Below are 53,890 nucleotides of genomic sequence, written 5' to 3'. Positions count from 1 at the left end.
ACGCCGATGAGTCCGGCGAGCAGTAGAACGACGGTCCCGCCGCCGGACAGATAGGTCTCGGTGGCGGAGCGGGCGTAGGTGGGCAGGTAGGTGTCGTCGCCGCAGCGGGTGGTGTCGCCGTCGGCGCAGAGTTCGTCCGAGCCCGCGACCGCGACCCAGATCCGGAGCCCGACCACGAGGGCGATGCCCAGCGCCAGGAGGGCGCCGGCCGCCCACAGGACACGGCGGTGCTGGCGGAGCAGGACGCGGACGGGGCCCCGCAGCCGGGCGGGTACGACGGGCGCGCGCAGACCGATGACGCTCATACGGCCGCCACCTCCCGGCCGGCCCCGGCGCTCGGCGTCAGCAGGGCGGGTGCCTGCGGCGACCGCAGATGCGCCAGCAGCAGCTCCTCCAGCGAAGGCTCCGCGGCCTCCCAGACGCCGGTGTCCACCGGACCTTCCCGCCGTACCAGCGCGGTCTGCAGACGTCCCGCCGTGCGGGATTCGACGACGGTGTGCGGCGCGGTGTCCCGTACGGGACCGGTGAGCAGCGCGTGCGCGGCGAGCAGGTCGTCCGTCTCGCCGCCCAGGCGGACCCGGCCGCCGTCGACGAGCAGGAGGTAGTCGCAGGCGCCCTCCAGCTCGGTGAGGATGTGCGAGGACAGCACGATGGTCGTGGCGTACTCGGCGGCCTCGGCCATCAGCGCGCCCATCAGCTGGTGGCGGGCGAGGGGGTCGAGATCGGCCATCGGCTCGTCCAGCAGGAGCAGTTCGGGCCGCTTGCCGAGGGCGAGGGCCAGGGCGAGCCGGGTGCGCTGACCGCCGGAGAGGCTGCGGACCGCGGCGTCGCGCGGGAGCTCCCCGGCGATGCGTTCGGCGGTGGTCTGGTCCCAGGTTTCCGGGTTCAGTTCGGCGCCCGCCCAGAGCGTCCCGGCGACCGTCAACTGCGGGTACAGCGGCTTGTCCTGCGCCACGAAGGCCACCCGTGCCCTCGCCTCCCCGGGTGCCCCGCCCAGCACCCGCACCGTCCCCTCGGCCGGCCGCAGGAAGCCCGCCGCGAGGGCGAGCAGGGTGGACTTGCCGGCACCGTTGGGGCCGACGAGAGCGCACACGCGCCCGGCGGGCAGCCGGAACGAACAGTCGCGCAGCGCCCAGCCGCCGCCCCTGCTCCGGTACTTCATGCCGAGGCCGACGGCCTCGATCGCAGCGCCTGTCATCCGGCCTGATCCCCCTCGAAGGTCTTGTCCAGTACGGCAGTGAAGAGCGCGCTCACATCGTCCTTCTCCAGCCCGGCCGCGCGGGCCCGCCGCGCCCAGTCGGCGAGCTCGGCGCGCAGCGGCGCGTCGTCGACGGCCGCCGCGCCGCCGAGGGTCCGCGTGACGAAGGTGCCGAGCCCGCGCCGGGCCTCGACGAGGCCCTCGCGCTCCAGCTCGCGGTAGGCCTTGAGCACGGTGTTCGGGTTGATGGCGGTGGCCTCGACGACCTCGCGTGCGGTGGGCAGCCGGTCGCCGGGCTCCAGCAGGCCGAGGCGGAGGGCCTGTTTGGTCTGCTGGACGATCTGGAGGTACGTGGCGACGCCGCTGCGCCGGTCGATGCGGTACTCGACCGCTGCGGACTCTGCCATGCTCAACCCCCTTTCACTAATTAAGTAGTGAAAGCCTGACGCAAAGCAGGGGCGGCGTCAAGAGACACCGCCCCTGGTGCGAGCCGTGGCTGCTCAGGACTCCGTGCGGTACATCAGGTCCACCTCGTGCGTCGCGAAGCCCATCCGCTCGTAGACGGCCAGCGCGGCCTTGTTGTCCGCGTCGACGTAGAGCATCGCGGTCGGCAGCCCCTCGGCGGCCAGGTGGCGCAGCCCGATCGCGGTGAGCGCCTTGCCGAGGCCGCCGCCCTGTGCGTCGGGCCGGATGCCGACGACGTACACCTCGCCGAGCTGTTCCTCGGCGTGCACCTTCGTCCAGTGGAAGCCGATCAGCTCGCCGTCGCGCTCGGCCAGGAAGAACCCCTTCGGGTCGAACCACGGCTCCGCCTTGCGGTCGTCCAGGTCGCGCTGGGTCAGTGAGCCCTGCTCGGGGTGGTGGGCGAAGGCGGCCCGGTTCACGGCGAGCCAGGCGGCGTCGTCCTCGCCGGGCACGAAGGTGCGGACGGTGACACCGGGCGGCAGGACCGGCTCCGCGATCTCCGATGCGCTCAACGGGCGGCGCAGCTGGCGCAGTTCGCGGAAGAGAGAGAGGCCGAGGACCTGCGAGAGATGACGGGCCGCGGACTTTCCGCCGTGCGCCCACACCCGCAGTCGCTTCCCGGTCAGGGCGAGCAGCGCCGCTCCCAGTGCCCGCCCGTGCCCCTGCCCGCGGTACGCCGGACGCACGACCAGCTCGGCGGCCGGCGCCTCGACGGGGTCGGTGTCCTCCAACTGCGCGTATCCCACCAGGGTGGCCCCGCTGGTGAGCAGCAGATGCCGCACCCCCTCACGCCGCCCGCCCCGCAACTGCAACCGCCCCTGCTCGGACACGGCCTGCCTGCCATCGGAGCGGGCCGCCTCGGCGAGCAGTCCGGACACGGCCTCGGCCTGCTCGGAGGAGAGCACGTCGAGCGTCTGGATCTCACGTCCGGGGGCGGGGAGAGGTACGTCAGTCGTCATGTGTACGAGCGTACGGCGGAAAGGGCCCCGGGATCTGCCGGACCCCGGCGTTCAAGGGCGGCGGGCGACCCGGGTTCGCTCTCCATGGCGCACACGCCTTCCGGCAGCCGTGCATGTCATGACGTTTCTGTCTGCATATGTACGCACCACGGGCAGGGTAGGTGACTTCGCCCCGATTCGGACCGCATGGCAACCAGTTCGTAACCCCCGACACCTGTCGCGCTACGCGCGTTGACCCTAGGCTGCGGCACGAAGTCTCCAGACTCACCATCACCCTCAACCCTCCCGCTGAACTCACAAGGGGACCGATGTCAGCGACACCGCAGAAGAACCGCGCATCCCGGCGGGTGCTCGCCGCCGCGGCGGGGCTCGCCACCGTCGGCGCGCTCGTCGCCGCGATGCCGGCCGGCGCCCAGGAAAACGGGCAGCACCAGCCGGCCAATACCGTCGACGTGCAACTGCTGTCCTTCAACGACCTGCACGGGAACCTGGAGCCGCCGGCCGGCTCGGCGGGCACGGTCACCGAGACGCAGGCCGACGGCACGACCAAGGCGATCCCGGCCGGTGGCGTCGAGTACCTCGCCTCCTCGCTGCGCACCGCGCGCAAGGGGCACCCGTACTCGATCACCGCGGCCGGTGGCGACATGGTGGGTGCGAGCCCGCTGCTGTCCGGTCTCTTCCACGACGAGCCGACCATCGAGGCGCTCAACAAGATCGACCTCGATGTGACGACCGTCGGCAACCACGAGTTCGACGAGGGCGCCACCGAGCTGGCCCGCCTCCAGAACGGCGGCTGCCACCCGGTCGAGGGCTGCTACGAGCAGGGCAAGAAGTTCAAGGGTGCCGACTTCCCGTACCTCGCCGCCAACGTGACGAACGAGAAGACCGGCAAGCCGATCCTCAAGCCGTACACGGTCTGGAAGAAGAACGGCGTCAAGATCGGCTTCATCGGGGTGACCCTGGAGGGCACGCCGGACATCGTCACGGCCAACGGCGTCAAGGGCCTCAAGTTCCACAACGAGGTCCAGACGATCAACAAGTACGCCGCCGAGCTGGACCGGCAGGGCGTCAAGTCCATCGTCGCGCTGATCCACGAGGGCGGAGCACCGGCCTCCACCTCGTACAACTACGACTGCGACAGCTCCGGCGCCGGTGACGGCATCTCCGGGCCGATCGTCGACATCGCCAAGGGCATCACGCCGAAGGTCGACGCGCTGGTCACGGGCCACACCCACCAGGCGTACGTGTGCAACATCCTGGACCCGGCGGGCAACCCGCGCATGGTCACCTCGGCGGCGTCGTTCGGCAAGCTCTACACCGACACGACCCTCACGTACGACCTCCGTACCAAGGACATCGTCCGTACGTCGGTGAAGTCGGCCGGGGCCTCGAACCCGAAGTCGGTGAACCACATCGTCAACCGGGACCAGCCCAAGGCCACCGACATGACGGACCTGATCGCGCGCTGGAACACCCTCGCGGCGCCCATCGCGAACAAGCCGCAGGGCTACATCACCGCCGACATCAACGGCCGCGGCTCCACGGCCCCCGAGAAGCCGCTCGGCAACCTGATCGCGGACGCCCAGCTGGAGGGCCTGGCCCCGGCGGACAAGGGCGGAGCGGTCGTCGCCTTCATGAACCCGGGCGGCATCCGCGCGGACCTGGTCTACAAGGCGACCGGCAGTGAGGGCGACGGGGTGGTGACGTACGGGGAGTCCTTCACCGTGCAGCCCTTCACCAACATGATGAACGTCGTCGACCTGACCGGCGCCCAGCTGATCACCGCACTCCAGCAGCAGGTCAGCGGCTCCAACGAGGCCAGCCCGAAGATCCTCCAGATCTCCAAGGGCCTCACGTACACCCTCGACATGACCAAGACGGGCGCGGCCCGCGTGGTCACCGACACCATCAAGCTGAACGGTGCGGCGATCGACCCGGCGAAGACCTACCGCGTCGCGATGAACGAGTTCCTGGCAGGCGGCGGCGACGGCTTCGCGGCGCTCGGCGAGGGCACCAACAAGCTGGTCGGCGCGTCCGACCTGGACCTCTTCAACGCCTACCTGGCGGCCCACTCGACGGCCGCCGCGCCGCTGGCCCCGCCGGCGACGGACCGGATCACGGTCATCCATTGACGTGCTCCCTGGCCTGAAGTCCAGGGATTCCGGCCTGGGTCGTCCGACCCTTCCGGGGGCTTCCTGCTTCAACGCGCTGTGCCGGGACTTTCATCCTGGTCTTACCGGCGCTCCACGAGGCGTTTAGCGTCTCCGCCCGTCCGGCGGCGACGATACGGCGTCCTTCGAAGAGGACGTTGCGGGCTGCGTTGTGGTCGCGGTCGTGCACGGTGCCGCACGCCCTGCACGTCCACTCCCGGACGTGCAGGGGCTTGGGGCCGTCCCTGAATCCGCAGGCCGAGCAGATCTGGGAGGACGGGAAAGCACGGTCCACCTTGGCGAAGGTGCGGCCGTGCTTGACCGCCTTGTACTCCAGCATCCCGACGAACGTGGACCACCCCGCGTCATACACGGACTTGGCGAGCCGGGTACGGCCGAGACCGGACACCGCGAGGTCTTCCACATACACCGCTTGGTTGTCGCGAATGATCTGCGTGGATACCTTGTGATGCCAGTCCCGGCGCCGGTCGGCCACCCTGGCGTGCTGGCGTGCGACCTTGATACGGGCCTTGGCCCGGTTCTTCGATCCCTTGGCCTTGCGGGACAGCTCCCGCTGAAGGCGCCTGAGTTTCTTCTCCGCCCTGCGCAGGAAGCGAGGGCTGTCGATCTTCCGGCCATCGGACAGGACCGCGAACGCGGACAGACCGAGGTCGATACCCGACTCCGCCTCCACCTCGGGAAGGATGTCCGGCTCGGTGTCCACCACGAAGCTGAGAAAGTACCGCCCCGAACTGTCCTTGGTGACGGTCAGAGACGTAGGCGCGACCGGAAGCCGACGCGACCATTTCACCTTGAGATCGCCGACCTTGGCCACATACACCGTGCCGTTCTCCTTCAGAGAGAAGGCGTTGGTGTTGAGGCGGATCGACTGCCGGGTGTCCTTCTTCGACTTGTACCGGGGCGCCCCGACCTTCCGGCCCTGCCGCTTTCCCTTGAGGCTGTCGAAGAAGTTCTTGTAGGCGGTGTCGAGGTCCCGAAGGGACTGCTGCAGAACGACCGCCGACACATCGGCGAGCCAAGCCCGTTCCTCGGTGCGCTTGGCCTGGGTGATGCGAAGCCGGGACAACTCCGCGGACGTCACATACGCCAGCCCCGCCGCGTGCGCTTCCTTCCGGTCGCGCAGGCAGTCGTTCCACACCACCCGGGCGCACCCGAACGCCCGGTCCAGCGCACAGCGCTGGGCGGCATCCGGATAAGCCCGGTAATTGTAGCGAAGCTGCACAACCAAGACCCTACTGTGATTGATCTCATGAATCAGGAGAACGACTAAAGGCGCCGAAGACACGTGGTTTTGTCCACTTGGTCTTCGTGACGAAGTACCGACGTGGAGTCTTCGACGACGAGATGCTGACACGCTGCGAAGAGATCGTGCGCAAGGTGTGCGAGGACTTCGAGGCGGAACTGAAGGAGTTCAACGGCGAACGCGATCACGTCCACCTCCTGATCAACTACCCGCCCAAGGTCGCCGTCTCCAAACTGGTCAACAGCCTCAAGGGTGTCTCCGCCCGCCGGATACGCCAGGAGTTCACCGGCCACATCAACCACGCCATCATGCACGGGCACCTGTGGTCGCCCTCGTACCTCTCGGCATCCTGCGGCGGAGCACCGCCGGCGATCGTCCGTCAGTACATCGAGCAGCAAAAACGCCCGCTCTGAAGCGCAGGTCAGAGCAACCCTGAGATGCATTCATCCCCGGCGTGAACACCGGGGCTTTCTGTAAGAGTCCCGGTAACTCCAGTAACTCCCGTAAGCGGGTGAAGTGGGGCGGTGGGCCGGCGGGCCCACCGCCCACTGCGTTTGACGGGTGCCGGGCACCGTTCGGGACGGGCCGCCTGCCGGCCTCAGTCCTGGCGCCAGACGTCGTCGATGGCTTCCTGGACGTCCTCGGTGCGGGTGACTTCGAAGACGGACACCATCAGGTTCTCTTCGCCGTAGACGGAGTGCAGGCCGCAGGCAATGAGGTCGAGGTACTCGACGCCGATGAAGGGCCCGTCCTGGTCGGTGTCGAGGTACTCGGCCCCGGGGTCGCCGGGGTTGACGCCGACGGCCCGCAGGAGCTGTGCGGGGTCGCCGGTGACGTCCTGGTCGTCCCAGCCGTCAGCGGAGAGGCGGGGCTGCCCGGGGACATGGGCGAGGTACTTGCCGTAGTTCTCGGCCGAGTACATCTCGCAGACGGCGGTGATGCGGGCCTCGGGGTGAGCTTTGACCTGGGCATCGAACGCGGCGTCGAGGTTGGTGGAGAGGATGCCGTCCTCACCGAAGGCCGGGTCGCTGATCTGGACGATGTCGCCCCAGCACCCGACGGCGACGTGGTCGAGGTCGCCCATGCGCCGGGGGTGGCCGACGTCCCGGCGGAGCATGGGCTCGAGTTCTTCGGCGACGGTGGCGACGGTGGGGAGTTCGGCGACGACAGCGCGGGCACGGACCGGGTCGTGGGCCGGTGCGTGGCGGATGGTGTGCCGGTCGTAGGGGGCGTGGTAGGGCGGGTGGACGCGGGTGATCTGGAGGGTGGACTGCCGCCAGGCGATACGCGGGTCAGGGCTCATGAGAGGAGCCTAGGCCGGACACCGTCAGGCAGCGATCGGCGTGTCGATTCCCAAACCCCTTGGCTCGCGGAGGAGTTGCAGCCCTAAGGTGGTGCGGTTTGGCGGTGTCATGTCACGGGGGCTCACACCGCCCCATACCTGTCCCCCAGCCCCCACGAGCAGGGACAAAGAGTTTGAAAGCGATACGTTCACGCGCCAGGGCCCGTCTGGCCTCCGCTGCGGCTGTCGTCGCGGCAGTGGGCCTACTACTCACCGGGCTTCCCGGCCTGACCGGCAACGCGGGCGCGGCCCCCAGGCCGCCGAAGCCGCTGGACCCGGGCACGCCGTGCAAGGACTACTACAGCCTTGCCGACGACATCCAGGCCATCGCCGAACTCCCGGAGTTCGACGCCTCCCGGGACAAGTCCCGGTGGGACACGTACGAGTACGAGAACCCGGGTAAGAAATGGGACGGCCTCGGCCCGCCCAGCCAGGCCGACATCGACCGGCTGAAGAACCTGAAGAAGCAGCCGCCGAAGTCCAAGCCGATCGACCGCGTCTACTGGACGTGGCTCCAGGCACGCAAGTCCAACTCGAACGCGTGGGGTGACTGGTCGCACTGGCGCGATGTCCGTCTGATCCGCAACGCCGGCAACGACCCGCGCGGCAAGGCGTTCGAGAAGAAGGTCATCAAGGACCACGGGCTGACCGGCCCGGAGTGGATCTGCCAGAAGGAGGTGGAATTCAAGGACCCGGACACCGGCAAGACCTACCGCAGGCAGCTCGACGCCTACAACACCAAGACCGGGCAGATCCTGGAGATCAAGTCCAACGGGCAGCCCGACCCCAAGCAGATCCCCAAGGACATCGCGTGGTCCAAGGACAAGAACTGGCGCCACACGTCCATGAAGTACATCTACGCCGAGAAGCAGGAAAAATCGGCGATCGACCTGAAGGAGAAGCTGCGTAAGAACGCGGGCGCCGACCGGGTCACGGAGTACAACTACCGCTCCGACAAGGTCGAGAAGGCCCCCAGCGGCGGCGTGCGCGCGAAGTCGACCAACATGCAGCCCCCCGGCAAGCCGGCCACCACGGGCGGCGGCGCGAACGACCTGATCCGCGAGTCCCGTCCCGACCTCAAGAGCATGGGCGACTACCTGAACCGGAAGAACGCCGCCGACCCCAACCGGCTCTCCCCACGCGGCCCGGGCGGCGTGGACTTCACCACCCTCGAACTTCGCTACGTCGGCAAGCCCGTCAAGGGCAAGGGCCTGGACTACGGCTTCTCCGCCAAGGAAGACCCCGAGGAGAAGGCCGGCTGGGGCGGCAAGGAGAAGGCGCAGCTCATCTCGGACGCCTTCCTGACGTGGCTGGCGCTGACTCCGGACAAGTTCTGGGTGAACCTCAACCCGGACGAGCCCAACAGGGTCATGGACGCCCAGTTCGGGAAGACCGACGCCGGCCGGATCCTTCTCGAAGCCGATCTCCAGATGAAGCACGACTTCTTCGAGACGATGGACCCCAAGACCGATCTCGGCAAGCGGTTCTGGGCGTCCCTGCCCAAGGTGAACGGCCGCCCGTGCTTCGCCGGGATCCGCAACTGGATCGAGCCGAAGACCGCGACGGTACGCGAGCAGGACGGCGGCATCTACATCCTTGACGCCCCCCTGAAGCTGAAGTCCACGCCGCAGGACTTCGCCACCGAGCCCGGCGGCGAGCGGATCTGCAACCCGTCCGAGGCCGAACGGGATCAGGCACAGCGGGTCATCGACCGGATGATCGTTCCCGAGGTCGAGAAGACCATCAACACCGCCCCGCAGTACGCGGATCTGCGCCGCGTCTACACCGCCCGCGTGGCCGCCGAGTGGATCCGTCTCCAGGACGCGAGGACGCCCACCGACTACCGCAAGATCATCAACAGCAACGACGTGAAGGCGTGGCCGCTGCGCGCCCCCAACCAGAACTGGGACAAGAACGAGCTGTTCCAGAAGTACCGGAAGGTATTCCTCGACGGCGAGTTCCAGTACGACGTGGACACCGCCGAAGGCGTGATGGTCTACATCGTCGGCGGCGTCGACTTCTCCAAGCAGCCCAAGCGCAACATCACCAAGACCCGGTTCACCACCGAGCACCGCTACCTTCCCCGACAGACCCGGACGTCGGTGCAGACCCTCACCGACAACGCCAAGGACAACGACGGCAACCTGCTGCTCCTGGGCGGCAACACCACCTCCACCGACATCGGCGGAGGCGGTGACGAGCCGGGACCTGACCCGACGCCGACCAAGCCGGGCGAGCCGACCGGCAAGCCGACCACTCCCGCGCCCGACCCGTCCACGCCGCCCGCCACGGGCGGCCACACCGGCGGCCAGAACGACCCGGCCCCGGGCGGCGGGCTCGCCCACACCGGCTCCGACACCCCCATCGGCCTGATCGCGGGCATCGCCGCCGCGCTCGCGGCCCTGGGCGGCGGACTGATCTGGTGGAAGCGCCGCCGGACGGCCGCACAGCAATAGCCCGACCGGTCCCGCAAAACGCTCCGGCCCCGCACCCGAAGGTGCGGGGCCGCAGTGCTGCCGCCCGAACCCGGACGGCCACGCGTCACACCCTGGCTCCAGCGGCCGCGCTCCTGCCAAGGCCATCTTGCGGCCACGGCGGCGCTTGCGTGACGCTCTGAGCGCGCCCGCGCCGGGTCTCGCACAAGCGCTGCCCACCCGGAGCGCTCAGCTGCTGATGCGCGTGTAGGTGAGGAATACCGCACCGCTCTCGAGGACGGTGTGCTCGGCGAGTGTCCAGGTGCGCGGGTCGAAGGCGGCCTTGCGGGAGAACAGCGGGATCCCGTCGCCGATGGTCAGCGGGCCGATCTTGAGGATCAGCGTGTCGATCTCGGTGTACAGGGAGCCCGCCAGCTCGGCGCCACCGAGTAGCCAGATGTCTTTGCCGTCCTGCTACTTGAGCTCGCGTGTCGCACTGAAGCTGGCAGATTCCCACTCGGTCTCACCTGACCTGGCGGATTCTCAGTGGATCGGGTTCAGAAGGGCGATCGCCTCGGGAAAATCACTGGCGGCGGCGAAGCCCGGGCAGAAGGCTCTCACCGTGACACTTCACAAGAACGAGATCCATGCGGACGAGGTGGTGGTCCGGTCGCTGCTGCGCCAGCAACGGCCGGAATGGGCCGACCTCACCATCTCGCCAGCCGGTGCGGGCACGGACAACACGATGTACCGGCTCGGCGACCAGCTGCTCATGCGGCTGCCGCGCACCCCGGACAACGCGCAGGCCGTACGGAAGGAGCAGACATGGCTGCCGCGGCTGGCGCCACATCTTCCCTGCCGCATCCCGGAGCCAGTGCACGAAGGCACTCCGAGTTCCGCATTCCCGCTCGCCTGGTCGGTGTACCGCTGGATCGACGGCGATGAAGCCGGCCCGGGCTCGGTCACCGACTGGCCCGCCTTCGGGGCCGACCTTGCGGCGATCGTGCAGAGCCTGCATTCCGTCCCCCTGATGGGAGCCACTCGGCAGGACGAACTCAGCTGGTATCGCGGCGGTGGCCTGCGCGCCTGTGACCGCTGGATCAGCGTGTGCTTCGACAACTGCCTCACGATCGAGGGCGTCGACCTGGACATCCCACGCCTGCGACAGCTGTGGCAGAGTGCGCTCACCCTGGCCGAGCCGTCCGGCCGCCAGGTGTGGCTCCACGGAGACCTCAAACCCAGCAACCTTCTGGTCCAACAAGGAAAGCTGCACGGGGTCATCGACTTCGGATGCCTCTCGGTCGGCTTTCCCGACGCCGAGCACTCACCCCTGTGGGATCTTCCACCCCAGGCCCGACAGACGTACTGGGACGCCATGAGCCTCGACGACGTGACGTGGCTGCGTGCCCGGGCGTGGGCCATCGCTGTCGGAGTCAGCGGGGTGTCGTACTACTGGGACACCTACCCCCTCTTCGTCAGCGAATGCCTGTCGCGTCTTCACGCGATCCTGGAAGCGGCCAGCGAGCGGTGAACCGGTCTCGGACGGAACATCAACCACAAGCTCCAGTTCCGCAAAAGCCAGTCCGTTTGAGAACGACATCCGGCCCGATTCCCAAATCACTTGGTAACCAAACAGGTTGGAGACCTGCCGGCTGCCAGTTCAGCGACAGGACAGCGTCTCACGTCCTTCGATAGGAAAGCGGCCGCCGCCAAGCGCCTTACCGGCCCAGGCGGGCGGCCTTGATCGCGCGTTGGGCGAAGACGTCCTCACGGCGGTCTGCCATCTGCTGCAGCGCGTCTTTGCGGTCCCGCTTGGAGAGCCGGTCGAGATAGGTGTGACCGAAGAGGTGGTCGGTCTCGTGTTGCAGACACCGGGCGAAGTAACCCGTTCCTTCGATGACGAGGGGGTTGCCGTCCTTGTCGAGCCCGCGAGCGACGGCGCGATCGGTGCGGGGAACCGCCATGCCAGCACCGGGCACGGACAGGCAGCCCTCGAAGTCGTCAATGAGTCGGCGGCTACCCGGATCGGGCAGGTCCAGAACCGGGTTGATGATGTGACCGACATGCCGGATCCCATAGTCGTCCGGGCAGTCATACACGAACAACCGCAGGTCAACGCCAACCTGGTTGGCAGCCAGACCGGCACCGTCGGCCACATACATGGTCACGAACATGTCGTCGATTAACGCCGACAACTCCGGAGTCCCAAACTCGGTCACTTCCCGGCACGGACGGCTCAGTACCTCCTCACCCACCACCGTGACGCTGCGAACCGAACCTCGTTCCGCCTCCGGCGGCAGAGTCGGACAGGTGTCCACTGGGCGGCCTTGCACACGGACTCGCCGGTCGACGGGACGGGACCGCTCGTGACCAACAGACATGGTTGTCTCCCTTTTGTGCACGCCGCAGCTGCTGCGCGGCCACCGCAGCTGATGCCTTCAGCAAGGACTACTGCTTGCGAAGTGCTTTGCAAAGTAGCAGAATTTGCAAAGTGACTGAAGGTGACGTCAACATCCCGGACGACCAGACAGCCAGCACTGGCGAAGAACTGCGCGAGCACGAAGTTCGCACAGCCTTGCTGGACCTACTGGCCGAAGTTGGCACCGTCACGGCGACCGAAGCCGCCTCTCGGCTGGGCTACAGCTCTGGCCTCTGCTCATTCCACCTACGACAGCTCGCACGTCACGGATACATCGAAGAGGCCCCCCACAGCGGGGGCCGCGCACGTCCTTGGCGTCTGAAGCAGCGGACCTCGACTGCCGACGGGCCTACGCAGGAGCGGTTCGGCGACCTGGCCCGAGGGCTGGAAGACGAGAGCTGGCAGCAATGGCTGACTCAGCGAGACGAGGCGCCGGCCGAATGGCGCCACGACGAAGCCTTCAGCGCCGTCGCCTACCTGACACCTGAAGAGATGAGCCGGGTCGCGAACGTGATCCGACGGGCGCTCGCGCCCTACCAGGATCGCGAACAACGCCCCCTGGCCCGGCCCGACGGCGCTCTACCGGTGGCCCTCATCAGCCGACTGTTTCCCCTGCTTCCCCACAGAGCAGACAGCACGGACCGGGAGCAATGAGCCGTTGGCCGATTGGTGCTCGCTTGAGGAAATGAAACGAGGCTGAGACAGCAGGCAGGTGACACGACGTGAGACAGCCTGAAAACGTTCAGGTCACCACGTCGCTCCATGACACAGCGGCTGAGAACCTACACCGGCGCGGTATCGGTGCCAGAAGCGGACCTGCGGCGAGTGTGCCGAGCGCGACGGCGATCAGGACCGGGCCCCATGCGCTCACGGTGTCGACTCCGGCCTGCCGAGGGTGAACCAGACGATCTTGCGACTGGGCGAGCGGCCCCCGAAGATGTTCGCCCCCCAGGCCAGAGCGAGGCTGTCCACCAGGACGAGCCCTCGCCCGTGCTCCCCTTCGAGCCCTGCGGGCAGTACGCCGAGGACGGCCGGCGCGGTGGGATCGTCGTCCGCGACCGCGACGGTGACGCGCTTCCGATTGACCGTCACATGAACGCGGATCAGGTGCGTGCAGGTGTGCCGGTGCGCGTTGGTGACCACTTCGGTGACGCAGAGGCGTGCGTCGTCGATGAGCCCGGGGTGTCTGCTGACGTTCAGCAGTGAGGTGACGAAGTCACGAGCGATCCTGGCGGCGCTCGCGGTGTTCGGCAGTGTCAGCCGGTAGGTGTCGCCGCCGAGTGGGTTCGGTGGCGGGGGAGTTGCGGTGGCGGTGCTCATGTCGTTCTCCCAACACGGTGCGGTCTGAACCGGTGCGTCGCTCGTTGATCCGTGGCGATGGCCGGACGGGGCGCGGGTCAACGCGCGTTCGTACGGCTGCACTTCGGGTTTACCGACGTGCGGTGTGGTGTTGTGAGGACGATAGCGTGTGCGTATCAAGTGTTGTAGAGGAATCCATAATTCTTGTGAGAGGTGGACCCGTTCGAGGGATGCGGCCACACTGGGTTTCGACAAGAGGAGAGGCCGATGCCACCGAGGAAGCCCCCTACCGCGCGGCAGTGCCGACTGGGTGCGGAACTGCGCAAGATGCGTGAGCACGCGGGCCTGACACCAACTGAGGCCGCAGCCCGGCTGGGCACGGACCGCACCACCATCAGCAACACCGAATCGGGGCGGTTCGGGGTGAGTGGCGCGCGGGTGCGTACCTGGGCCGGGCACTACGCATGCTCCGACGTGGCCTATGTCGAGGCGCTCGCCGACATGGCCGAGGAGCGGATAAAGGGGTGGTGGGAGGACTATAGGGGTGAGCTCTCCGGAAGCACGCTCGACCTGGCTGAATTGGAGCACCACGCAGTCGGATTCCGATCCGTACAGATCATGCATATGCCTGGCTTGCTCCAGACCGAGGACTACGCGCGTGCCGTGTACGCGGAAGCGCTGCCCACTCCGACGCCGGCGAGCCTCCGTCGCAGGCTCTCGCATCGGTTGAGGCGTCGGGACGTTCTTGATCGGCCGGACCCGCCCACCTGCACCTTCCTGATTCACGAGGCGGCCCTGCGGATGCAGTACGGAGGGCGCAAGGTCGCGGCCGGGCAGCTCGATCACCTCTTGAAGGAGTCGGAGCGCGACAATGTCACCGTGCGAGTGATCCCGTTCGTGGCGGGCGGTTTTCCGAACGCCGGTAGTTCGACGCACTACGTCTACGGTCCTGTTTCACAGCTCGACACCGTGCAGACGGACACTCCGACCGGCTCCGCGTTTGTGGATGCCGAGGCGCGTCTCCAGGTCTTTCGAGCAGTACTTGACCGGACGGAAGGGCGATCGCTCGATCCGCAGAGTTCAAGAGAATTCATCAAGGAAGTCGCAGAGCAAGTATGAGTGTGAAGGCGTGAGAACCATGGAAATTCAGTGGCGAAAGTCGTCCAAGTCGGCGGATGCCGAGGACAACAACTGCCTGGAACTCGCTGAGAGCGGAGGGGAGATCCTCATGCGGGAGAGCGACAACCCGGATGTGGTTATTCGTACGAGTCGCGCCAAGCTTCGCGCCTTCCTCGGTGGTGCCAAGGAAGGCGAGTTCGACGATCTGGCTTGATTCGTAGCGCACTCGCATCGGGCGGTTCCCATCGGCGCAGATGGGGGCTGCCCGATGCGCTGTGCAGTGGGCTTGAATCGATCACCTCGTAGCACTCGTAAAAGATGAAGTCATCACTCGTTAGACGTCAAGCACTTGATACGGACTTGCGCGAGGGACTAGCTTGCCGTGTGTCGCCCACCGGGCCGTCTCCCTGAGCGAGTCAGGTCCCGGGGTGGCGCAACTTCCCTTACTCCTGCGCCGGTTGGGGAGGTCGAAGAGGGTGCCCCTTGCCCACGCCCGGCACGCCGGCGGCGGGCAGGGGGTGGTCCCGATGCTGCGTCAGGAGCCCAGCCATGCGCGAGCCGGAAGAAGCCACCGTCCCCGTCATGACGGCGTACTGGTGCGAGCGCGTCACCTACAGGTCCATGGAGGCCGACGAGGTGGCTGACGTATCACGGAGCACGGCCGCCGACCCCGCCGAGGCGGTCTGCCGCATCCGCTCGGCCGTACGCGACCTCGCGTCCGTCCTTGTGCCCATCGAGCGCACTGGATCTGCTCACCGGCTCCGCCGTGGCGCCGTGACGCGGCACTGTTCCAGAGATGACGTGTGCCGGTCATAATCTGACGGCTGACCCCCCACGGCAGACGGAGGCACCCCCGCATGAGCCCGTACACCGGTACGCGTCGGAACTTCCTGGTCGGCGCTCTCGCCGCCACTACCACGGTCCTCGTCGGCGCGGGGCCCGCCACCGCCGTGCCCCGGCAAGTCGGCACCACCCAGGACTGGATGGGCGCCATCCCCGACGCCACCGCGCTGCAACGCCTCACGATCCCCGGTTCGCACGACTCCGGCGCCCGCTTCGGCGGCCCCTGGACGGAGTGTCAGAACGCCACCATCGCGGACCAGTTGAACAGCGGGCTGCGCTTCCTCGACGTGCGGTGCCGGGTCACCGGTGACTCCTTCGCGATCCACCACGGGGCCTCGTACCAGAACCTGATGTTCGGAGATGTGCTCGGCGCCTGCTGGGACTTCCTGGCGGCTCATCCCGCCGAGACCGTGCTGATGCGGGTCAAGCAGGAGTACTCCGAGGAGAGCGATGCGGAGTTCCGGCGGATCTTCGACCTCTATCTCGACGGCAAGGGATGGCGGCCCCTCTTCCGTATCGACCCGGCGCTCCCCTCACTCGGGGAGGCGCGCGGAAAGGTGGTGCTGCTCGCCGACAACGGAGGTCTGCCCGGCGTCCGTTACGCCGACCCGGAACTCTTCGACATCCAGGACGACTACATGGCGGAGCCGTTCGCCAAGTACCCCAAGATCGAGTCCCAGTTCCGCAAGGCCGCCGAGCAGCCCGGGAAGCTGTACATGAACTACGTCAGCACCGCGGCCCTGATGCCGCCGCGCTGGAACGCGGACCGGCTCACCCCGCAGGTGCAGTCATTCTTGGACAGCTCCGGGGCGGCAGGGTGGACCGGGCTCGGCATCGTTCCGCTGGACTTCCCCGCCACCCGGTCGGGGCTGGTCGAATCGCTGATCAGGCACAACCCCGGGGTCTGACCGGCCCGACGGGGCTGTCTGCCGCCGAGAGCCCATGTGTGTGCACCGGGGGTCGGTAAAACCCCGTACGGTCCCTGCGGCGCGATTTGCGCGCTCCCCAAGGGGCATCGTGATGTGCGCGAGAAGATCAAAGGCAAACTCAAGCGATATATGGGTTCGGGCGGCTGGGACGAAGATTTCGCCACGAATTTCCCCTCGATCAAGGACAGGGGCAGCTATAAACCAACACCCCAGCAGGTCGAGGAGTATTCCTGCCAGGACGAGGTGGGCCGGTGAGTGAAAATTCCTCCCTTCGTTTCGCCGGTTCCCGCCTCACAGCCCCGGCGGCGGCTGCGGTGCGCCCGGCAGGCGGATCGCCGCCACCGTGCCGTCGCCGTCCGGCGCCGGGCGCAGGCTGACTTCGCCGCCCGCCTGCGCGCCACCTTCCTCGGCCTGGCCGCCGGCCTGGCCGGCGGCGACCTCCGGTAGAAGGTTCAGGCCGCGCTCGCTGCCGCCGAGCGGGATCTGAACGACCGGATCACTCGCTCCTGCCGGCGCCCGGCCGCTCTGTTCGGCCTGCGCCTGCGCCCCGATCTCCCCCTCACCTTCGAGGGGCCGGCCACCCAGCTGAGCGCCATCATGCGGCGAGGGGCGCCTCGCGCGGGTGCGGCGGATGGCGGAGGAGTGACACTTCTCGGCCGGGCCGTGGGCCCGTACGCGGTGTCCGTGTCCGTCACGTGCAGGAGCCTGCCTCGGATCAGCGCTTGCGTGTCTTTCGAATTCTGCGATGCTTGAGCCATCCAAGAAGGAGACAGAGCTATGCACAGCACCGTCGAGGATCGAACCCTCCTGCCTGAACACCGTGCGGAGATCGCCGAGCTCTGCGCATTTCTCGACCGGGCCCCGCAGGCCGATGAACCGGCACTGTTGCGCGGCCCCGACGGCACCTTCCGTTCTCTGCCGCCGGAAGTCTACGAAGCCCTCATGGTGGTCGTCCGCGCACTGTCGGAGGGCAAGGCGGTCACGGTCGCCCCGGTGAACACCACCCTGACCACGCAGGAGGCGGCGGACCTGCTCGGAGTCAGCAGACCGACTTTCGTGAAGATCCTGGACGAGGGCGGACTGCCCTTCTCCCGCCCGGGGCGGCACCGCAGGGTGCTGCTGGCGGACGTGCTCGCCTACAAGGAGAAGCGCCGTACACAGCGTCGCAGGGGGTTGGACGAGCTAGTGGAGCTGACCGAGGACGCAGGCCTCTACGACGCCTGAGATTCCATGACACCGAGCGAACTGGAGTGATGTGCAGCGCGTGGTTCTGGACACGTGTGTCCTCTTCCCGAACTACCTGAGGGACACCTTGCTCCGGCTGGCCGAAGCGGAGCTCTACGAGCCGCTCTGGTCGGCCGACATCTTGGAGGAGTTGCGGCGCAATCTGGCTGAGAAGGTGACTTCGACAACCGCCAAGAACGTCGTCGAGGCCATGGCGGGCGCCTTCCCGTACAGCGCGGTGACGGGATACGCGGGACTCGTCCCCGTGATGACGAACGACCCGAAGGACCGCCATGTGCTGGCGGCGGCGGTCTGCGGGCAGGCGCACGCCGTGGTCACGCTCAGCATGAGGGATTTTCCGCCTTCGGCGGCGGATCCGTACGAGGTCGAGGTTCTCCACCCCGACGACTTTCTGTTGGACATGCTGGACCTGGCTCCCGTCGACGTGACGGGTGTCCTGCGTGACCAGGCCGTTCGTTACCGGCGGGAGCCCCGCGATCTGCATGGACTGCTGGACCGGCTCGCGGTCGGCGGGGCGCCGCAGTTCGCCGCCGAGTTCCGGCGTCGACTCTGAGCTCGTTCGTTAACCATTCAACCGTTGTAGCGATAAGGGTCTCCTCGCGGCGGACGGTTTTGCCACGTCATAGCGGGGTGTGCGGCGTCTGTGCGGGGTGCCGGGCGGTCGTCCGGGGCCGGGTCGGTGGGGTCTCGGTGCTCTGGTGGGGCAGGTCTCTCTCTAAGGTGTCGAGGATGCCGCTTGTCGAGGTGACCTATGCGCCCACGGTGCCCGGCGAGCCCCAGCTACGCGAACTCGGCTCGGTGCTGCCGCATCTGGTGTCCCTGGCTGTGGAGTGCCCTGAGGAGCCGTACGACGGCGAGCTGCAACCCGGGGATGTCGAGATCCGCTTCCGGCCGCTGAGCCCGCTGGACCGTAGTGGCCTGACGGTGGTGATCGAGATCAAGTCGAAGTGGTCCGCCAGTAGGGAAGCCAACCGCCAAGAGCGTGTGGATGCGCTCCACGCGGACATCCGCGCCGCAACCGGGCTCGTCGACTTCGGCGTCTACCTGTCACTGCCGAGCGCCGCTTGGTCCCAGGGAGACTGACCACTCACACCCGACAGCGCTGTCTCCCGGACCCCAGCGAAGGCGAAACGGCGCGTCGGCCTGCGATGTGAGCTTGTTCGCCGAAATGTGTCTCGAACTGGGTCGCTGACCTGGGTATCCGCCGGACGGTGAGGCGGCCTTCGTCTGATCACGTGCTCCGACCAAGGTGCACCGATCAAGACGAAGGCCATGAAGGTGAGTCTGCTGCCCGAAGCTGCGGTGGGGGAAGCGTTCGCGGAAGCGTCACGCTTCCGGGGCGAGCTATACGTGTGCCTGACCGGACGCGGCGATGAGCTGTTCAAGCTCGCGGAAACGTCCGCCGCGAGAAGACTCTTATCGCCCTACAACGGTTGAAAGGTTAAAGAACAAGCCGAGCGACGGCCGCTGCGGGACCCGGGTGCTCGGTCGTGGTCACCGTGCGTGCCCGGCCGACCGGGCGCGACGCCTGACCGGACACCCGAATCGTCCCCCCTCACAGCCCCGGCGGAGGCGTCGGTGCCCCCGGCAGCCGGATCGACGCCTCGGTGCCGTCTCCCGCCACCGCCGGGCGCAGGGTCACTTCGCCGCCCGACTGCTGGATCGTGCGGGCGACGATCGACAGGCCCAGGCCCGAGCCCGGGAGCTGGCGGGCGGACGGGGAGCGCCAGAAGCGTTCGAAGACGTGCGGGAGCTCCTCGGCGGGGATGCCGGGACCGTGGTCCCGTACGGTCAGTTCGCCGCCCCGGAGGGCGACCTCGATCGTGCCGCGGGGCGGGCTGAACTTGACCGCGTTGTCCAGGACGTTGACCACCGCCCGCTCCAGCGCCGCCGGCTCGGCCCGTACGTACCAGGGCGTCAGATCGGCCCTGATCGTCAGCTCGGGGCCGCGCAGGCGGGCGCGTTCCAGGGCCGTGTCGGCGATGTCGTGCAGGGCGACGACCTGGAGCGGGCCGGGGGTCGCGGCGTCGGGGCGGGCCAGTTCCTGGAGGTCGCCGATGAGCGAGGCCAGTTCGGTCATCTGTGCCTTGACCGAGTTCATCAGGGCCCTGCGGTCGTCCGGGGGGATGGCCCGGCCGGTGTCGTCGCTGCGGGCGAGCAGTTCGACGTTGGTGCGGAGCGAGGTCAGCGGCGTCCGCAGTTCGTGGCCGGCGTCCGCGATCAGCTGGGACTGGCGGTCGCGGGAGCTGGCGAGGGAGGCGGTCATCGAGTTGAACGACCGGGACAGCCGGGCGATCTCGTCCTCGCCGTCGACCGGGATGCTCACGGTGAGGTCCTCGGTACGGGCGACGTGCTCGACCGCCTCGGTGAGCTCGTCGACGGGGCGCAGCCCGGTGCGGGCGACCCAGAGACCGGCGGCGCCCGCGCCGCCGACGCCGATGCCGGAGACGGCCAGGAGCACCCAGGCGAGCGTGGACAGCGGGTCGTTGATCTCGCTCATCGGGCGCGCGATGGAGACGGCGATGCTGCCCGTCGTCCCACCGGGAACGGGGGTGATCTGCACCAGCGAGTACGTGTAGACGCGCATCCTCTCCCCGCGCGCGTTCTTCGCCGAGTGCAGGGCGTCGCGCTGTTTCCCCTCGGCCACCGCGATGTCCGCGGGGCTCACTTGGAGCGCCTCTGCTTTGGGGGCGATGCACACCGTGCCCTGGGAGTCGATGAGCTGAACGGTGTATCCGGTGAACGGCGGCGGCGGCAGCGGGGTGGTGCCCTGGCAGTAGTTGTACAGGCTGCTCAGGTAGTTCTTGTCGACCTTGGAACTGCGCAGCGACGCGTCCAGCTGCTGCTCCAGCTGCACCCGCGTCACGAACCAGCAGGCCACCGCCACCGCCGCCACCGCGACCGCCACCGCCGTCGCCACCAGCAGCGCGAGCCGGGACCGCAGCGGCAGGGCGCGGAGCCGGCGCAGGATCCCGGTCATCCGTCACCGCCGCCGGAGCGGAGCGCGTAACCGACCCCCCGCACCGTGTGCACGAGCCGTGGTTCGCCGCCCGCCTCCGTCTTGCGGCGCAGGTACATCACGTACACGTCCAGGGAGTTGGAGCTCGGTTCGAAGTCGAAGCCCCACACCGCCTTGAGGATCTGCTCGCGGGTCAGTACCTGCCGCGGGTGTGCCAGGAACATCTCCAGCAGGGTGAATTCGGTACGGGTCAGCTCGACCCGGCGGGAGCCCCGGGTGACCTCGCGGGTGGCCAGGTTCATCCGCAGATCGGCGAAGGACAGCACATTGTCGTCGGGGACGTCGCCTGCCGCGGCCGCGTACGAGCTGCGGCGCAGCAGGGCCCGGATGCGGGCGAAGAGCTCGTCCAGCTCGAAGGGCTTGACCAGGTAGTCGTCGGCGCCCGCGTCGAGACCGGTGACCCGGTCGCCGACGGTGTCGCGGGCGGTGAGCATCAGGATGGGGGTGGTGGTGCCCGCGGAACGGAGCCGGCGGGCCGCCGTCAGGCCGTCCATCCGCGGCATCTGGATGTCGAGGACGATGAGGTCGGGCGCGTACGCGTCGGCTCTGGCGAGGGCGTCGAGGCCGTCGACGGCGACCTCGGTGCCGTAGCCCTCGAACGCGAGGCTGCGCTGCAGGGCCTCACGCACGGCGGGCTCGTCGTCGACGATCAGGATGCGCTGCGGATCGTCTTCGGCGGGGCTCATCGCTCGTTTTCCTCTTCTCGTTCCGGGCTGCAGGGGCGGGCCGCGAGGGGCCTGCCGTGGTATCAGCCTCGCACGGCCGCGGCACGTCGTCGCGCGGCCCGGCGCTTGCGGCCCGCTGCGGCACGGACCTCCGGGGCGCGGAGCGTCTCGGCAGTCCCGTGCGCGGCCAGTTCCGTCACGAGGGCGAGGGGCAGGGCCAGGTCGGCCGGGCCGGTGGGGGTGTCGGTGGGGTGGTGGTGCATGGAAGTCTCCTCAGGAGCTGTTGCCGGCCCGCAGGGTGCCGAGGTCGGCCTTGAGTGTGTTCACCGGGATCGCGAAGCCGAGACCCACGCTGCCCGCGCCGGAACTGCTGGATCCGTCGGACGAACTCGCCGAGTACATCGCGGAGTTGATGCCGATGATCTCGCCGTTCATGTTGATGAGCGCGCCACCGGAGTTGCCGGGGTTGAGCGAGGCGTCGGTCTGGATGGCCTTGTATGTGGTGGTGGAGTTGCCGGTGTCGCCGTTGAACTGCTGACCGCCGAACTCGAACGGCCACTGTCCGCCGCCGCCCAGCCCGCCCTGTCCCTGGCCGCTGCCGTCCTCCTTGGCGACCGTGACATCGCGGTTCAGGGCGGAGACGATGCCGCTGGTGACGGTGCCGGTCAGACCCTCCGGCGAGCCGATCGCGACGACCTGGTCGCCGACCGCGACCGCCGAGGAGTCGCCCAGCGTGGCCGTCTTCAGCCCGCTCGCACCGCGGAGCTTGATGAGTGCGAGGTCCTTGCCGGAGTCGGTGCCGACGACCTCCGCGCTGTACGTCTTGCCGGTGCTGAGCGTCACCTTGACCGATGAGGCGCCGGAGATGACGTGGTTGTTGGTGACGATCTCGCCGTCGGACGTGATGACCACGCCGGAGCCGGTGGACTCGCCCGCCCTCGAGGTCGCGTTGATCTCGACGATCATCGGCGAGACGGCCTGGGCGACACCGGCGACGGTCCCCTTGCTGCTCTGCGAGACGGTGGTGCCGGGGACGACGCCGCTGGCCGTGCTGTTCGTGTCGTTGCCGGCGAGCCGGCCGATGACGGTGGCGGTGCCGCCGCCGACGGCCCCCGCTGCGATCGCCACGGCCACCAGGAGGGCGACCGGCCGCCGGGCCCGGCGGCCGGTCGCGGCCGGCTCGGGTGCGGGCTGCGGGAGGTCGGAGCCGTAACCGCCGTCCCCACCGCCGTTCCCATCGGCCTTCCCGTCCGCGCCGCCCCAGCCGGGCCACGCGGTGGTTCCGGGGCCCGTCGCGTTCGGCTGCGTGGGGTGATGGGACGGCGGCGGCGGGTAGGAGGCGTCACCGTTGCCGTACGAGGGGTACATCGGGTACTCGCCGCTCGGGCGCTGGCTCTCTGTCATGTAAAAGAGCGTGACGGCCGAAGATGAGAGAAACCTGAGCACGCGCTGAGAAGCCGGGCAGAACCTCGTATGCCCGATATAAGGGAGTGTGGGGGTACGGCCCGACAGGGCCTATCGCACCTCGCCCGCGGGCTCCCCGCAGCCGCACGACCGTCGTACCACCAGCGCCGACGGGAACTGCTTCAGCCGCTCCCGCCGCGACCCCGACACCCGCAACGAGTCGTCGAGCACCAGGTCCACGGCCGCCCGCGCCATCGCCGGGCGGTCCGAGAAGACCGTCGTCAGCGGCGGATCGGTCAGACCGGCTTCCTTCACGTCGTCGAAGCCCGCCACCGCGAGCTCCCCGGGCACATCGATCCGCAGCTCGCGCGCGGCCCGCAGCACACCGATGGCCTGGTCGTCCGTCGAGCAGAAGATCGCCGGCGGCCTGTCCGGCCCCGCGAGCAGCTTCAGCGCCACCTGATAGGCGTCGTAACGGTTGTACGGGGCCTGGAAGAGCCGGCCCTCCGTCGAGCGCCCGGACTCGTGCATGGCGCGGCGCCAGCCCTCGACGTGGTCGGCGACCGGGTCACCGACCGACGGGGTCGACTCCACGCCGCCGAGGCACGCCACGTACTCGTTGCCGTGCTCCAGCAGGTGCCGGGTGGCGAGCTGGGCGCCGCCGACGTCGTCCGTGACGACCGCGACGTCGTCGATCGCCTCGGGTCGCTCGTGCAGCAGCACGACCCGCGCGTCCCACGCCTCGATCTCGGCCGCGGCCCGCTCGCTGGGGCCCTGGCTGACGAGGATCAGCCCGGAGACCCGCATGCCGAGGAAGGCCCGCAGATAGTGGACCTCGCGCTCGTCGCGGTAGTCGGAGTTGCCGACGAGCACCATCTTCCCGCGCTCGGCGGCGGCCTGTTCGACCGCGTGCGCCATCTCCGCGAAGAACGGCTGCCGGGCATCCGGCACGATCATCCCTATGAGGTCGGTCCGCCGCGAGGCCATGGCCTGGGCAACCCGATCGGGCCGGTAGCCCAGCTCCTTGATCGCGGCGAGCACCCGCTCGCGCGTGGCCGGGGCGACCGGCCTGGGTCCGTTGTTGATGACGTAGCTGACGACCGCGGTCGACGTACCCGCCAGTCTCGCCACATCGTCCCGCGTCACCTTGGCCACGCGCGGCAGTCTACGCGGATATACCTACCAGTTGGCAGGCCGGACCGGGGCTTCTTCGGGGGCCTCGGCCGCGCTCGGCTGCTCCGAACGGGTTACGGGTGCGGCGGCCCTCCCCGTCGCGGCCCGGGCCTTGGCCTGCTCGGCCGCGCGCTCCACCTTCTCCGGTGCGACGAATCGGTACCCGACGTTACGGACCGTGCCGATGAGCGACTCGTGCTCCGGGCCGAGCTTGGCGCGCAGCCGCCGCACATGGACGTCCACCGTCCGCGTACCGCCGAAGTAGTCGTAGCCCCAGACCTCCTGGAGCAGCTGGGCGCGGGTGAAGACCCGGCCCGGGTGCTGCGCCAGATATTTGAGCAGTTCGAACTCCTTGAAGGTCAGGTCCAGGACCCGGCCCTTCAGCTTCGCGCTGTACGTCGCCTCGTCGACCGACAGATCGCCGTTGCGGATCTCCATCGGAGAGCTGTCGGAGCTGATCTGCTGCCGGCCGGTGGCCAGCCGCAGCCGGGCCTCGACCTCGGCCGGGCCCGCCGTGTCCAGCAGCACGTCGTCGATGCCCCAGTCGGCGGTGACGGCCGCGAGACCGCCCTCCGTCACGACGAGGATCAGCGGACAGCCCGGTCCGGTGGACCGCAGCAGCTGGCACAGCGACCGCACCTGCGGCAGATCGCGGCGGCCGTCGATCAGGATGACGTCGGCACCGGGGGTGTCCACGAGGGCGGGGCCTTCGGCCGGCGCCACCCGCACGCTGTGCAGCAGGAGACCGAGGGCCGGAAGCACCTCCGTCGACGGTTGAAGGGCATTTGTCAGAAGCAGCAGTGAACTCATCGCCGCCCACCTGCCCGGGTCGTCGGTCGATGATCGTGCGCGGTTCGCTCGCCCATTACGTCGGTCCTCCTCGTTCCCTGCGAGAGGGGCACTCCCGGGCTCGGCCCGGGGGAGTATGCGGCACTTCTTCGTACAGTTCGTGCTGGCTTCATCACTGCTTGCCGTACGACGTTCGTCATCGTCCGCCATACGTTTTCTACGGGGTGCGGCGCCGCGCCCCGGGACCGCTGAGCTTGTGGAAACGTCGCCGTAACAACGCCGGAGAAGCACAAAAGGACCCGGGGGCTGCTTTGCCCGGATCCTCTTCCCAGCAGAATAGCCCACATGAGTTCTGTGTCCGAGGGGCGATTTCGGAGTTCCTCTGTTCCCTTGATCACGCCCGGACGGCTGCGCACCCCGTTGCGGACCACGTTGCGGACCGATGACGGGGTCCGTATCGAGGCGGTGTACGAGCCGTGTACGGCAGAAGCCGGGGCCGCTGCGGAATCATCCTTCGACGGTACCGCGATCGTGGTCGCGCACGGGTTCACCGGATCGGTGGACCGGCCCGCGGTACGGCGTGCCGCGGGGGTTCTCGGCCGGCACGCGGCCGTGGTCACGTTCTCGTTCCGGGGGCACGGCGGGTCCGGCGGGCGGTCGACGGTGGGCGATCGCGAGGTGCTGGATCTGGCGGCGGCAGTTCAGTGGGCGCGGGCGCTCGGACACCGGCGGGTCGTGACCGTCGGCTTCTCGATGGGTGGCTCCGTGGTGCTGCGGCACGGGGCGCTGTGCAAGGGACGAGCCGGTGGGAGCGCGGAGCGCGGGGGGCGCATAGAAGCGTACGAAGGGGTGCATGTTGCGGATGCGCGCGCCGATGCGGTGGTGGCCGTGAGTGCCCCCGCCCGCTGGTACTACCGGGGCACGGCCCCGATGCGCCGCCTGCACTGGGTGGTCACCCGGCCCGTCGGCCGGCTGGTCGGCCGCTACGGTTTCCGCACCCGGATCGACCACAACGACTGGGACCCGGTCCCGCTCTCCCCGGTCGAGGCGGCCCGGCTGATCGCCCCGGCCCCGCTGCTGATCGTGCACGGCGACCAGGATCCGTACTTCCCGCTGGACCACCCCCGGATGCTGGCCGAAGCGGCCGGCGACGGCGCCGAGTTGTGGCTGGAGCACGGCATGGGCCATGCCGAGAACGCCGCGGACGAGAGCCTGCTCACCCGCATCGGTGACTGGGCGGCGGCGCGGTGATTCATGATGGACAGCTGATGCGAGACGAGAGGAGCTCCGCCATGTCTGCCGGAACGATCCGCTACTGGGCCGCCGCGAAGGCCGCCGCCGGGACCGCGGAGGAGCGGTACACCGCTGCGACGCTGGCCGAGGCGCTCGACGCGGTGCGCGAACGGCACCCCGGCGAGCTCACCCGAGTGCTGCAAAGGTGCTCGTTCCTCGTCGACGGTGACCCCGTGGGGACCCGTGGTCATGAGACCGTACGTCTCGCCGAGGGCGGCACGGTCGAGGTGCTCCCGCCGTTCGCAGGAGGGTGAACCGCAGAACATGAGCAGCAACGATCAACAGCATCCGTACGGACAGGACCCGGGCCACGGCTACGGGTACGAGCCCGGCCACGTCCCGCTGAGCGGCCAGGAGCCACAGCCCTCGCAGCCTTACGGAGAGCAGGCGTACGGACAGCAGGCGTACGGACAGCAGCCCTACGGGGAGCAGGCGTACGGACAGCAGCCCTACGGTCAGCAGGCGTACGGCGATCGGACCCATGGCGCGCAGCCGTACGGCGGCCAGTCGTACGGCGGCCAGTCGTACGGTCAGCAGGCGTCGCAGGCGTCGTACGGAGCCCCGCGGCCGGCCGACCAGGTGTCCGCATGGCCGACCGGCCACCAGCCGGAGTCCGGCGCACCCGCGGCGCACGGCCCGCAGAATCCCGGTGTCGCGCAGACCTGGGAGGGCCAGACCTGGGACACCCAGTACCAGCCGGCCATCCAGCCCACGCAGCCTGAGCAGCCGGCGCAGCCCGTTCCGGCCGCCGCCGAGACCGCCTACCTGCCGCCTTCGAGCCCGCGGCGCGCCGCGGGCTCCTACCCGCTGCCTCCCGAGGCCCCGGCCGGGCCGGTCCGGCCGGACGTACCCGCGGGCCCGCCCCCCGCCACCACCGCGTCCGCGCTCGACGCCGCCGGATACAGCGCCCCCACCACCCTGGGCAACAGCCGGATCACCGACGCCCAGCGCGCCCGCGCCGAGGGCCGCTCGCCGATCATCGCGCCGGGTATGCAGCCCGCCGCCATCACCGCGGGACTCGGGCTGCTCCTGGCCCTCGGTGCCGCGATCGGGCCGTACGCCCTGGTCGTACCGTTGGTGCTGCTCCAGGCCGTGACCGCGGCCGGGTGGTTCCGGCTGAACGGCATGTGGCCGGCCCGGCAGGGCATCGCGCTCGCGTTCGCCGGTGGCCTCGTCGCCGACATCGCGCTGCTCGCCGCGGGCCGCGAGAACGGACCGGCCGCCATCCTCGGCACCCTCGGCATCTGGGTGCTGCTCACCGTGGTTCTCCAGCTGCGCAGCCACGCGAGTGCCGACGAGCGGATGCAGGGGCTGATGGCCACCGTCGCCTCGGCCGCGCTCTCGGTTGTGGCCGCCGGACACCTCGCGGCGGTCCCGGACGCGGTGACGGTGGGCGGGGTGGCCGTCGCGGTCGCCGTCCTCGTCCGCGCGCTGCCGCTGCCCGGCCCGGCCTCGGTCGTGGTGGCGCTCCTCGTCGCCGCGGGCGCCGGTGCCGCGGCGGGGGCGTTCACCGGTATCGGCACGAAGGGTGCGCTGCTCGGCCTCGCAGCGGGCGGTTGCGCGCTGATCGGGCTGCGAGTGGCGAGCTACGACTACCCGTCGCGGTTCGTTCACATGACAGCCGGTGTGGCACTGCCGCTCACCGCCGCCGCTCCCGCCGTCTATCTGCTCGGCCGCGCGATCTCGTAGCACGCACCGGCACCGCCCCTTCGGGTGCCGAGCGGGAACCGAAGGGGAGTGTCCGCTCGTCGATCACCCCGGGCGTGTCGTGCATCCGTACCGGACGCACGGGCGCCGGGGGGGGGGTCCGGCCGGATGCAGGGTGGGGGAAAGAGCGGGCATGCGCGCACTGCGAATACTGCTGGTCATAGTGGTGGTTCTGGGCGGGATCTTCGTCGTCGTCGACCGGGCGGCGGTGTATTTCGCCGAGTCGGAGGCCGAGGGCCGGGTCCATGTCACCGGCGCCGCGATCGGCTCCACGGACGTCTCGATCAAGGGATTTCCGTTCCTGACCCAGCTCGCCGGTTCGCAGTTCGACGAGGTCGACGTCGAGATCACCGGCATCGAGACCGACGCCAACGGCCGCAGGATCCGGATCAGCAGGATGAACGCCGCGCTGCACGAGGTGAAGCTGGCCGACGGCTACTCCGGCGCCACCGCCGCCCGCGCCACCGGCACCGCCGTCATCTCGTACGAGGATCTGACCAAGGCCGCCGGCGACGGCGTCGTCGTCGAGTACGGCGGCAACGGCAAGGCGAAGGTGACCGGCACGGTCGACATCCTCGGCCGCCCGCTGTCGCGCAGTGTGCTCTCCACCGTCACCCTCGTCGACGGCCACATCCTCAAGGTGCACGCCGACAAGGTGCCGGGCGAGGGCATCCCCGGGCTGGAGGGTCTGGTGCGCCGGAAGACCGACTTCGAGCGGGAGGTCGGCGGCCTGCCCAGTGGCCTGAAGCTGCAGAAGATCCAGCCGACCGCCGACGGCCTGGAGATCTCGGTGGCGGGCACGAACGTACAGCTCGCCGGATAGGCCCTGCCGGGGCAGGGCAGTGGCCTCGGCGGCGCAGGGCACTTCGGGCCACATGTTGAGACGGCCGTGTCCGATCCGCAGATGGCCGACGGGCGCATACGGCGGGGGAGCCGCGCGGGAGGCGACGCCATCCGGCCGATGTCTCGCAGTACGGACGATCGGGTCTCAGGATGCGACACGGCGGTGACATGTCCGCCCGTACCTCCCTACGATCGGTCCCATGCAGTGCTCTATAGGCGGTCTCCCACAGTGGGGACGGGCGGATCTCACGAAGCGGCGGGCAGTGGACCTGTGCCGCGTCGCCGCCATGCTCTGTCGCACTGTCTGAGCGGGAGCCTTCGGCACCCCGCATTCCCCCGGCCCTTCGACCGATTCAGGGCCCATCCCGATCGCATGTCGCACGTGCGCCGCACCCTGCGCCGCCGTACATCCGCATCACGCACCGTCTCGCACCATCTCGCCGCAGACTGCCCCGGAGGAGAACAGAATGAGCCGCAGTGACGTCCTGGTAGACGCCGACTGGGTCGAGGCCCGCATCGAGGACCCGAAGGTCGCCATCGTCGAGGTCGACGAGGACACCTCCGCGTACGAGAAGAACCACATCAAGAACGCGATCCGGATCGACTGGACCAAGGACCTCCAGGACCCGGTCCGCCGTGACTTCATCGACCAGGCGGGCTTCGAGAAGCTGCTGTCCGAGAAGGGCATCGGCAACGACACCACGGTCGTCCTGTACGGCGGCAACAACAACTGGTTCGCGTCCTACGCGTTCTGGTACTTCAAGCTCTACGGTCACCAGGACGTCCGCCTGCTCGACGGCGGCCGCAAGAAGTGGGAGCTCGACTCCCGCGACCTGGTCGACGGCGACCAGATCCCGTCCCGCCCGGCCACCGAGTACAAGGCCAAGCCGCAGGACGAGTCGATCCGTGCCTACCGCGACGAGGTCGTGAAGGCGATCGGCAGCCTGAACCTGGTCGACGTGCGTTCGCCCGACGAGTTCAGCGGCAAGCTGCTCGCCCCGGCGCATCTCCCGCAGGAGCAGTCCCAGCGCCCCGGCCACGTGCCGACCGCCCGCAACATCCCGTGGTCGAAGAACGCCAACGACGACGGCACCTTCAAGTCGGACGACGAGCTCAAGGCCCTCTACGAGGACGAGCAGGTCGACCTCGCGAAGGACACCATCGCGTACTGCCGCATCGGCGAGCGCTCCGCGCTCACCTGGTTCGTGCTGCACGAGCTGCTCGGCCAGGAGAACGTCAAGAACTACGACGGTTCGTGGACTGAGTACGGCTCCCTCGTGGGCGTGCCGATCGAGCTCGGCGCCAACAAGTAACCACCAAGCAACTCCGCACGAACCGGACCGGCACCACCCGGACCAGGACGCCCCCCGACCCAGAAGGACAGAACACCATGTGTGGAGCAAAGGCCGGCGGCCCCGACGCTTCGACCATCAAGCCCGGTGAGACCACCATCCAGGGCAGCGTGACCCGCGACGGCGAGCCCGTCACCGGCTACGTGCGCCTGCTGGACTCGACCGGCGAGTTCACCGCGGAGGTCCCGACCTCGGCGACCGGACAGTTCCGCTTCTACGCGGCCGAGGGCACCTGGACGGTCCGCGCCCTCGTCCCGGGCGGCAGCGCCGACCGCACGGTCGTGGCGCAGACCGGTGGCCTCTCCGAGGTCGCCATCGCCGTCTAGGACTACGCACGCGGGAGCCCGCCGGGCTCCCGCGACACCTCACCGGCCGAAGGGCCGTACCCCAGGGGTTGGACGCCAGGCGGGGTACGGCCCTTCGTGCCATTCGCGTGGGCGCGTAGTGGGCCTACGCTTGATTTATGTACGCCCGACGCCGTCGCGGCTATTTCCTGATGATGGGCGGCTGCATCGTCCTCTTCGTATCGGCCTGGGCATTCGTCCGGCTGTGGTCGATGCCCGCCGCGATAGCGATGTGTCTCGTCGCCATGGTCATCCCGCCCGTCGCGGCCATGATCGCCAACCGTCGGGGCCCGGAGGACCGCTGGTGGGACGATCCGTCCGGCGACCCGAAGTCCGACGAGTGGTGGGACGAACTCGACGGCAAGAAGCGCTACTAGTGCCCCTCCCGGCAAGCCTTGTGGCGCGTCAGTAGACGAGGGCCTGGACGCCCTCGGCCATGATCTCGCTGACGAAGACCTGGGCGCCCGCGATGCGTACGCGCTCCAGGACGTCCTGCTCGGTGATGTCGCGCCGGGCCGCGCACTGCGTGCAGAGGGTGATCTGCCCGCCCGCCTGGATCGACTCGATCAGATCCGGCAGCGGCGCGGCATGCGGCAGTTCGAACTCCGCGGCGCGGCCCGGCAGGGCGAACCAGGAGGATTCCCCGGTCAGCCAGAGGGAGACCTCCACGCCGCTGGCGACGGCGACCGCGGCCACCGTGAACGCCTGCGAGCAGCGCTCGGCTGAGTCGGCACCGGCAGTCACCTTGATCACGAGCTTCTTCGGCATACGCGGAACTGTAACCGCGGCCCGGAGCGCGTGCCGTTCCACCAGGCGCCGACAGGTGCCGATCCTGCGGAACCGGCTGCGGGCCGACCCGCGCCCCGGCGGACCCCACGCAGCCCCGAACCGACGGGCCGGGCCTCAACCCATTAGGCTGGGGCCGGGCCCCGTACTGCTGCCCTACCGCTCGTTCCAAGGAGTTCCCGTGCTTGAGGCATTCTTCTCCGCCCTGCTGGTGCTGGTCTGCGTCGGCGTTCTGGCCTTCGCCGGCCTGACCGTGAAGAAGCTCTACCAGGGTCAGCGCTGACCTTCCCCGCCCCCGCCCCCTCACAGATCGTCTGAGCCACTCATGATCGAGATCCCGTCCGACCTCCACCCGGACCTCGTCCCGCTGGCCTTCCTCCTCGGCAACTGGGCGGGCGCGGGTGTCTCGGACTTCCCGGGCGCCGAGCAGTGCAACTTCGGCCAGGAGGTCTCCTTCAGGCACGACGGCCGGGACTTCCTGGAGTACACCTCGCACACCTGGGTGCTCGACTCCGAGGGCAAGAAGGTCAAGCCGCTGGAGTCCGAGTCGGGTTACTGGCGCATCGACAAGGACCGCAAGGTCGAGGTCGTCATGGTCCGCGACCAGGGCGTCATCGAGATCTGGTACGGGGAGCTGGCCGACCAGAAGCCGCAGATCGACCTGGTCACCGACGCGGTGGCGCGCACCGCGGCCTCCGGCCCGTACAGCGGTGGCAAGCGTCTCTACGGCTATGTGAAGAGCGACCTGATGTGGGTCGGCGAGAAGGCCACCCCGGAGGTGGAGCTGCGCCCGTACATGTCGGCGCACCTGAAGAAGGTCGTCACCCCGGAAGAGGTCGAGGCGATGGCGAAGAGCCTCGGCGACCTCCCGGACGACGGCATCGCCTTCTTCAAGTAGTTCAAGACGTCCTTCGGGTTCAGGTCCACGCCGGAGCAGTCCACGGACTTCTCCCGACAACAGCTGTGGCCAGGTGTTCACCCGGTCCTACACTGGGCCTGTGGTGAGCACCGACTGGAAGACCGATCTCCGGCAGCGCGGCTATCGGCTGACGCCGCAGCGGCAGCTTGTCCTGGAAGCCGTCGACTCGCTGGAACACGCGACGCCCGACGACATCCTCGCCGAGGTGCGCAGGACCGCCTCCGGCGTGAACATCTCCACCGTCTACCGGACCCTCGAACTCCTGGAGGAGCTGGAGCTGGTCAGCCACGCCCATCTGGGGCACGGGGCACCGACGTACCACCTGGCCGACCGCCACCACCACATCCATCTGGTCTGCCGCGACTGCACGAACGTCATCGAGGCCGATGTCGAAGTCGTCGCCGAGTTCACCGCGAAGCTCCGGGCCGACTTCGGGTTCGAGACGGACATGAAGCACTTCGCGATCTTCGGCCGCTGCGCCGACTGCACGGCGGAGGCGGCATCCGCAGGCGCGGCCCGGACGGCCGAAGCGGCCCGTCCCGAGCCGTAAATCGCGTCGTACGCTGGTCGCATGAAGAGCCCCCTGCTGTCCCTGCCCGGCGCGGTCCCCGCCGAAGGCCGCGACGAAGGCGTCGCCGCACACTACGGCGACCTGTTCCGCGAGCAGCGCGCCCTCGCCGACGGCTCCGGCCTCGTCGACCTGTCGCACCGCGCCGTCGTCACCGTCACCGGCAGCGACCGGTTGGCCTGGCTGCATCTGCTGCTCACCCAACACGTCAGCGAACTCGCCCCGGGGCAGGCCACCGAGGCCCTGATCCTCACCGCGCACGGACACATCGAGCACGCCCTCTATCTCGTCGACGACGGCGAGACCGTGTGGATGCACGCCGAACCGGGCACACAGGGCGACCTCGTCGCCTATCTGGAGTCCATGAAGTTCTTCTACCGGGTCGAAGTCGCCGACCGCACCGAGGACTTCGCCGTCGTGTATCTGCCGGCCGGCTCCATCGCGGAGGTCCCGGACGGGGTGACGGTACGGGAGACGGCGTACGGCCGGGATCTGTTCCTGCCCCGCGCCGACCTGGAAGCGTACGCGGCCGCACACGGCCCGGTGGCCGGCATCCTGGCGTACGAGGCGCTGCGCGTCGAGGCGCACCGCCCGCGCCTCGGTTTCGAGACCGACCACCGCACCATCCCGCACGAGCTGGGCTGGATCGGCACCGCCGTACATCTCCAGAAGGGCTGCTACCGGGGCCAGGAGACCGTGGCCCGGGTGCAGAACCTGGGCAAGCCGCCGCGGCGGCTGGTCTTCCTGCACCTCGACGGGAGCGAGGTCGTGCTGCCCGGACACGGCACCCCCGTACGGCTCGCCGCGGACGGCGCCGAGGGCCGGCAGCTGGGCTTCATCACGACGTCCGCCCGCCACCACGAGCTGGGGCCGATCGCGCTGGCCCTGGTCAAGCGGAACGTGGCAGTGGACGCCGAGCTGCTCGCGGGGGATACGGCCGCCGCCCAGGAGACGGTCGTGGAGCCGTAACCGCACGCAGATTCTCTACGCGCGACCGTCTGCGGCGTCTGCGCCGACTGCACGGCCCGACCCCCGACCTTTGTCCGGGTCGGGCCGTGGACCGGTTCAGACCTCGACGATGACGGTGAACGGGCCGTGGTTCGTGAGCGAGACCCGCATGTCCGCCCCGAACCGGCCGGTCTCCACCTGCGCGCCCAACGCCCTCAGCTGCGCCACCACCTCGTCGACCAGCGGTTCGGCGACCTCGCCGGGCGCCGCGGCGTTCCAGGTGGGCCTGCGCCCCTTCCGGGCATCCCCGTAGAGGGTGAACTGGGAAATCACCAGAAGTGGTGCATTCACGTCGGAGCAGGACTTCTCGCCCTCCAGAATGCGGACCGACCAGAGCTTGCGGGCGAGCTGTGCCGCCTTCTCCGGGGTGTCCCCGTGGGTGACCCCGACCAGCACGCACAACCCTTCACCGACGATTTCGCCGACGACCTCGGGTCCGCCCGACGCGCCCGTGCCGTCGGTCACCGTGACGCTCGCACCGTCCACCCTCTGCACCACTGCACGCATATGGACCAACCTATCCTGGCCAACCTGTCTTGGGCTGAACGGGTACAGAGCATCCACATATGCCCCACTGGAGTGGCACCATGCTGGGAAGGCGGTGTGCCGACGCACCGGTCGAGGGGATGGACACCAGCATGAGTACCTATGGAACCGGGCAGTCCCCCGGCGCCGTGCCGGTCACGCGTACCGGCACCAGTACGAGTACCGGCATCAGCACGGGTGCCGGCACCAGTACCGGCTCCGGTACGAGTACCAGCACCTTGCGGCCACCCGTCCAGCGAACCGGTCATGGATACCTGGACGGCCCGTCCGCGGGACCGCAGCCGGAGCTGGGCGGTCTGCGCCTGCCGGAGCTGCGCACCCTGCGCCGCGACTCGCAGCGCGACGAGGCCGACCTCAGCTATGTGCGGCGACTGATCCAGGGCCGGATCGACATCCTGCGGGCCGAGCTGGCCCGCAGACGGGATCCGGAGACACCGGTGGTGGACCGGCTCTCGGAGATCCTCGCCGACACCCCGTCCCAGCACCGCTCCTCCGCCCGGCACGTCACACTCACCACGCCGCGCAGCGACGAGTACCGCCGGCTGGCGGCCGAGACTCTCGCCGAGGTCGAACTCTCCGACCTCGACGCCCGTACGGACGACGAGCTGCACATCGCGATGGGGCGTCTGGTCCGCTACGAGCAGCAGGTCTCCCACCGCCGTCACCAGCTGCAACGTACCGCTGACGATTGCAGTGCGGAGATCGCCCGCAGGTACCGTGACGGTGAAGCACAAGTAGACGACCTGCTCGCCTGAAGCGACCCTTCCGGGGGCGGGTTCCGCCCGTCCCCGGAAGGCCACCATGACCTCCAGCGCCGCACTCGCCGCCCCCTCCGCCATATCCCCGGCCCACCCCGTCCTGGCCGAGGTCGTACGGTCCGGCTTCGTGGAGGGCCGTCACCGGGGCTCGCTGGTCCTCCTGGCCGCCGACGGCAGCGTGGAGCGGTCCCTGGGCGACCCGACGGCGCCGGTCTTCCCGCGCTCCTCGAACAAGCCGATGCAGGCCGCGGCCGTGCTGCGGGCCGGGCTCGATCTGTCCGGGGAGCGGCTGGCACTGGCCGCCGCGAGCCACTCCGGCGAGGACTTCCACCTCGAACTCGTACGCAGGATGCTCGCCGAGCACGGACTGACCCCCGGCGATCTGCAGACCCCGCCCGATCTGCCGCTGGACCCGGCGGAGGCGGAGACGTATCTCGCCGCCGGCCACGTCCGGGAGCGGATCACCATGAACTGTTCCGGCAAGCACGCGGCGATGCTCGCGGTGTGCGCGCTGAACGGCTGGGACCTGGCGTCCTACCTCGACCCGTCGCACCCGCTCCAGCAGCTGGTCCACCAGGTGGTCGAGGAGGCGGCCGGCGAGCCGGTCGCGGCGGTCGGTACGGACGGGTGCGGGGCGCCGCTGATGGCGCTCAGCCTGGTGGGTCTGGCGCGGGCCTTCCGCACGTTCGTGCTGGCCGAGCCCGGGACGGCGGAGCGCCGGGTCGGCGACGCGATGCGGGCCCACCCCGAGTACGTGGCCGGAACGCGCCGCCCCGACACCTGGCTGATGCGGGAGGTGCCGGGCACGCTCTCCAAGATGGGCGCGGAGGCGGTGCAGGCGGTGGCGCTGGCGGACGGCCGGGCCCTGGCCTTCAAGATCGACGACGGCGCGACGCGGGCGCTCGGCCCGGTGCTGGCCCGGTCGCTGCGCCTGCTCGGCATCGACGCCCCGGTGGTCTCCCGGATCGGACGCACACCGCTGCTGGGCGGCGGCGGTGAGGTCGGCGAGATCAGGGCGGCGTTCTGACCGCGTTCCGCGGCCCCGGAAAACCGGGCGACAACCCGTGAGCCGGGTGCCTAGCGTGGACCGCATGGCTCCTGACGTCCGTACGATCACCGCTACCGAGTTCCCCGACTGGCTGCGCGCCAAGCACACCGGCTTTCTGCACGCGCCGACAGGAACGGAAGAAGAGGCCGAACGGCGGCTCCCGCACACGGACCTCGCCCGCACACAGGGCGCGTTCGACGGCGGGCGGTGCGTGGCCACGTTCCGTTCGTTCGCGCAGGAGCTCACGGCCGTCGGCGGTGCCACGGTGCCGGCCGACGCGATCTCCAACGTCACGGTGTCGCCCACGCACCGACGTCGCGGACTGCTCAGCCGGATGATGGCCACGGACCTGGCGGCGGCGAAGGAGCGCGGCGACGTGGTCGCCACACTGATCGCCGCCGAGTACCCGATCTACGGGCGGTACGGCTTCGGTCCGGCGACGTGGACCACCGAGTGGGAGATCGACGTACCGAGGGCGGGCCTCGACCCGCGCTGGTCGGGCCCCTCCGCGCAGGACGGCGGCCGGATCGACCTGGTGAGCGGTGCCGACGTACGCAAGCTGGGCCCGGCCCTCCACGACCGGCTGCGCGCCCGGCAGCACGGTGCGGTCGACCGCGACGCCCGCTGGTGGGAAGTGAACACCGGCGAGGTCCCCTCCGGTCCCGAGGCCTGGAAGGAACCGTTCTACGCGGTCTACAGCAACGCGGCCGGTGAGACGGACGGTCTGATCGTCTACCGCGCAGACGACAACTGGGGCGATGCCAAGCAGCCGCTGAACCGGGCCACGGTGCTCGGGCAGATCGCCGTCACCCCGACCGCGGAGCGCGCGCTGTGGCATTTCGTCTGCTCGATCGACTGGATCACCACGGTCCGCACCGGCTACCGCGCCCCCGACGACCTGCTGCCCCTCCTGCTCCCGGACCCGCGCGCGGCCCGCATCGTGACCCACGCGGACTGGCTGTGGGTACGCGTCCTGGACGTCGTACGCGCCCTGGAGGCCCGGACGTACGCGCTGCCCGGCGCGCTGACCCTGGACGTCCACGACACCACGGGCCTGACCACCGGCCGCTACCGCCTGGACGCCTCCCCGTCCGGCGCGAGCTGCACCCCTACCTCGACCGAAGCCGATCTCGCCCTGGACGTAAGGGAGTTGGGAACGCTCTACCTGGGCGACGAGTCGCCGGTCCGACTGGCGGCGCTGGGCCGCATCGAGGAACGCACGCCGGGTGCGGTGGCACTGGCGGAAGGGATGTTCCGGGCGGCGCGGCGGGCCTGGTGCCCGGACGTGTTCTAGGACGACCGGCCCCGGCCCGCCGCCGACGGCAGGTCACGCCGGCCGATGCCGACCGGCGCCCCGGCCCCGCCACCGGGTCCGGCAGCTCGGCCGTCACCAGCGACTGCGGCCCGCCCAGCTCCCTGACCAGCACTGCGCGCATCCGGACCACACCGTTCCGGTTGTCGGCGTCCGGCCTGCCCGGCGCCCGTGCGACCACCCTCGGAGATCAAGTCCGGTTGAGGCCAAGGCGTAGGCTTCTTGGTCATGAGCGGAGAGACACCCGGGCCGCGCGGGACGGCGGAGCCTGCGGCCCCCGCGCCGCATGCGCCGATGAGCCTGCGTGAGCGGAAGAAGCAGCTGACGTACCAGGCGATTTCCGATGCCGCGATTGCGATGTTCCTCGAGCGGGGTTTCGACAAGGTCTCGGTGGCGGAGGTGGCGGCCGCCGCGGACATCTCCAAGCCGACGCTGTTCCGGTACTTCCCGGCCAAGGAGGACCTGGCCCTGCACCGGTTCGCCGACCACGAGGACGAGTCCGCCCGTGTGGTCGCCGCCCGCGCGGACGACGAGTCCCCCCTGGACGCCCTGCGCCGCAATTACCTGGACGGCCTGGAGCGACGCGACCCGGTGACCGGGCTCTGCGATGTGCCGGCGGTGCTGGCGTATCAGCGGATGCTGTACGGGACGCCGTCCCTGGTCGCCCGCATGTACACCTACCAGGGCCGCTCGGAGGCGGCGCTCGCCCGTGCGCTGGGCGACGGGACACGGGACAGGCTGGCCGCGGGCCAGATCATCGCCGTACTGCGCATCCTGGCCCTGGAGAACTGGCGGCGGATCGAAGCGGGGGAGAGCGCGGACCAGGTGTACGACGGCGCGGTCGAGGCGGCCGAACTCGCTTTCGTGCAGCTGCGGTCGGGACTCGGCGCGCAGTAGCGGCCGGCGCGGTGCGCGGCCACGACCGCCCGCTGAGCGCCGGGCCGATCAGGCAGGGACGTCGTCGGCGTGCAGCACCGCTTCGGCGATCTCGCGCACCCGGTCGCGCGTGATGCCGGTGCGCTGTTCCACGGCGAGGGGGTGGTCGGTGGGCTCCAGCTCGATCCGGGGACGCAGGCCGATCGGGCGGGTGTGGGCGTTCGTCTTGAGGTTGGTCGTGCGGGGCGAGTACAGCCCCAACTCGGTGCTCAACCAACCGAAGTACGGCCGCTCGGACTCTCGGCCGGGCGTCTCCCACACGTCGAGGGCCCGCCCGAAGTTCTCCCGGCTGAGCGAGACCCAGACACCCCAGGAGAAGGGCTCCTCGCTGCCGAGGACGGGTATCTCGATCAGGCCCTTGATGAAGTAGTGCTCGTGTCTGACGATGCACTGGTCCGAGGAGAGCATGCTGTCGGGATCGTTCTCCAGGCTCGCGTCCCAGACGTCGGGTGCCATGGTCGAGTACCCCATCGGGAGTTCCGCGTGGTGTTCGCCGCAGCAGGAGCAGGTGTAGCCGGGGTCGATATCCATGGGCGGGATCCTAGGCCGTGTGGTCCCGGGGTACGGGCGTACGAGGTCCGTTCCCTTGCGTACACCCGCCCCGCGCCTACCCGGAACGGCCGAGCATGTCCTCTCGTACGTCGGCCCACTCCAGGGAGTGGCGGATGCCCTCCGCCAGCGAGTACCGCGGCTGCCAGCCCAGCAGCCGCTTCGCCCGGTCGCTCCTGGTGTACGCCCCCGCGACATCGCCCGGCCGGGCTTCGGCGTCGACCGCGGGCACAGGTGCTTCGACCACGCTGTTGAAGGCGTCGAGGAGTTCGCGCACGGTGGTGCCCGTGCCGGTGCCCAGGTTGATGACGGCGGAGGTGGCCGCCGGCCCGGACCCCGCGACCGGCAGGACGGAGTCGAAGGCGCCGAGCGCGGCCACATGTGCGGCGGCGAGGTCCCAGACGTGGACGTAGTCGCGGATGCCCGAACCGTCGCGCGTCGGGTAGCCGGTTCCGGTGACCTGGAACGCGGTGCCCTCCTCCTGCGCCTGGATCATCTTGCCCAGGGCGTGGCTCGGACGCCGCAGCTGAAGTCCCGTACGCATCTTCGGGTCTGCGCCGATCGGGTTGAAGTAGCGCAGGGACAGCACGCGCAGAGGCTGGGTGGCGGCGATGTCGGTGAACATCGCCTCGCACACCGCCTTGGTGCGCGCGTACGGGCTCTGCGGGTCGACGGGGGAGTCCTCGTCGACCGTCAGATCGGCGTCCGCGCCGTAGATGGAGGCGGACGAGCTGAAGATCATGCGGGGACAGCCGTTGCGCAGGAGGTGGCCGACGAACTCCAGGCTCTTGGCCACGTTCGCCCGGTAGTAGCCGACCGGGTCGGCGACCGAGTCCGGGACCACGATCAGGGCAGCGCAGTGGACGACGGCGTCGATGTCCGGGTGCTCGGCGAAGACCCGGTCGATCAGGGGGCCGTCCGCGATGTCTCCTTCGTAGAAGGCCCGCCCCGTCGTGAACTCTCGTCTGCCCGTGACCAGGTTGTCGAGGACGACCGGAGTGATTCCCGCGTCCGCACAGGCGGATGCGACCGTGCTGCCGATGTAGCCCGCGCCTCCGGCGATCAGGACCTTCATGCCGTGCCTGCCTCTCTGTGGCTTTCCGCGCTTCCGTCTCCGGCCGGTGTGGTTCGCGATGCCGCAGGGCCGGACCGGCGGGAGGAGGCCGAGCTGCTGGGGCGATCGTAGGTGAGCGCGGTCAGCCCTCGGCCGACAGGTCCGGTGCCGTTCCGTACAGCGTGGCGACCTGGAGCCGGATCGTCACGCGCCGGTCGGCGACGATCAGCACATTCATTTCTCTCGGGGGACGTGGTGGCGTGGTGGCACCACCTTGGCGGTGCCACCACGTGCGGCGATCTCACCCGCTGGACCCGTCGTAGGGGAGCGACGTCCGGGCACACCGGCTCCGGTGCGAGAGAACCCGTCCCACGGAACCGCCCCGGTCAGGCGCCGACGTAGGCCGCGAGGTGCTCGCCGGTGAGGGTGGAGCGGGCGGCGACGAGATCGGCGGGCGTGCCCTCGAAGACGATCCGGCCGCCGTCGTGGCCGGCGCCGGGGCCGAGGTCGATGATCCAGTCGGCGTGCGCCATGACCGCCTGGTGGTGCTCGACGACGATGACCGACTTGCCGGAGTCGACGAGCCGGTCGAGCAGGCCGAGCAGTTGCTCGACGTCGGCGAGGTGCAGACCGGTGGTCGGCTCGTCGAGGACGTAGATGCCGCCCTTGTCGGCCATGTGGGTGGCCAGCTTGAGCCGCTGCCGCTCGCCGCCGGACAGCGTGGTGAGCGGCTGGCCGAGGCTGAGGTAGCCGAGCCCGACGTCGGCGAGCCGTTCGAGGATGCGGTGCGCGGCCGGTGTGCGCGCCTCGCCGTCGCCGAAGAACTCCTCGGCCTCGGCCACCGACATCGCGAGCACCTCGCTGATGTCGCGGCCGCCGAGGTGATACTCGAGCACCGACGCCTGGTACCGCTTCCCCTCGCACTCCTCGCAGGGGGTGGCGACGCCGGCCATCATGGCCAGATCGGTATAGACGACGCCGACGCCGTTGCACGTGGGGCAGGCACCCTCGGAGTTGGCGCTGAACAGGGCCGGCTTCACGCCGTTGGCCTTCGCGAACGCCTTGCGGATCGGGTCGAGCAGTCCGGTGTACGTTGCCGGGTTGCTCCGTCGCGAGCCCTTGATCGGGCTCTGGTCGACCGACACCACGCCCTCGCCGACGGGGATCGACCCGTGCACGAGCGAACTCTTGCCGGAGCCGGCGACGCCGGTGACGACGGCGAGCACTCCGAGCGGTATGTCCACGTCGACGCCCTGCAGGTTGTTCGCCGTCGCGCCGCGGATCTCCAGCGCGCCGGTCGGCTTGCGTACCGTCTCCTTGACCGCGGCCCGGTCGTCGAGATGGCGGCCGGTGACGGTGTCACCGGCTCGCAGCTCCTCGACCGTGCCCTCGAAGCAGACGGAGCCGCCCGCCGTACCGGCGCCGGGGCCGAGGTCGACGACGTGGTCGGCGATCGCGATCATTTCCGGCTTGTGCTCCACGACGAGCACCGTGTTGCCCTTGTCCCGCAACCGCAGCAGCAGGTCGTTCATCCGCTGGATGTCATGGGGGTGCAGCCCCGCGGTGGGCTCGTCGAAGACGTACGTGACGTCGGTGAGCGAGGAACCGAGGTGGCGGATCATCTTGACGCGCTGCGCCTCGCCGCCCGACAGCGTGCCCGCCGGCCGGTCGAGCGCGAGGTAGCCGAGGCCGATCTCCACGAACGAGTCGAGGGTCTCCTGCAGCGCGGTGAGCAGCGGCGCCACCGAAGGCTCCTCGAGGCCGCGGATCCATTCGGCCAGGTCGCGGATCTCCATCGCGCAGGCGTCGGCGATGTTGATCCGCTCGATCTTCGACGACCGGGCCCCCTCGCTCAGCCGCGTCCCGTCGCACTCGGGGCAGGTGGTGAAGGTGACCGCCCGCTCCACGAACGCCCGGATGTGCGGCTGCAGCGACTCCTTGTCCTTGGAGAGGAACGACTTCTGGATCTTGGGGATCAGCCCCTCGTAGGTGAGGTTCACGCCCTCGACCTTCACCTTGGTCGGCTCCCGGTGGAGGAAGTCCTGCATCTCCTTCTCGGTGTACTTGCGGATCGGCTTGTCCGGGTCGAGGAGGCCCGACTCGGCGTAGACCCGGACCGTCCAGAAGCTGTCGGACTTCCAGCCGGGGATGGTGAACGCGCCCTCGGCGAGCGACTTGGAGTCGTCGTAGAGCTGGGTGAGGTCGATGTCGGAGACCGTGCCCCGGCCCTCGCAGCGCGTACACATGCCGCCGGTGCGGGAGTAGGTCGCCTTCACCGCCTTCTTGGCACCGCGCTCGACGGTGATCGCGCCGCTCGCCCGGACCGAGGCGGTGTTGAAGGAGTACGCGCTGGGCGGGCCGATGTGCGGCTTCCCGAGCCGGCTGAAGAGGATGCGCAGCATCGCGTTGGCGTCGGTGGCGGTGCCGACCGTGGAGCGGGGGTCGCCGCCCATCCGCTGCTGGTCGACGGCGATCGCGGTCGTCAGCCCTTCGAGTACGTCGACCTCCGGACGTGCCAGCGTCGGCATGAAGCCCTGCACGAAGGCGCTGTACGTCTCGTTGATCAGCCGCTGCGACTCGGCGGCGATCGTGTTGAACACCAGCGAGCTCTTGCCCGATCCGGAGACGCCGGTGAACACCGTGAGGCGGCGCTTCGGGATCTCGATGCTGACGTCCTTGAGGTTGTTCTCGCGCGCGCCGTGCACGCGGATCAGATCGTGGCTGTCGGCAGTGTGCGGCGCGGACGACTGCGTGTCCGTCCCCGTGGCCATGCTCATCGTGTCTCCATCTGTCGGGCGGGGCCGCCTTCGCGGTCCCCGTCGGCGTCGCCCGGCTCGATCCGACCGGCTTCGAGCGGTACGCCTGGGTTCTCCTTCGCTTCGGCCCGTGAAGCCTCTGGGCCCCGGCCGCGCGTCTCGTTCACCTCGCGCCAGGCCGGAGCGGCGCGAGGAGAAGCGGAACCAGCGGTACGGGGCGGGCGGCGCCATGGGGTCTCCCCTGCTCGAACGAAGTTGAGAGCTTGGGGAAGGGCCGAAGCCGGTGCGCGCGGCGCTCCGGTCACCCCGCTCCTGCGGCAGCGCGTCGACTCCGTGGGCCTCGGCTCCCCCTCGGTCATGGACATGCCGCGAGTGTGGGCCGACCCCAGCCGAAGGATAGCGGCACCGGATACGGCGCAGCCCTCCACCGGCCACCCCCATTCGGCGTTGGTGGCCACCAGGGCTTCCCGGTGCTCCTCGCTGTTTTCGTCTTGGCCGCCCCTGCCCGGTGCCTTCCATGATCACGTAGCTGACCGGGACGGCACGACAGGGGGACCGGTAGGAGGGGAGCACCACCGATGGACCCACTGTTCGCATTCAGTGGCTCCGCAGTGAAGGCGGCCGGTGCGTCGGCCCGGGACCTGCTCGGCCTCTTCGGCCGGCCAGTCGGCACGACGGCGACAGGCGACGAGCGGGACGTGGCCGAGAAGGCGGGCTCCTGACCCGCCCTCATCACGTTCCCGGGAGCCCGCACCGGCACGGTCCGGTGCGGGCTCCCGTGCGTCCGCCGCCCTCGGCCTCAGGCGATGTCGAGCACCTGTGAGGGGTCGTGTCCCGTCTCGCTCAAAGTGAGGCATGACGAAGCTCTGACCTGTGGCGCCTCAGATTGAGCGAGACGCAGAGATGCTTCCGGTCTCGCTCGATCTGAGGCATTCAGCCGAAACCCACCTGCTAGCCCATCAATCTGATGCTCCTGCGCCTTGTGCTGCCTCACGCTCGGCAGCGAACTCGTCGAGAAGCTAGAACGAGACCTTGATCGCCTGCTTCTCGTCCTCGGGCGGTAGGCCCCACCGCCACCGACGACATGTGCGCAGGCTCTCGCCGATCGCTTACGAGCACATCAACTTCCTGGGCTGCTACGCCTTCACCCGTGCCGACTCGGGCGTCGGCTTGCGGCCCTTCCACGGCCCGACCCAACAAGTGGACGCTTCCGGCGCCCCGATGGCAGCACCAACGTTATGAAGGGGTGGCGGCGCAAGCTCGCACGGCCCGAGGACACTGACCCCGACGTCGCTCACATTCGGCAAGAGCTGAGCGTCACGCCGGCGGCCGGGTGAGTTTGGCGGCCACGGCGTCGAGGACCCAGTCCAGCCCGGTCGCGAAGGATGTCTCGGCGTCCACGTCCGTGCCGTCGTACACGGCCTTGGACAGCGCCGGGAAGCGGCCCGTGGCCAGCAGCCTCGTCACATGCGGGCCGTGGGCGCGCTGCCAGTCGTGCTTGGACAGGCCCGTGGCGCGCTCGGCCCGCAGGTTCGCGATCTCGCGCCTGATCGCGCCAATGAAGTAGGCGCTGACAGTCTCCACGGCGCGCATGACGGTGTCGACATCGGCGAGGCCGTCGAAGGCGGACAGCGTGGCCTCGGTCACGGCGAGGCCGTTCGGACCCAGGGTCGGGCGACCGCCGAGCAGGTCGGCCAGCCATACGTGACGGAGAGCGGCCTGCCTGGTGCGCTGGGCGAGGACGCGCAGCGCCTCCCGCCAGTCACCGGGCTGCTCCTCGGGGAGGATCTCGGCCTGGACCTCGTCCACCATGAGGTCGAACAGCTCCTCCTTGGTGGAGATGTATCTGTACAGCCGCATCGGACCGGCGTCCAGGCGAGCCGCGACCTTGCGCACCGACACCGCCTCCAGCCCGCCCTCGTCGGCCAGCGCGATGGCGGTGGCGACAATCCGCTCCCGGTCGAGCGGCACGGGGCGAGTCGGCGGCTCCGGCCGGTCCCAGACAGTCATGCTCTCACCGTACCGTTGCGATGCACCGTATACGAGCAATACAGTGTATCGGCATGAGACATCGCATCGCAGTGGTCGGGAGCGGTCCTGCCGGCCTTACCTTCGCCCGCGTCCTGCATCGCCATGACCACCCCGTCACCGTCCTCGAACGCGATCCCGCCCCCGACGCCTGCCCCCCGGGCGGCACGCTGGACCTTCACGAAGGGCTGGGTCAGCTCGCGCTGAACAAGGCGGGGCTGCTGGCGGAGTTCCAGGCGCTTTCCCGCCCCGAGGGGCAGGCCATGCGCATCCTGGACACGGACGGGACCGTCCTGCGCGACTGGCGACCCCGTCCGGATGACCGGGCCAATCCCGAGATCGACCGCGGGCAACTCCGTGACCTGCTGCTCGGCCCTCTCGGCGTCCAGTGGGGTCGGGGCGTGACGCAGGTGGTGCCGGGGGCCCGGGATGGCGTACTGGTCCATTTCGCGGACGGGCGACAGGAGACGTTCGACCTCGTGGTCGGCGCGGACGGCGCCTGGTCCCGGACACGCCCGGCAGTCTCGTCGGTGACACCGCACTACACCGGCGTCACCTACGTCGAAACCTCCCTCGACGACGTCGACACCCGCCACCCCGACCTCTCCCGGCTGATCGGCGACGGTTCCGTGGCCGTGTACGGCGTGAACCGAGCTCTCGTCGCCCAGCGCAACAGCGGCGGCCACGTCAAGGTGTACGCCCAGTTCCGCGCGACGCTGGACTGGCACACGAACCTGGACCTGGCCGACGTCGAAGCCGTGCGATCGAGCCTGCTCGCTCTGTTCGACGGCTGGGCCGCTCCCGTCCTCGACCTCCTCCGCCACGGGACCGCTTTCGTCCACCGCCCCCTCCACGTCCTGCCCGTGTCCCACACCTGGACCCACGTCCCCGGGGTGACGCTACTGGGCGACGCCGCCCATCTGATGCCCCCATTGGGGGCGGGCGCGAACCTCGCGATGCTGGAAGGCGCCGAACTCGCCGAGTCCATTGCCACCGCCCCTGGAGATCTGGACGAGGTCGTCCGCACCTTCGAGGAACAGATGTGGACACGGGCCGGCAGGTGGGCGAAGATCACGGCGGCCGGCCTGGAACGCCTCGTGAGCCCAGACCCCGCCGAAGCCCTCGCTCTCTTCGACCAAGTCCAGCCATCCTGACTGCCAAGTGCGAGAGCGCCGGCATCAACAGCTCGCCACGGCTTCACGGGACAGTACGGCACCGCCGCGGTCCCTTCCGGCGAAACCACCGTCAGACGAACGCACGGACGCCTGTACCGAACGCAGCCCTCGGCCCGCTACCCGCCAAAATCCGGTTCGATCCTCTTCGCGGGCCGGTAGGGCAGCTCGCTGCGCAGGCCGTCCGGGACCCGTCCACTTCACACTGCAGACTCGGCGGGAATCCGCAGATAGACAGGGAATGGACAGGGGTCGGTGATCCTGGCACAGGGCCGTGCGGGTGGTGTGGCGCACTTTTGCAAGCAGGCGCTTGCAAAAGTTAGCAAGGTGGGTGCACCATCGGGGTATGGCATCACTCAACGTCGGCAATCTCGGTGAGTACCTGCGCGAGCAGCGGCGCAACGCGCAGCTGTCGCTGCGGCAGCTCGCCGATGCCGCGGGGGTGTCCAATCCCTACCTCAGCCAGATCGAGCGCGGGCTGCGCAAGCCGAGCGCCGAGGTGTTGCAGCAGGTCGCCAAGGCGCTGCGGATCTCCGCCGAGACCCTCTACGTGCGGGCCGGGATTCTGGATGAGCGGGAGCGGGAGGAGTTGGAGACGCGGGCGGTGATTCTGGCCGACCCGTCCATAAACGAGCGGCAGAAGAGTGTTCTGCTGCAGATCTACGACTCCTTCCGCAAGGAGAACGGGTTCGAGCCCGGACCGGAATCCGGCGTCGGAGCCGGATCGGAGACCGGCGGCGAGTCCGGAGCGGGTGCCGGTGCCGACGGCCCCCACAAGGCCGGCGGCAGCGATGCCGGCCCGGCTTCAAAGCCTTCAAAACCCTCACACTGAGTCTGATGATCCGGGAGGACCACAGTCATGGCCATCACCGATGACCTGCGCAAGACCCTCACCGACCCGACCCCCCTCTACTTCGCCGCCGGTACGGCCGACATCGCCGTCGAGCAGGCGCGCAAGGTCCCGGCGCTGATCGAGCAGCTGCGCGTGGAGGCGCCGGAGCGTATCGAGGCGGTACGCAACACCGACCCCAAGGCCGTGCAGGAGAAGGTCGCCTCGCAGGCCAAGGAGGCGCAGGCCACCGTGCAGGCCAAGGTCACCGAGGTGATCGGGTCGTTCGACAGTGACCTGCGGAAGCTGGGCGAGAGCGCCCAGGACCTGGCGCTTCGGGGTCTGGGCGTGGCCGCGGAGTACGCGGTGCGGGCCCGGGAGACGTACGAGAAGGTCGCCGAGCGCGGTGAGCAGACCGTGAAGAACTGGCGCGGTGAGACGGCCGACGAGATCGTCGAGATCGCCGTCGTCGTCGAGCCGCGCAAGGAGTCCAGGCCGACGGGCACCGCGAGGACGGAGCCGGCCGCCAAGCCCGGTCCGGCCGCCAAGCCGGGGCCGGCCAAGGCCGCGCCCGCCCCGAAGGCCGTCCGGCCGGAGAGCAAGGCTCAGGCCGCACCCGCCAAGAAGGCGCCCCCGCGCAAGCCCGGCGCGAAGAAGACCACTCCGCCGACCGCGAAGTAGGGCCTCGACGCCCCGGCCGGATTGTGTACCGGGGCACGGGATGGGCACCATTCGAGGTGGCCGGCTCGTTGTCCCGGTACCTTGGCCGCGAGGGGCTCATCCACTTATTAGGCGGTGCCACCATGTTGCTCACAGGATTCAGCACACTCGTCTGGCTGCTCTACATGGTCATGCTCGTCCTGGCCGTGGTCGCACTGATCATGGCCGCCACGGCCCGTGAGGACGCCTACCGGGCCGCGGACAAGCAGAAGAAGTCCTTCTGGCTGATCATCCTCGGCATCACCGTCGCCGTGAATCTCTTCGTGCCGATGCTGTTCCTGCAGCTTGCCGGAGCTGTCGCGTCCATCGTCTTCCTGGTGGACGTAAGGCCCGCGCTGCGGGCGGTCTCGGGCGGCGGCCGGCGCGGCGGTTCCAGCAGCGACGGGCCGTACGGGCCCTACAACGGCGGGCGTTGACCGCTCGCGGCGGTCGTGGCGCCTGCGATGCTTGCGCAGGGCGTGGGTGATGTCGGTTCGGGGCGGGGGCGCGGGATGCTCCGGCCCCGTTCGCCGTTCGCGCCCCACCGTCGGCTGTGTTCCTGGTCGCGATCGAGCAGCAGGACCGCGACGTCGTCGGTCAGCTCGCCGCCGTTCAGCTCCCGCGCCTCGGTGACCGCCGCCTCCAGGAGGGCCTCGCCGGTGAACCCCTCCGCCAGTTGGCGGTTGATCATCGCGACCATGCCGTCCTGGCCGAGCCGCTGTGTACCGTCCGGTCCCACGCGCCCCTCGATCAGTCCGTCCGTGTACATCATCAGGCTCCAGGTGCCGCCGAGGTCCACCTGCCGGCGCGGCCACCGGGCGCGCGGCAGCAGGCCGAGGGCCGGGCCGCCGTCCTCGTACGGGAGAAGGCGCGCGGCCTGTCCGCGCCGGGCGATCAGCGGGGCGGGGTGGCCCGCCAGGCAGAAGCCGGCACGCCTGCCCTCGGGCGCGATGTCGACGGTGCAGAGCGTCGCGAAGATCTCCTCGCTCTCCCGCTCGTGCTCCAGTACCTGTTGGAGCGTGGAGAGCAGTTCGTCCCCGCAGAGCCCGGCCAGGGTCAACGCCCGCCACGCTATGCGCAGTTCCACGCCGAGCGCCGCCTCGTCCGGGCCGTGCCCGCAGACGTCGCCGATCATCGCGTGGACGGTGCCGTCGGGCGTACGGACCGTGTCGTAGAAGTCCCCGCCGAGCAGGGCGCGGCTGCGGCCGGGGCGGTAGCGGGCCGCGAAGCGCAGATCGGAGCCTTCGAGCAGCGGGGTGGGGAGCAGGCCGCGTTCGAGACGGGCGTTCTCCTGGGCGCGCAGCCGGGACTCGGTGAGCTGGTGCTGGGCGGTGTCGGCGCGCTTGCGTTCGACCGCGTAACGGATGGCGCGGCCGAGGAGCAGTCCGTCGAGTTCGCCGCGGAAGAGGTAGTCCTGGGCGCCGACCCGTACCGCCCCGGCGCCCAGCTCGGCGTCGTCCTCCGTCGTGAGGGCGAGGACGGCGTGTCGCGGGGCGATCCGCAGGACGTGCTCGAGGGTGGCGAGCCCGTCGGTGCCCTCGGGCACGGTCGAGCGGGCCTCGTTGCCGGTTGGCAGGGCCAGGTCCAGCAGGATGCAGTCCACGTCGTCGGTGAGGAGCCGGCCCGCCTCGGTCAGGTTGCGGGCGGTGCGGATGCGGACCCGCGTGCCGGCCACGGCCGGGAGCTCCGGGACGGTGAAGGTGCCCGCCGGGTCGTCCTCGATCACCAGGAGGGTGAGGTGGGCGCCGTGAGGGGGCTCCGCAGTGGGATCGGTGTGCTGTTGTCGCTGCGGTGCGGGTGCGGGCATCGGTTTCGGTTTCCTTCCCTCCCCCCGAGGGCGCGGCGGAACGACGATCGACGACCCGCCAGACGGGGACGATAGCGGTCCGCGGTGGGGGAACGGAATGGCGTTCCGCGATCGGCCGCTGTCGTATGCACCGCCATAAGCCGCGTCAGGTCACGGATCCGGCGAGATGCGCGGGCGTGGGGCGGGCATCCGGGCATGACGAAGGTCACGCGGGGCGGTGGGGGGTCGGTGGCGCGGGTCACTCCCGTGGGAGCGCGGGTCATTCCCACGGGAGTCAGGAGTCTTCGACAGGGCGCCGGGGGAGGGGCGGCCGGGGCGCCTGCCGCGTCCTGGCCCGCCGGCCGGGCTCGACGCGGCAGGCGCCCCCGCAGCCGACCGGTGTCGCTACTTGTCCGGGCGTACGACTCCGAGGATCTGCATCGAGCCCGCGCCCGCCAGGGTGACGTTGCGGCCGGGGCGGGGGGCGTGGATGATCGCTCCGTCGCCGATGTACATGCCCACGTGGCTGGCGTCGCCGTGGTAGATGATCAGGTCGCCGGGGCGCATGTCCTTGATGGCGATGTGCGGCAGCAGCCGCCACTGCTCCTGCGAGGTGCGCGGGATCGGCCGACCCGCCGCCGCCCAGGCCTGTGACGTCAGCCCCGAGCAGTCGTACGAACCGGGGCCCTCGGCCCCCCAGACGTACGGCTTGCCGATCTGCGCGGTCGCGAAGGCCACCGCCTTCTTGCCGCTCGAGCTCGCCTCGCGGTTGATGTCCTTCAGGGCGCCGGAGCTGAGCCAGGCGGTCTGCTGCTTGTACTCCGCCTCCTGCTCCAGCTTCAGCAGGCGAGCACGCTCCTCCTTCTTCAGCTGGGATTCCAGCTTCTTCGCTGCGGCGATCTGCGCGTTGATCTTCTTCTTGGCCTCGGCCTGCTTGAGGCGGCCGGCTTCGAGCTTCTCCCAGTTGGTGCTCGCGTCCTGGGTGTACGTCTCCAAGTCCTGCTGGGTCCTGGTCAGTTCGCCGAGGACGCCCTGGGCGGCCTGCTGGCCCTCCCTGACCCGGTTCACCCCGTCCAGGAACAGCTGCGGGTCGTCGCTGAGCATCAGCTGGGCGCCGGGCGGCAGTCCGCCGGTGCGGTACTGCTCGCGGGCCTGGGCGCCCGCCTGGCTCTTGAGTTCGGCGATCTTCGCCTGGCCCTCGACTATGGCCCGGGCCAGCTTGACGATCTCGCCGGACTGCTTCTCGGCCTTCTCCTCGGCGAGGTTGTACGCGTCGGTGGCCGCCCCGGCCTTGCGGTAGAGGGCGTCGATCTCCTTGCGTACCTCTTCGAGGGTCTTCTTCGGCTTCGCCGCCTCGGACCCGGAAGCGGGCTGCGACGCGGAGGGGGAGGGGGGTGGGGGCGCGGGTGCGGCGAAAGCCTGGACCGGCGCGGTGAGTACGGTCAGCGCGCAGACCAGAGTGATCGCGGCTGCGGCACAGTGACGTCGGTTCACGAGATCCCCCTCCGAATGAACCCGATGAAACCTATGAAACCGGTAGATCCATTGAATCTGATTTACCGTCAGTAACTTTGGTCGATGACGAGATCGTGCCATGCCGTACCGAAAAGCAACAGAGGCACACAGCCGCTGTCCTGACGGTCACACGGGTCGGTCGACGCCCCGGGGATCGCTCCCCGGGCCCCGTGAATCGCTGTCACTCCCCTTCGTATGCTGGACGAACGACGCCCCGTCCGCGTTCCCGCCCGCCTCCCCGTACGCGTGTTCGCCGGGCCTGTTCAGCGCGTGTCGGGCTGTCGGTCGGGCTGGATGGCGGCCCATTTCACCGTGACTTCGCCCTGGCGCCAGCGCCGCACTCCGTCCGCCAGCGGCCAGTCGGCCGACAGCGACCGCACCGCCGTGACCCAGCGCTGCCGGGCACCCAGCGAGGCGTACGGGGCGGCCGCGGCCCACGCCCGGTCGAAGTCCCGCAGGAAGGCGTGGACCGGTTCGCCCGGCACGTTGCGGTGGATCAGCGCCTTGGGCAGGCGTTCCGCGAGGTCGGAGGGGCGCGCCAGGGAGCCGAGCCGGGTCGCGAACGTCACCGTGCGCGGACCCTCCGGGCCGAGCGCCACCCAGACGTGCCGGCGCCCGATCTCGTCGCACGTCCCCTCCACCAGAATCCCGCCCGGCGCGAGGCGGCCGCACAGCCGTTGCCATACCGCGGCGACCTCGTCCTCGTCGTACTGGCGCAGCACGTTCGCCGCCCTGATGAGGTCGGGGCGCGTGGGGAGCGGGATCTCGAAGCCGCCGTGCAGGAAGGTGAGGCCCTCGCGTTCGTACGGTTTCGCCGCAGCGACCCGCTCCGGGGCGATCTCGATGCCGGTCACCGTCGTGCGCGGCTCGGCGGTGCGCAGGCGCTGGAGCAGCTCGACGGCGGTCCAGGGCGCGGCGCCGTACCCGAGGTCGACGGCGGTGGGGGCGTCGGCGCGGCGCAGGGCCGGGCCGTGGGTGGCGGCGATCCAGCGGTCCATGCGGCGGAGCCGGTTCGGGTTGGTGGTCCCGCGGGTCGCGGTGCCGATGGGGCGCATGACAGCGAGCGTAACGATTCCGCGGGGGTGGAAGGCGGCGCGGGGCCCGGCCACGGTGTGCGGCTCCCGCACCGTAATGATTTGGTAAAGCGGAAATGAAAGGAGACATTCCACTGTTGCAGCCCCTTGCGAGGGGCTCAAGTCCCTCCGCTGTCATGCCCTGAGTGGAGGAGGACCGGACGACGTGAGTCAGTACGTCTCCCGGCTCGGCAGCAGCCGTGTCGCGCCGCGCCTCAGGTTCCCCACCGCCTTCCCCGGCGGCCACCGCAGACCCCGCCGGGTCGCGATGCTCTCCGTGCACACCTCGCCGCTGCACCAGCCGGGCACGGGTGACGCGGGCGGCATGAACGTCTACATCGTGGAGCTGGCCAGGCGCCTCGCCGCGATCAACATCGAGGTCGAGATCTTCACCCGGTCCACCACCGGTGGGCTGCCCCCGGCGGTCGAACTGGCGCCCGGGGTCCTGGTCCGGCACATCGACGCGGGACCGTACGAGGGTCTGGCCAAGGAGGAGCTGCCCGCTCAGCTCTGTGCCTTCACACACGGCGTGATGCAGGCGTGGGCCGGTCAGCGCCCCGGCTACTACGACCTGGTCCACTCCCACTACTGGCTCTCCGGTCACGTCGGCTGGCTCGCGGCCCAGCGCTGGGGTGTCCCGCTTGTCCACGCCATGCACACCATGGCCAAGGTCAAGAACGCCTCGCTCGCCGAGGGCGACACCCCGGAGCCCGCCGCCCGCGTCATCGGCGAGACCCAGATCGTCAGCGCGGCCGACCGGCTGATCGCGAACACCGCCGGGGAGGCGGACGAGCTCGTCCGCTTCTACGAGGCCGATCCCGGGTCCGTCGCCGTCGTCCACCCCGGGGTCAACCTGGACCGTTTCCGCCCGGCCGACGGACGGGCGGCGGCGCGTGCGCGCCTCGGACTGCCGCAGGACGCCCTGATCCCGCTCTTCGCGGGGCGCATCCAGCCGCTGAAGGCCCCGGACGTGCTGCTGCGGGCCGTCGCCGCCCTGCTGGACCTCGATCCCTCGTTGCGCACCCGGATGGTCGTACCGGTCGTCGGCGGCCCCAGCGGCAGCGGACTCGCCAAGCCGGAGGGGCTGCAGAAGCTGGCCGCCCGGCTCGGTATCGCGGACGTCGTACGGTTCCACCCGCCGGTCGGGCAGGACCAGCTCGCCGACTGGTTCCGGGCTGCGTCGGTGCTGGTCATGCCCTCGTACAGCGAATCCTTCGGCCTGGTCGCCATAGAGGCCCAGGCGGCGGGCACCCCGGTCGTCGCGGCGGCCGTCGGCGGGCTCCCGGTGGCGGTGCGGGACGGGGTCAGCGGCTTCCTGATACCGGGGCACGACCCGCAGGCGTACGCCCAGGCACTGGGCCGGTTCGCCGAAGCGCCGGAACTGGTCGCCCGGATGGGTGCGGCCGCCGCCGCGCACGCCCAGGGCTTCGGCTGGGACACCGCCGCGTCCGCGACCGCCGACGTGTACATGGCCGCGATGCACGAACACCGCCGTCGCGTACGCTCGCACCATGGCTGACGTACCCGACGAAGCGGCAACGGCTGTGGCGGCGACGACGCAGGCCGCGCAGGTCGCGCAGGTCATCGAGGCGACCCTGGAGGACGCCGGGCTCGCCTGGGAGAGCCCCGAACCCGGTGACTACGTCGTCACGCTGCCCGGCACGCGCAAGCTGTCCACCACCTGCTCACTGCGCGTCGGCAAGCACTCGCTCTCCCTCAACGCCTTCGTCGTCCGCCATCCGGACGAGAACGACGCGGCGGTCCACCGCTGGCTGCTGGAGCGCAACCTCCGTCTCTTCGGCGTGAGTTACGCGATCGACCCGCTCGGCGACATCTACCTCGTCGGCAAGCTGCCGCTCTCCGTGGTCACCCCGCAGGAGCTGGACCGGCTGCTCGGCACGGTCCTGGAAGCGGCCGACGGCTCGTTCAACACCCTGCTGGAGCTGGGTTTCGCGAGCGCGATCCGCAAGGAGTACGAGTGGCGGGTGTCGCGCGGCGAGTCCACGCGGAACCTGGACGCGTTCACGCATCTGACCCAGCGCCCGGCCGGCTGACCGTCGGCAGCGGTTCGGCCCGCCGGAAGCGTCAGTCCCTTGCCCGCAGCGCCGACTCCACGTCCTCGAGCGCCGATACGAGCTGCGGACCGACCTCCGTCCAGGCCCATTCCAGGTGTTCCCGCGGAACGCGGCGCGGGACGGTCTCCACCAGCATGATCAGGTAGAGGTAGCAGCGGTACAGCGCGAGCCGCAGCCGCACGGAGGCGTCGAACACGACCGGGCGTCCGGCGCCCTCCGCGTATCCGGCGAGGAAGTC

General features: G+C 69.7%; 59 protein-coding genes and 1 pseudogene (2 of these 60 cut by a window edge). 35 read left to right on the top strand and 25 right to left on the bottom strand.

Features of this window, described 5'->3' with window-relative positions:
- The 4 genes from ACZ7L9_RS15500 to mshD all read right to left on the bottom strand — a co-directional run.
- Positions 1-305, bottom strand: partial view of an ABC transporter permease gene (locus tag ACZ7L9_RS15500; protein ID WP_471415665.1) — the 5' portion only. It extends 691 nt beyond the left edge of the window; 305 of the gene's 996 nt are visible here — the first part of the coding sequence; its start codon is at positions 303-305; the stop codon falls past the left edge of the window.
- The gene (locus ACZ7L9_RS15495; RefSeq protein WP_471415664.1) at positions 302-1,198 is read right to left on the bottom strand and encodes an ABC transporter ATP-binding protein; all 897 of its coding nucleotides are present in this window, start codon (positions 1,196-1,198) and stop codon (positions 302-304) included. Before ACZ7L9_RS15495 ends, ACZ7L9_RS15500 begins: the two co-directional genes overlap by 4 nt.
- Positions 1,195-1,605 carry a GntR family transcriptional regulator gene (locus ACZ7L9_RS15490; RefSeq protein WP_471415663.1) on the bottom strand — a complete coding sequence of 137 codons (411 nt, stop codon included), beginning with the start codon at positions 1,603-1,605 and terminating at the stop codon, positions 1,195-1,197. Before ACZ7L9_RS15490 ends, ACZ7L9_RS15495 begins: the two co-directional genes overlap by 4 nt.
- Positions 1,606-1,698: 93 nt before the next feature.
- The gene (gene mshD / locus ACZ7L9_RS15485) at positions 1,699-2,622 is read right to left on the bottom strand and encodes a mycothiol synthase (RefSeq protein ID WP_471415662.1); all 924 of its coding nucleotides are present in this window, start codon (positions 2,620-2,622) and stop codon (positions 1,699-1,701) included.
- A 308-nt stretch (positions 2,623-2,930) separates the two neighbouring features.
- Between mshD and ACZ7L9_RS15480 the strand changes: the two genes are divergently transcribed.
- Positions 2,931-4,754 (top strand): bifunctional metallophosphatase/5'-nucleotidase, encoded by a 1,824-nt coding sequence (locus ACZ7L9_RS15480; protein WP_471415661.1) that lies wholly within the window; start codon positions 2,931-2,933, stop codon positions 4,752-4,754.
- Here the strand turns inward: ACZ7L9_RS15480 and ACZ7L9_RS15475 are convergent.
- A complete protein-coding gene (locus ACZ7L9_RS15475; protein ID WP_471415660.1) occupies positions 4,744-6,015 on the bottom strand; it encodes an RNA-guided endonuclease InsQ/TnpB family protein in 1,272 nt (423 codons plus the stop codon). The two genes, ACZ7L9_RS15480 and ACZ7L9_RS15475, sit on opposite strands and share 11 nt — an antisense overlap.
- 77 nt (positions 6,016-6,092) lie before the next feature.
- Here ACZ7L9_RS15475 and tnpA point away from each other — a divergent pair, with 77 nt between their 5' ends.
- Positions 6,093-6,449 (top strand): IS200/IS605 family transposase, encoded by a 357-nt coding sequence (tnpA, locus tag ACZ7L9_RS15470; protein ID WP_471415659.1) that lies wholly within the window; start codon positions 6,093-6,095, stop codon positions 6,447-6,449.
- Positions 6,450-6,634: 185 nt separating this feature from the next.
- Here tnpA and ACZ7L9_RS15465 read toward each other — a convergent pair whose 3' ends face one another.
- Positions 6,635-7,339, bottom strand: a complete 705-nt coding sequence (locus ACZ7L9_RS15465) for a DUF6333 family protein (protein ID WP_471415658.1) — start codon at positions 7,337-7,339, stop codon at positions 6,635-6,637.
- A 173-nt stretch (positions 7,340-7,512) separates the two neighbouring features.
- Here ACZ7L9_RS15465 and ACZ7L9_RS15460 point away from each other — a divergent pair, with 173 nt between their 5' ends.
- Complete coding sequence (locus ACZ7L9_RS15460; protein ID WP_471415657.1) at positions 7,513-9,834, top strand: LPXTG cell wall anchor domain-containing protein; 2,322 nt, start codon at positions 7,513-7,515, stop codon at positions 9,832-9,834.
- Between the two features lie 207 nt (positions 9,835-10,041).
- On the opposite strand, the pseudogene ACZ7L9_RS15455 reads toward ACZ7L9_RS15460, so the two are convergent.
- Positions 10,042-10,266: pseudogene (locus ACZ7L9_RS15455) on the bottom strand (dihydrofolate reductase family protein); the annotation flags it as partial.
- A 148-nt stretch (positions 10,267-10,414) separates the two neighbouring features.
- Here ACZ7L9_RS15455 and ACZ7L9_RS15450 point away from each other — a divergent pair.
- Positions 10,415-11,323 carry an aminoglycoside phosphotransferase family protein gene (locus tag ACZ7L9_RS15450; RefSeq protein WP_471415656.1) on the top strand — a complete coding sequence of 303 codons (909 nt, stop codon included), beginning with the start codon at positions 10,415-10,417 and terminating at the stop codon, positions 11,321-11,323.
- A 187-nt stretch (positions 11,324-11,510) separates the two neighbouring features.
- Here the strand turns inward: ACZ7L9_RS15450 and def are convergent, their stop codons facing one another.
- Positions 11,511-12,173, bottom strand: coding sequence for a peptide deformylase (gene def, locus ACZ7L9_RS15445; protein WP_471415655.1), 663 nt, complete (start codon positions 12,171-12,173; stop codon positions 11,511-11,513).
- Positions 12,174-12,283: 110 nt separating this feature from the next.
- Between def and ACZ7L9_RS15440 the strand changes: the two genes are divergently transcribed.
- Positions 12,284-12,865, top strand: coding sequence for a winged helix-turn-helix domain-containing protein (locus ACZ7L9_RS15440; protein ID WP_471415654.1), 582 nt, complete (start codon positions 12,284-12,286; stop codon positions 12,863-12,865).
- A gap of 213 nt (positions 12,866-13,078) precedes the next feature.
- Here ACZ7L9_RS15440 and ACZ7L9_RS15435 read toward each other — a convergent pair whose 3' ends face one another.
- Positions 13,079-13,531 (bottom strand): ATP-binding protein, encoded by a 453-nt coding sequence (locus ACZ7L9_RS15435; RefSeq protein WP_471415653.1) that lies wholly within the window; start codon positions 13,529-13,531, stop codon positions 13,079-13,081.
- Positions 13,532-13,777: 246 nt separating this feature from the next.
- Here ACZ7L9_RS15435 and ACZ7L9_RS15430 point away from each other — a divergent pair, with 246 nt between their 5' ends.
- From ACZ7L9_RS15430 to ACZ7L9_RS15395, 8 genes are all read left to right on the top strand, one after another.
- Positions 13,778-14,629: a Scr1 family TA system antitoxin-like transcriptional regulator gene (locus ACZ7L9_RS15430; protein ID WP_471415652.1), complete on the top strand. Its 852-nt coding sequence runs from the start codon at positions 13,778-13,780 to the stop codon at positions 14,627-14,629.
- A gap of 19 nt (positions 14,630-14,648) precedes the next feature.
- Complete coding sequence (locus ACZ7L9_RS15425) at positions 14,649-14,843, top strand: DUF397 domain-containing protein (RefSeq protein WP_471415651.1); 195 nt, start codon at positions 14,649-14,651, stop codon at positions 14,841-14,843.
- A 643-nt stretch (positions 14,844-15,486) separates the two neighbouring features.
- Positions 15,487-16,380 carry a phosphatidylinositol-specific phospholipase C gene (locus tag ACZ7L9_RS15420; protein WP_471415649.1) on the top strand — a complete coding sequence of 298 codons (894 nt, stop codon included), beginning with the start codon at positions 15,487-15,489 and terminating at the stop codon, positions 16,378-16,380.
- Between the two features lie 114 nt (positions 16,381-16,494).
- Positions 16,495-16,656: a hypothetical protein gene (locus ACZ7L9_RS15415; RefSeq protein WP_471415648.1), complete on the top strand. Its 162-nt coding sequence runs from the start codon at positions 16,495-16,497 to the stop codon at positions 16,654-16,656.
- A complete protein-coding gene (locus ACZ7L9_RS15410; RefSeq protein WP_471415647.1) occupies positions 16,657-16,848 on the top strand; it encodes a hypothetical protein in 192 nt (63 codons plus the stop codon).
- A 330-nt stretch (positions 16,849-17,178) separates the two neighbouring features.
- A complete protein-coding gene (locus ACZ7L9_RS15405; RefSeq protein ID WP_471415645.1) occupies positions 17,179-17,625 on the top strand; it encodes a helix-turn-helix domain-containing protein in 447 nt (148 codons plus the stop codon).
- 40 nt (positions 17,626-17,665) lie between these two features.
- A complete protein-coding gene (locus tag ACZ7L9_RS15400) occupies positions 17,666-18,199 on the top strand; it encodes a PIN domain-containing protein (protein ID WP_471415644.1) in 534 nt (177 codons plus the stop codon).
- Positions 18,200-18,375: 176 nt separating this feature from the next.
- Positions 18,376-18,729, top strand: a complete 354-nt coding sequence (locus ACZ7L9_RS15395) for a hypothetical protein (protein ID WP_471415643.1) — start codon at positions 18,376-18,378, stop codon at positions 18,727-18,729.
- 472 nt (positions 18,730-19,201) lie between these two features.
- Here the strand turns inward: ACZ7L9_RS15395 and ACZ7L9_RS15390 are convergent, their stop codons facing one another.
- From ACZ7L9_RS15390 to ACZ7L9_RS15365, 6 genes are all read right to left on the bottom strand, one after another.
- Entirely contained in the window at positions 19,202-20,626 is a 1,425-nt protein-coding gene (locus tag ACZ7L9_RS15390; protein ID WP_471415642.1) for a sensor histidine kinase, read from the bottom strand.
- Positions 20,623-21,351 (bottom strand): response regulator transcription factor, encoded by a 729-nt coding sequence (locus ACZ7L9_RS15385; RefSeq protein WP_471415641.1) that lies wholly within the window; start codon positions 21,349-21,351, stop codon positions 20,623-20,625. Before ACZ7L9_RS15385 ends, ACZ7L9_RS15390 begins: the two co-directional genes overlap by 4 nt.
- Positions 21,352-21,413: 62 nt before the next feature.
- The gene (locus tag ACZ7L9_RS15380) at positions 21,414-21,593 is read right to left on the bottom strand and encodes a hypothetical protein (protein ID WP_471415639.1); all 180 of its coding nucleotides are present in this window, start codon (positions 21,591-21,593) and stop codon (positions 21,414-21,416) included.
- A gap of 10 nt (positions 21,594-21,603) precedes the next feature.
- On the bottom strand, positions 21,604-22,734 hold the full coding sequence (locus ACZ7L9_RS15375; protein ID WP_471415638.1) for a S1C family serine protease: 1,131 nt from the start codon (positions 22,732-22,734) through the stop codon (positions 21,604-21,606).
- Positions 22,735-22,845: 111 nt separating this feature from the next.
- Positions 22,846-23,889 carry a LacI family DNA-binding transcriptional regulator gene (locus tag ACZ7L9_RS15370; protein WP_471415636.1) on the bottom strand — a complete coding sequence of 348 codons (1,044 nt, stop codon included), beginning with the start codon at positions 23,887-23,889 and terminating at the stop codon, positions 22,846-22,848.
- Positions 23,890-23,913: 24 nt separating this feature from the next.
- A complete protein-coding gene (locus tag ACZ7L9_RS15365) occupies positions 23,914-24,717 on the bottom strand; it encodes a response regulator transcription factor (protein ID WP_471415635.1) in 804 nt (267 codons plus the stop codon).
- Positions 24,718-25,041: 324 nt separating this feature from the next.
- Between ACZ7L9_RS15365 and ACZ7L9_RS15360 the strand changes: the two genes are divergently transcribed.
- The 8 genes from ACZ7L9_RS15360 to ACZ7L9_RS15325 all read left to right on the top strand — a co-directional run bounded on the left by ACZ7L9_RS15360 (position 25,042) and on the right by ACZ7L9_RS15325 (position 30,612).
- Positions 25,042-25,947 carry an alpha/beta hydrolase family protein gene (locus ACZ7L9_RS15360; protein ID WP_471415633.1) on the top strand — a complete coding sequence of 302 codons (906 nt, stop codon included), beginning with the start codon at positions 25,042-25,044 and terminating at the stop codon, positions 25,945-25,947.
- A 41-nt stretch (positions 25,948-25,988) separates the two neighbouring features.
- A complete protein-coding gene (locus ACZ7L9_RS15355; RefSeq protein WP_471415632.1) occupies positions 25,989-26,243 on the top strand; it encodes a MoaD/ThiS family protein in 255 nt (84 codons plus the stop codon).
- Positions 26,244-26,253: 10 nt separating this feature from the next.
- Complete coding sequence (locus ACZ7L9_RS15350; RefSeq protein ID WP_471415631.1) at positions 26,254-27,678, top strand: hypothetical protein; 1,425 nt, start codon at positions 26,254-26,256, stop codon at positions 27,676-27,678.
- A 151-nt stretch (positions 27,679-27,829) separates the two neighbouring features.
- The gene (locus ACZ7L9_RS15345) at positions 27,830-28,519 is read left to right on the top strand and encodes an LmeA family phospholipid-binding protein (protein ID WP_471415629.1); all 690 of its coding nucleotides are present in this window, start codon (positions 27,830-27,832) and stop codon (positions 28,517-28,519) included.
- 220 nt (positions 28,520-28,739) lie between these two features.
- Positions 28,740-28,847, top strand: a complete 108-nt coding sequence (locus ACZ7L9_RS15340; RefSeq protein WP_353962445.1) for a putative leader peptide — start codon at positions 28,740-28,742, stop codon at positions 28,845-28,847.
- A gap of 159 nt (positions 28,848-29,006) precedes the next feature.
- Positions 29,007-29,852 carry a sulfurtransferase gene (locus ACZ7L9_RS15335; RefSeq protein WP_471415627.1) on the top strand — a complete coding sequence of 282 codons (846 nt, stop codon included), beginning with the start codon at positions 29,007-29,009 and terminating at the stop codon, positions 29,850-29,852.
- A 77-nt stretch (positions 29,853-29,929) separates the two neighbouring features.
- Positions 29,930-30,217, top strand: a complete 288-nt coding sequence (locus tag ACZ7L9_RS15330) for a DUF1416 domain-containing protein (RefSeq protein WP_030925040.1) — start codon at positions 29,930-29,932, stop codon at positions 30,215-30,217.
- Positions 30,218-30,354: 137 nt separating this feature from the next.
- Positions 30,355-30,612 carry a DUF3099 domain-containing protein gene (locus ACZ7L9_RS15325; protein WP_471415625.1) on the top strand — a complete coding sequence of 86 codons (258 nt, stop codon included), beginning with the start codon at positions 30,355-30,357 and terminating at the stop codon, positions 30,610-30,612.
- Between the two features lie 28 nt (positions 30,613-30,640).
- Here the strand turns inward: ACZ7L9_RS15325 and ACZ7L9_RS15320 are convergent, their stop codons facing one another.
- Complete coding sequence (locus ACZ7L9_RS15320) at positions 30,641-31,003, bottom strand: DsrE family protein (RefSeq protein ID WP_471415624.1); 363 nt, start codon at positions 31,001-31,003, stop codon at positions 30,641-30,643.
- Between the two features lie 343 nt (positions 31,004-31,346).
- Between ACZ7L9_RS15320 and ACZ7L9_RS15315 the strand changes: the two genes are divergently transcribed.
- The 3 genes from ACZ7L9_RS15315 to ygfZ all read left to right on the top strand — a co-directional run bounded on the left by ACZ7L9_RS15315 (position 31,347) and on the right by ygfZ (position 33,477).
- Positions 31,347-31,919 carry a heme-binding beta-barrel domain-containing protein gene (locus tag ACZ7L9_RS15315; protein WP_471415623.1) on the top strand — a complete coding sequence of 191 codons (573 nt, stop codon included), beginning with the start codon at positions 31,347-31,349 and terminating at the stop codon, positions 31,917-31,919.
- Between the two features lie 100 nt (positions 31,920-32,019).
- Complete coding sequence (locus tag ACZ7L9_RS15310; protein ID WP_471415620.1) at positions 32,020-32,490, top strand: Fur family transcriptional regulator; 471 nt, start codon at positions 32,020-32,022, stop codon at positions 32,488-32,490.
- Positions 32,491-32,511: 21 nt separating this feature from the next.
- Positions 32,512-33,477, top strand: a complete 966-nt coding sequence (ygfZ, locus tag ACZ7L9_RS15305; RefSeq protein ID WP_389991339.1) for a CAF17-like 4Fe-4S cluster assembly/insertion protein YgfZ — start codon at positions 32,512-32,514, stop codon at positions 33,475-33,477.
- A gap of 96 nt (positions 33,478-33,573) precedes the next feature.
- Here ygfZ and dtd read toward each other — a convergent pair whose 3' ends face one another.
- Complete coding sequence (dtd, locus tag ACZ7L9_RS15300; RefSeq protein ID WP_384447144.1) at positions 33,574-34,023, bottom strand: D-aminoacyl-tRNA deacylase; 450 nt, start codon at positions 34,021-34,023, stop codon at positions 33,574-33,576.
- A 131-nt stretch (positions 34,024-34,154) separates the two neighbouring features.
- On the opposite strand from dtd, the gene ACZ7L9_RS15295 reads away from it, so the two are divergent.
- From ACZ7L9_RS15295 to ACZ7L9_RS15280, 4 genes are all read left to right on the top strand, one after another.
- The gene (locus ACZ7L9_RS15295) at positions 34,155-34,817 is read left to right on the top strand and encodes an RsiG family protein (protein ID WP_471415619.1); all 663 of its coding nucleotides are present in this window, start codon (positions 34,155-34,157) and stop codon (positions 34,815-34,817) included.
- 46 nt (positions 34,818-34,863) lie between these two features.
- Positions 34,864-35,847 (top strand): asparaginase, encoded by a 984-nt coding sequence (locus ACZ7L9_RS15290; RefSeq protein ID WP_471415617.1) that lies wholly within the window; start codon positions 34,864-34,866, stop codon positions 35,845-35,847.
- Between the two features lie 64 nt (positions 35,848-35,911).
- A complete protein-coding gene (locus tag ACZ7L9_RS15285) occupies positions 35,912-37,162 on the top strand; it encodes a GNAT family N-acetyltransferase (RefSeq protein ID WP_471415615.1) in 1,251 nt (416 codons plus the stop codon).
- Positions 37,163-37,408: 246 nt separating this feature from the next.
- Positions 37,409-38,077 (top strand): TetR family transcriptional regulator, encoded by a 669-nt coding sequence (locus ACZ7L9_RS15280; RefSeq protein WP_471415614.1) that lies wholly within the window; start codon positions 37,409-37,411, stop codon positions 38,075-38,077.
- A gap of 48 nt (positions 38,078-38,125) precedes the next feature.
- Here ACZ7L9_RS15280 and ACZ7L9_RS15275 read toward each other — a convergent pair whose 3' ends face one another.
- The 3 genes from ACZ7L9_RS15275 to ACZ7L9_RS15265 all read right to left on the bottom strand — a co-directional run bounded on the left by ACZ7L9_RS15275 (position 38,126) and on the right by ACZ7L9_RS15265 (position 42,496).
- Positions 38,126-38,647: a DUF2199 domain-containing protein gene (locus tag ACZ7L9_RS15275; protein ID WP_471415613.1), complete on the bottom strand. Its 522-nt coding sequence runs from the start codon at positions 38,645-38,647 to the stop codon at positions 38,126-38,128.
- Between the two features lie 76 nt (positions 38,648-38,723).
- A complete protein-coding gene (gene galE, locus ACZ7L9_RS15270) occupies positions 38,724-39,740 on the bottom strand; it encodes a UDP-glucose 4-epimerase GalE (protein ID WP_471415611.1) in 1,017 nt (338 codons plus the stop codon).
- A 365-nt stretch (positions 39,741-40,105) separates the two neighbouring features.
- Positions 40,106-42,496 (bottom strand): ATP-binding cassette domain-containing protein, encoded by a 2,391-nt coding sequence (locus ACZ7L9_RS15265; protein WP_471415609.1) that lies wholly within the window; start codon positions 42,494-42,496, stop codon positions 40,106-40,108.
- Between the two features lie 557 nt (positions 42,497-43,053).
- Between ACZ7L9_RS15265 and ACZ7L9_RS15260 the strand changes: the two genes are divergently transcribed.
- Complete coding sequence (locus tag ACZ7L9_RS15260; RefSeq protein WP_471415608.1) at positions 43,054-43,197, top strand: hypothetical protein; 144 nt, start codon at positions 43,054-43,056, stop codon at positions 43,195-43,197.
- Positions 43,198-43,792: 595 nt separating this feature from the next.
- Here ACZ7L9_RS15260 and ACZ7L9_RS15255 read toward each other — a convergent pair.
- Positions 43,793-44,485 carry a TetR/AcrR family transcriptional regulator gene (locus tag ACZ7L9_RS15255; protein WP_471415606.1) on the bottom strand — a complete coding sequence of 231 codons (693 nt, stop codon included), beginning with the start codon at positions 44,483-44,485 and terminating at the stop codon, positions 43,793-43,795.
- Between the two features lie 53 nt (positions 44,486-44,538).
- Between ACZ7L9_RS15255 and ACZ7L9_RS15250 the strand changes: the two genes are divergently transcribed.
- From ACZ7L9_RS15250 to ACZ7L9_RS15235, 4 genes are all read left to right on the top strand, one after another.
- Positions 44,539-45,657: an FAD-dependent oxidoreductase gene (locus ACZ7L9_RS15250; protein ID WP_471415604.1), complete on the top strand. Its 1,119-nt coding sequence runs from the start codon at positions 44,539-44,541 to the stop codon at positions 45,655-45,657.
- Positions 45,658-46,021: 364 nt separating this feature from the next.
- A complete protein-coding gene (locus ACZ7L9_RS15245) occupies positions 46,022-46,507 on the top strand; it encodes a helix-turn-helix domain-containing protein (RefSeq protein ID WP_471415603.1) in 486 nt (161 codons plus the stop codon).
- 27 nt (positions 46,508-46,534) lie between these two features.
- On the top strand, positions 46,535-47,185 hold the full coding sequence (locus tag ACZ7L9_RS15240; protein ID WP_471415601.1) for a hypothetical protein: 651 nt from the start codon (positions 46,535-46,537) through the stop codon (positions 47,183-47,185).
- A 122-nt stretch (positions 47,186-47,307) separates the two neighbouring features.
- Positions 47,308-47,640 (top strand): DUF2516 family protein, encoded by a 333-nt coding sequence (locus tag ACZ7L9_RS15235; protein WP_471415599.1) that lies wholly within the window; start codon positions 47,308-47,310, stop codon positions 47,638-47,640.
- Here the strand turns inward: ACZ7L9_RS15235 and ACZ7L9_RS15230 are convergent.
- The 3 genes from ACZ7L9_RS15230 to ACZ7L9_RS15220 all read right to left on the bottom strand — a co-directional run bounded on the left by ACZ7L9_RS15230 (position 47,622) and on the right by ACZ7L9_RS15220 (position 51,559).
- Positions 47,622-49,010: a PP2C family protein-serine/threonine phosphatase gene (locus tag ACZ7L9_RS15230; protein ID WP_471415598.1), complete on the bottom strand. Its 1,389-nt coding sequence runs from the start codon at positions 49,008-49,010 to the stop codon at positions 47,622-47,624. The genes ACZ7L9_RS15235 and ACZ7L9_RS15230 overlap by 19 nt on opposite strands.
- A 384-nt stretch (positions 49,011-49,394) precedes the next feature.
- A complete protein-coding gene (locus tag ACZ7L9_RS15225) occupies positions 49,395-50,483 on the bottom strand; it encodes a C40 family peptidase (RefSeq protein WP_471415595.1) in 1,089 nt (362 codons plus the stop codon).
- A gap of 284 nt (positions 50,484-50,767) precedes the next feature.
- On the bottom strand, positions 50,768-51,559 hold the full coding sequence (locus ACZ7L9_RS15220) for a class I SAM-dependent methyltransferase (protein ID WP_471415593.1): 792 nt from the start codon (positions 51,557-51,559) through the stop codon (positions 50,768-50,770).
- Positions 51,560-51,743: 184 nt separating this feature from the next.
- Here ACZ7L9_RS15220 and mshA point away from each other — a divergent pair, with 184 nt between their 5' ends.
- Positions 51,744-53,096 carry a D-inositol-3-phosphate glycosyltransferase gene (mshA, locus tag ACZ7L9_RS15215; protein ID WP_471415592.1) on the top strand — a complete coding sequence of 451 codons (1,353 nt, stop codon included), beginning with the start codon at positions 51,744-51,746 and terminating at the stop codon, positions 53,094-53,096.
- On the top strand, positions 53,089-53,631 hold the full coding sequence (locus ACZ7L9_RS15210; protein WP_471415590.1) for a type III secretion system chaperone family protein: 543 nt from the start codon (positions 53,089-53,091) through the stop codon (positions 53,629-53,631). Before mshA ends, ACZ7L9_RS15210 begins: the two co-directional genes overlap by 8 nt.
- A gap of 31 nt (positions 53,632-53,662) precedes the next feature.
- Here the strand turns inward: ACZ7L9_RS15210 and ACZ7L9_RS15205 are convergent, their stop codons facing one another.
- Positions 53,663-53,890 carry the end of a phosphotransferase family protein gene (locus tag ACZ7L9_RS15205; protein ID WP_471415588.1) on the bottom strand. The gene runs 825 nt beyond the window's last position, so the window shows 228 of its 1,053 coding nt (coding positions 826-1,053); its start codon lies off the right edge, out of view — the gene reads right to left on this strand; its stop codon occupies positions 53,663-53,665.

It is taken from the genome of Streptomyces sp. NPDC111516, from assembly GCF_055635345.1.
Note: the sequence above shows the minus strand (reverse complement) of the source record. Positions and strands in the feature narration are given on the sequence as shown.

Coding starts and splice junctions, on each gene's coding strand:
- ACZ7L9_RS15495 (WP_471415664.1), bottom strand. CDS start 1,198: ATGACAGGCGCTGCGATCGAGGCCGTCGGCCTCGGCATGAAGTACCGG.
- ACZ7L9_RS15490 (WP_471415663.1), bottom strand. CDS start 1,605: ATGGCAGAGTCCGCAGCGGTCGAGTACCGCATCGACCGGCGCAGCGGC.
- mshD (WP_471415662.1), bottom strand. CDS start 2,622: ATGACGACTGACGTACCTCTCCCCGCCCCCGGACGTGAGATCCAGACG.
- ACZ7L9_RS15480 (WP_471415661.1), top strand. CDS start 2,931: ATGTCAGCGACACCGCAGAAGAACCGCGCATCCCGGCGGGTGCTCGCC.
- ACZ7L9_RS15465 (WP_471415658.1), bottom strand. CDS start 7,339: ATGAGCCCTGACCCGCGTATCGCCTGGCGGCAGTCCACCCTCCAGATC.
- def (WP_471415655.1), bottom strand. CDS start 12,173: ATGTCTGTTGGTCACGAGCGGTCCCGTCCCGTCGACCGGCGAGTCCGT.
- ACZ7L9_RS15435 (WP_471415653.1), bottom strand. CDS start 13,531: ATGAGCACCGCCACCGCAACTCCCCCGCCACCGAACCCACTCGGCGGC.
- ACZ7L9_RS15430 (WP_471415652.1), top strand. CDS start 13,778: ATGCCACCGAGGAAGCCCCCTACCGCGCGGCAGTGCCGACTGGGTGCG.
- ACZ7L9_RS15425 (WP_471415651.1), top strand. CDS start 14,649: ATGGAAATTCAGTGGCGAAAGTCGTCCAAGTCGGCGGATGCCGAGGAC.
- ACZ7L9_RS15420 (WP_471415649.1), top strand. CDS start 15,487: ATGAGCCCGTACACCGGTACGCGTCGGAACTTCCTGGTCGGCGCTCTC.
- ACZ7L9_RS15405 (WP_471415645.1), top strand. CDS start 17,179: ATGCACAGCACCGTCGAGGATCGAACCCTCCTGCCTGAACACCGTGCG.
- ACZ7L9_RS15395 (WP_471415643.1), top strand. CDS start 18,376: ATGCCGCTTGTCGAGGTGACCTATGCGCCCACGGTGCCCGGCGAGCCC.
- ACZ7L9_RS15390 (WP_471415642.1), bottom strand. CDS start 20,626: ATGACCGGGATCCTGCGCCGGCTCCGCGCCCTGCCGCTGCGGTCCCGG.
- ACZ7L9_RS15385 (WP_471415641.1), bottom strand. CDS start 21,351: ATGAGCCCCGCCGAAGACGATCCGCAGCGCATCCTGATCGTCGACGAC.
- ACZ7L9_RS15380 (WP_471415639.1), bottom strand. CDS start 21,593: ATGCACCACCACCCCACCGACACCCCCACCGGCCCGGCCGACCTGGCC.
- ACZ7L9_RS15375 (WP_471415638.1), bottom strand. CDS start 22,734: ATGACAGAGAGCCAGCGCCCGAGCGGCGAGTACCCGATGTACCCCTCG.
- ACZ7L9_RS15365 (WP_471415635.1), bottom strand. CDS start 24,717: ATGAGTTCACTGCTGCTTCTGACAAATGCCCTTCAACCGTCGACGGAG.
- ACZ7L9_RS15360 (WP_471415633.1), top strand. CDS start 25,042: ATGAGTTCTGTGTCCGAGGGGCGATTTCGGAGTTCCTCTGTTCCCTTG.
- ACZ7L9_RS15355 (WP_471415632.1), top strand. CDS start 25,989: ATGTCTGCCGGAACGATCCGCTACTGGGCCGCCGCGAAGGCCGCCGCC.
- ACZ7L9_RS15350 (WP_471415631.1), top strand. CDS start 26,254: ATGAGCAGCAACGATCAACAGCATCCGTACGGACAGGACCCGGGCCAC.
- ACZ7L9_RS15345 (WP_471415629.1), top strand. CDS start 27,830: ATGCGCGCACTGCGAATACTGCTGGTCATAGTGGTGGTTCTGGGCGGG.
- ACZ7L9_RS15340 (WP_353962445.1), top strand. CDS start 28,740: ATGCAGTGCTCTATAGGCGGTCTCCCACAGTGGGGACGGGCGGATCTC.
- ACZ7L9_RS15335 (WP_471415627.1), top strand. CDS start 29,007: ATGAGCCGCAGTGACGTCCTGGTAGACGCCGACTGGGTCGAGGCCCGC.
- ACZ7L9_RS15330 (WP_030925040.1), top strand. CDS start 29,930: ATGTGTGGAGCAAAGGCCGGCGGCCCCGACGCTTCGACCATCAAGCCC.
- ACZ7L9_RS15325 (WP_471415625.1), top strand. CDS start 30,355: ATGTACGCCCGACGCCGTCGCGGCTATTTCCTGATGATGGGCGGCTGC.
- ACZ7L9_RS15320 (WP_471415624.1), bottom strand. CDS start 31,003: ATGCCGAAGAAGCTCGTGATCAAGGTGACTGCCGGTGCCGACTCAGCC.
- ACZ7L9_RS15315 (WP_471415623.1), top strand. CDS start 31,347: ATGATCGAGATCCCGTCCGACCTCCACCCGGACCTCGTCCCGCTGGCC.
- ygfZ (WP_389991339.1), top strand. CDS start 32,512: ATGAAGAGCCCCCTGCTGTCCCTGCCCGGCGCGGTCCCCGCCGAAGGC.
- dtd (WP_384447144.1), bottom strand. CDS start 34,023: ATGCGTGCAGTGGTGCAGAGGGTGGACGGTGCGAGCGTCACGGTGACC.
- ACZ7L9_RS15295 (WP_471415619.1), top strand. CDS start 34,155: ATGAGTACCTATGGAACCGGGCAGTCCCCCGGCGCCGTGCCGGTCACG.
- ACZ7L9_RS15290 (WP_471415617.1), top strand. CDS start 34,864: ATGACCTCCAGCGCCGCACTCGCCGCCCCCTCCGCCATATCCCCGGCC.
- ACZ7L9_RS15285 (WP_471415615.1), top strand. CDS start 35,912: ATGGCTCCTGACGTCCGTACGATCACCGCTACCGAGTTCCCCGACTGG.
- ACZ7L9_RS15280 (WP_471415614.1), top strand. CDS start 37,409: ATGAGCGGAGAGACACCCGGGCCGCGCGGGACGGCGGAGCCTGCGGCC.
- ACZ7L9_RS15275 (WP_471415613.1), bottom strand. CDS start 38,647: ATGGATATCGACCCCGGCTACACCTGCTCCTGCTGCGGCGAACACCAC.
- galE (WP_471415611.1), bottom strand. CDS start 39,740: ATGAAGGTCCTGATCGCCGGAGGCGCGGGCTACATCGGCAGCACGGTC.
- ACZ7L9_RS15265 (WP_471415609.1), bottom strand. CDS start 42,496: ATGAGCATGGCCACGGGGACGGACACGCAGTCGTCCGCGCCGCACACT.
- ACZ7L9_RS15260 (WP_471415608.1), top strand. CDS start 43,054: ATGGACCCACTGTTCGCATTCAGTGGCTCCGCAGTGAAGGCGGCCGGT.
- ACZ7L9_RS15255 (WP_471415606.1), bottom strand. CDS start 44,485: ATGACTGTCTGGGACCGGCCGGAGCCGCCGACTCGCCCCGTGCCGCTC.
- ACZ7L9_RS15250 (WP_471415604.1), top strand. CDS start 44,539: ATGAGACATCGCATCGCAGTGGTCGGGAGCGGTCCTGCCGGCCTTACC.
- ACZ7L9_RS15245 (WP_471415603.1), top strand. CDS start 46,022: ATGGCATCACTCAACGTCGGCAATCTCGGTGAGTACCTGCGCGAGCAG.
- ACZ7L9_RS15240 (WP_471415601.1), top strand. CDS start 46,535: ATGGCCATCACCGATGACCTGCGCAAGACCCTCACCGACCCGACCCCC.
- ACZ7L9_RS15235 (WP_471415599.1), top strand. CDS start 47,308: ATGTTGCTCACAGGATTCAGCACACTCGTCTGGCTGCTCTACATGGTC.
- ACZ7L9_RS15230 (WP_471415598.1), bottom strand. CDS start 49,010: ATGCCCGCACCCGCACCGCAGCGACAACAGCACACCGATCCCACTGCG.
- ACZ7L9_RS15220 (WP_471415593.1), bottom strand. CDS start 51,559: ATGCGCCCCATCGGCACCGCGACCCGCGGGACCACCAACCCGAACCGG.
- ACZ7L9_RS15210 (WP_471415590.1), top strand. CDS start 53,089: ATGGCTGACGTACCCGACGAAGCGGCAACGGCTGTGGCGGCGACGACG.